Origin of the sequence: Phytopseudomonas punonensis (assembly GCF_900142655.1) — a bacterium.
GTDB classification, from domain to species: Bacteria; Pseudomonadota; Gammaproteobacteria; order Pseudomonadales; family Pseudomonadaceae; genus Aquipseudomonas; species Aquipseudomonas punonensis.
The window spans coordinates 192873-236987 of sequence record NZ_FRBQ01000006.1 but is presented as its reverse complement, the minus strand read 5'-3'; the positions used below and the strand labels follow the sequence as shown (position 1 = coordinate 236987).

Here is a 44115-nt window from a genome sequence, read left to right as displayed (position 1 = left end):
AGGCGTACTTCAGCCGGACTCCTTGGCAAAGTACGCGGCGGCCTTTTTTAGGATGTCTCGCTCTTCGGTCACTCGCTTGAGCTCAGCACGCAGACGACGCAGTTCGGCCTGCTGATCGTCCTCTTGCTGCCGCTTTTCCTGCGGCTTGCTGTAGCGCTTGATCCAGGCATACAGGCTGTGCACCGACATACCTAACCGCGCTGCCACTTCGGCTACAGGAAGGCCACGCTCGGTCACTTGCTTGACCGCTTCGATTTTGAATTCTTCGGGGTAACGCTGGTTGCTCATGGCACCTCCTAGTGGGCCTCATTATGAGGCTTGGAGGTGTCTACGAAACTAGGGGCGATTCAAAGGTGAAAAACTCATCACTCTTATCTAGTGAGCCTTCATTTAGGATAAGGATAATGGAGCAGTATTTGGACTCACTCAAATTCGAAACCAAACCTAAAACATCTCTTGCTGACAGAGAGTTACCTCGACGTTCAAAATCATCAATGCAGATAATAGTCTCTGCCACCAAAGAATATTGAACTGAATCAATCACTCCGCTAAAGCTTCCTACAAATGGAATCTTCGCTTCCTTCCCAAAACTAAAAATTTTTCTCAGCCCACCACCTGCATCGCTAAAATCTAGCTTCTTTAAATTTTCGATGACAGAATTTTTGCTGGTGACATCATTAGCCTTAGCAGATGGCACTGTATTTTCAAAAATCGAACGTTTCAACTCCGCTAGTGAGTTAATACCAAACAATGAGACGTATGAGTAATTAGCACGACCAAAATTTGATCTATGCTTCTTAATTATGGAGTTCCAGAAATAGGTCTTACCAGTCCCCCACTCCCCTTTCAAGACAATTGCAGACCCCACTTTTCTGACAGCGAAATCATGTAGTGCTTTTTCAACCTGGATAACTGACATGACTCAATTCCTTTTAGCTTTGTCATCATCTTTTATGAAAACAGGGTATTCTTTGGGATGCTGGACAAGAATGTAACTTACAAATTTCTGCTTCAACGCCTCATTTAAAGCACTTTGAAAATCAGCGATAGAATAAAGAGGCGACTCATCAACAAGCAAAGAACGCCAATGAATATTGGCATCAACATCAGCCATCGTTAAAAGGCTTTCAATAGCTCTGTGTGCCATGTTCCCGACACCTGGACGCACAACAAAGCTTTGCCTAATGTACTCATCATCTACTTCTGTATTTTCCTCAATCTCGCACGTATTCAATATAGAAAGAGTTTTAGGAGAAAATTTGTAATTTTTCTCGCCATTGAAATCAAGAAGATAAACCTCTTCCATTCTTGCTTTCCACGTCTCTACATTTTCATCGCTACGATGCATTCCATCTTTCTTTAATTTAAAATATAGACCCACACCTTCCCCTAGCTGATAACTCACGTCACCCGCAAGGAGACTCATCAAGCTATTGGACATAGCAGAAAAAAAATCAACACGATAATTCTTATTGAATCGCTTGAACAACGAAATATCAAATAGCATCCAAAAGCCGTGATATTTCCAAGCAAACAAAACAGGGAGCCCAAGTATTTCACCATACTTGAGCAGTTTATCCCTGTCCTTTGCTCTGAGTGTGAGGTTTTCTTCTTTCTTAGTTTTGACCTCAATGAGAACTCTGTACTGATTATTTGTCGTATTGAAAACTGCTAGTAAATCGGGAACCTGATAGGTTTCACGGGAAGACCTTGGAATTTGTTGCTGATCGAGTTTATGGACAAGCGAACACTTCCCAAGCCAGCTACAGATGACAGCGAATTCATCCTCAGCCGGTAGCCCTAGGTCGAGACGCTTCACACGCTGTATGACCTCTTCGGGGTTCTCCCAACCGCTTTGTTCAAGTGCTTCATGAAGAACACGACTCCGATCCATCAGCATCACCTCATCCATGTGTAAAGTCCTCATCATCACCTAAGCCGAATCCTGTACAGGCGTTTTAACATCGAACGCTCAGATGCACCACGGATGGGGGCTCCTACGGTCATACGAAACCCAAGATAGTTAGAGTGCCGACCGATAGCTAATAACTATCAAAGCCAGTAATTCGATAATTCGCATTTCGACTTTTGTCCGATATCCGAGGATGCCGGCCCGACGCCGCGCTTTCTTGAACTGGCTCGCCATTACCGGCAAGAGCTGGAAAACAAGCAGCCACCGAGCAATCCCTGATCATTTGGTCAAGTGTGCGCAGACCACGAACGGCGGGGCCTGCGACACATTTTTGGCGACACCACACTGACAGTACGCAGTTTTTTTCTGAACGTTTCTTACCCTCTCCAACTCACAGGACTATGCCGTATTGACCACTGGTCGCCGGAGAAAAACTATCTCAGCTGCTACCGCTCCTGAGCTCCGCACGGCAGGTAACCACAGTGGAAACCGACTGTTTTGCCAGGTATTGACCAATGGAGTTGCACACCATGACCACTAAAACTGCCCCAAATGCTCGTACTCAACTGGCCAGCTGGAAGGTCGCTGCGCTGGCCATTGGCAGCAGCCTGCTGCTGGCCGGTTGTGCGGGTAACCCACCAAGCGAACAAATGGCTGTGACCAAATCTGCGGTCAACGAAGCCGTTAGCTCCGGCGGTACCGAGTTCGCTGCGGTAGAAACCAAATCTGCGCAGGACAAGCTCAAGCAAGCCGAGCTGGAACTGGTCGAGAAGAACTACGAAGAAGCCAAGCGTCTGGCCGAGCAGGCTGAGTGGGACGCTCGCGTAGCGACCCGCAAAACCCAGGCTGCCAAGGCTGACAAGGCGCTGAAAGATGCTCAGCAGGGTATAGAGGAACTGCGTCAGGAAGGTATGCGTGGCGCCGAGCAGATCCGTCCACAGGGTCAGCAGCAGTAACGCCTCACGACAGCTTTCGCCAATTCATAGAAGGATGAACGATCATGCGTAATCAAGTAATGATTCCTGCCCTGCTGGCCCTGAGCGTCGGCCTCGCTGCTTGCGCCTCCAAGCCCAACGTCAACCTGGAGCAGGCGCGCAGCAGCTACTCCAGCCTGCAGACCAACCCTGAGTCGGTCAAAGTAGCGGCCCTGGAAACCAAGGACGCAGGCGAAGCGCTGGAGCGTGCTGAGAAAGCCTACCGCGAGAAAGAAGACGAGAAGCGCGTCGACCAGCTGTCCTACCTGGCCAACAAGCGCATCGAACTCGCTGAGCAGACCATCGCCCTCCGCACCACCGAGCAGAACCTGGAGCAGACCGGCGCTCAGCGTGCCCAGGCTCGTCTGGAAGCCCGTGATGCACAGATCAAGCAGCTGCAGGATAGCCTGAACGCCAAGCAAACCGAGCGCGGCACCCTGGTGACTTTTGGTGACGTGCTGTTCGACCTGGATCGCTCCGAGCTCAAGCCAGGCGGCATGCACAACATCACCAAACTTGCGCAGTTCCTGCAGGAAAACCCGGACCGCAAGGTGATCGTTGAAGGCTACACCGACAGCACCGGTTCGGCTCAGTACAACCAGAGCCTGTCCGAGCGTCGCGCCAACTCGGTTCGCGCTGCGCTGATCAGCCAAGGTGTTGGCCCAGAGCGCATCGTCGCTCAGGGTTATGGCAAGGAATACCCGGTCGCCAGCAACAGCGATTCGTCCGGCCGCGCCATGAATCGTCGTGTGGAAGTGACCATTTCCAACGACAGCAAGCCGGTTGCTCCTCGCTCGTCGATGAGCAACTAAGCCACTGGCTCGCTGAGGAAGCCTGCCCCGCAAGGGCGCAGGCCACTCGCAAGACAACCCCCGCTCAGGCGGGGTTTGTCGTTTCAGGGATTGCAGCGCACTGCTCGCTTGGCGTCGTCAACCAGCACACCACTGAGCCCCTTCTGCTGCAGATCGAACAGCACCAGCACACCATCAATGCACTGCGCCACCTGATCGGCTGGTTTCAGGCTGACTCGATAATCCTCACCGGGAACGGTCTTGAGCATGGTGAATTCGGCGAGCAGCAAGGCGTCTTCAGGCTTGGCGAAATGCAGGTAACCGTAGAAGCCGAGCACCGCGACGGTGCCGGCAATGCTGCCGATGGCGGTAATAATCAGGGGAATAGGGTTGCGCTCTGTCATGCGGCATCTCGGCAGCGAGCCGTCCCCATGGGGCGGCTCGATGAAATAGAGATCAGTCGCGCCGCCGCCACTTCCCGAGCCTGTTACTCAGAGAATGTTGGCGTAGTCGGCTTCGATCCGATCCAGGCTCAGGTGGTTGAGGAAGTTGGAAAAGCACATCCAGGCCGACAGCGAGTTGAGGTCGCGAAACTGCTGCGGCAGGTACTTGGGCGGGCTCACCAATCCTTCATCGACCAACTGGCTTAGCGTACGCATATCTTCAAGCGTGGTCTTGCCACAGAACAATAAAGGGATCTGTTCGAGCTTGCCTTTGCGCACCGCGAGCTGGATGTAGTTGTAGATCATGATGAAGCCCTTCAGGTACGACAGGTCCTTAGTGAAGGGCAAGCCGTCCGGCGCCGAGCCGCGGAACGCGCGGCTGGCATTGCTGTAACTGTCTTCCAGGCTGAAACCCTGCTCGCGGTAGAAATCGCAGACCTGCAGAAAATCGGCGCCCTGCTCGGCCATGTGGATGGCACGGGTGCGGTTGGTGAGTTTGCGCAGGCGGCTGGGGTAGGACGCGAAGGCGATCACCTCCATCAGAATCGCCAGACCTTCCTGAGTGACCGTCGACGAGGGTGGGCCTTTGGCCAGGAAGGTACACACCGGCTGATTCTGCCCGTTGAGCGTGGTGGCCACGTGCACCAGGCCTTCGTGGACTTCCAGTGCCTTGACGTCGCGCTCGTTGAACATCGCGTCGGTACGGATCTTGATGTAGTCGGCGCCCGCCGCTGCGTCAGCAAGAATGCCGTCTGACTCGAACACCCGGATGGTGTTCTCGCTCTCGCCGAACACCAGGTTCAGACGGCTTTGCAGCATGGCGACGGCATCTTTGGCACTCAGCGTCTTGGGTTCATCCTTGAGGTCGCCGCGCTTGTCGATGTTGTTCAGGTAGCCGGAAAACATCAGGCCCAGATCAGCCAGGGTCGGGTCGCCAGCATGGAAGGCATCGGACGCCGCGCCATATAGCTCCTGGGAAATCAGCCCGAAATCTGACGTGCCGCGGGCCTCCAGCATGCGGATGACCATCCGATACTCGCGACACATGCGCCGCATGATCTGCCCCACCGGATTGAACTGGCCGAGCTGACGAGTGATGTCACGCTCGATGTTCTGGAACTCCAGCTTCTTGGCAGCCGGGTCGAATGCCAGCGGGCGACTGTCGTAATAGGCGCGATCAATGGCCGGCAGTTCACGGCCTTTGTGCTTGAGAAAGGTCTGGCGAATGGAGTCGTCCCATTTCACGGCATCGAGCACGCGGATCGGCGTCTGCGCCTCGACGATGCGATCGGACAGCGCGCGCACCACCAGTTGGTATCCGTCGAGTGCTATGTGGCTGTTCATGGGTTTCCTCTTTGCATGACTGGCATGGGCGACGTCGACTCAGGGTGTACTGCGCTGATAGCGCGCCACTTCCACGAATACATCGGAGTTGGCCGGATCATTGAGGTAGGCGAACACCTGCTCCAGCGTGCTGGTCACCAGCACACCTTCGCCTTGGGGCATTTGCACGTCGCTACCCTTGAGCTCGCCACTGGCGATGGCCTGCTGAATGCGCCCGACATCAAGATTGAACAGTACCAGCTCGCCACTCTGGGTCAGCTCGAAACCGCCGATGGCGAAGTTCGCGCCCATACGCTTGGGCACCCCGGCCGACAGATACCAGCGCCGCCCGTGGTGGGCGACGGTGAAGCTGTAGCTTTGCACGCTGGGCACGTTGTCGGGGTTATCGACGTAGGTCTCGGCCTTGTACAGATTGGAACCCGAGCGGCTGATGTCTAGGTAGCGCAGCTCGCCCCACTCATCGGTGCGCGACCACACCCCAAGCAGCGGAACCGGGGCAGCCTCGTTGGCCGGAATCGGCTCCTTGAAGGTCACCAGGCAACCACTCAACAGCAGAAACGACAGCACCATAGATGCGCGCCAGGCTTTCATCATGCTCTCCTTGAGACAATCGTGGGGCTGCCACCGGCTGATAGTCCATTCCACTGGCGCAGCGCGTCAAGCAACCGCGAGGGATACTCACTGACAGGATAGGCGCTGAATCACGGGCAATAAAAAGCCGCCCGGAGGCGGCTCTAGTATTAGCGTTATTCGGGACGCATATGCGGGAACAGAATCACGTCGCGAATCGACGGCGAATTCGTCAGCAACATCACCAGACGGTCGATACCGATGCCTTCACCAGCAGTCGGCGGCATGCCGTATTCGAGGGCGCGAACGAAGTCAGCGTCGAAGTGCATGGCTTCATCGTCACCGGCGTCCTTGTCAGCGACCTGCTGCAGGAAGCGCGCGGCCTGGTCTTCGGCGTCGTTGAGCTCGGAGTAGGCGTTGGCGATCTCGCGGCCACCGATGAACAGCTCGAAACGGTCGGTCACGCTCGGATCATCGTCACTGCGCCGGGCCAGCGGCGAGACCTCGAACGGGTAGCGGGTGATGAAGTGCGGCTGCTCCAGCTTGTGCTCGACCAGCTCTTCGAAAATCATTACCTGCAGCTTGCCCAGGCCTTCGAAGCCAAGCACCTTGGCACCGGCCTTCTTGGCGATAGCACGGGCCTTGTCGAGGTCCTGCAGGTCGGCCGCGGTGATTTCCGGGTTGTACTTGAGGATCGAGTCGAACACCGACAGGCGCACGAACGGCTCGCCGAAATGGAACACCTTGTCGCCATAGGGCACGTCGGTGCTACCGAGAATGCTCTGGGCCAGCTCGCGGAACAGCTCCTCGGTCAGGTCCATGTTGTCTTCGTAATCGGCGTAGGCCTGGTAGAACTCGAGCATGGTGAACTCGGGGTTGTGCCGGGTCGAAACGCCTTCGTTACGGAAGTTGCGGTTGATCTCGAAGACTTTCTCAAAGCCGCCGACCACCAGCCGCTTGAGGTACAACTCCGGCGCGATGCGCAGGAACATGGCCATATCCAGGGCGTTGTGATGGGTTTCGAACGGCTTCGCCGCAGCGCCACCGGGGATGGTCTGCAGCATTGGGGTTTCCACTTCGAGGAAGTTGCGCTCGGCGAGGAAACGACGGATGTGAGCGATCACCTGGGAACGCACGCGGAAGGTCTCACGAACCTCTTCGTTGACGATCAGGTCGACGTAGCGCTGGCGATAGCGCTGCTCGGTGTCGGTCAGGCCGTGGTGCTTGTCCGGCAGCGGGCGCAGCGACTTGGTCAGCAGGCGCACGTCGGTCATCTCGACGTACAGGTCGCCCTTGCCGCTACGGGCCAGGGTGCCGACAGCCGCGATGATGTCGCCCATGTCCCAGGTCTTGACCGCTGCCAGGGTTTCTTCCGGCAGGGTCTTGCGGTTGACGTAGACCTGGATGCGCGCGCTCATGTCCTGAATGACCATGAACGAGCCACGGTTGAGCATTATGCGACCGGCAACCTTGACCGGAATGGCAGCGGCTTCGAGCTCTTCCTTGGTCTTGTCCGCGTACTGCTTCTGCAGGTCGGCGCAGAGGTCGTCGCGACGGAAGTCGTTGGGGAAGGCGTTGCCCTGCTCACGGATGGCCGCAAGCTTTTCCTTGCGCTGGGCAATCAGCTTGTTCTCTTCCTGTTGCAGTTGCTGCTGGTCGGGTTGTTGGTCGCTCATGTTCGTCGGGATTCCATCACGGGGTAGTCGCCGCCCTGCTCAGGGCGGAACCGAAAGGTATTACAGGCCTTGTTTCAAGCTGGCTTCGAGGTACACGTCGATGTCGCCATCGAGGACCTTGTTGCAGTCGCTACGTTCGACGCCAGTACGCAGGTCCTTGATGCGCGAATCATCGAGCACGTAGGAGCGGATCTGATGACCCCAGCCGATATCCGACTTGGTGTCTTCCAGCGCTTGGGAAGCAGCGTTGCGTTTCTGCATTTCCTGCTCGTACAACCGGGCCCGCAGCATTTTCATCGCGGTGTCCTTGTTGGCGTGCTGGGAACGTTCGTTCTGGCAGGCCACCACGGTGTTGGTTGGCACGTGGGTGATACGTACCGCCGAGTCGGTGGTGTTGACGTGCTGACCACCGGCACCGGAGGAGCGGTAGGTATCGATACGCAGGTCGGCCGGGTTGATCTCGATTTCGACCTTATCGTCGATCTCGGGCGACACGAATACCGCCGAGAACGACGTGTGGCGACGGGCGCCGGAATCGAACGGGCTCTTGCGTACCAGGCGGTGCACACCAATCTCAGTGCGCAGCCAGCCAAAGGCGTACTCGCCCTTGATGTGTACGGTGGCGCCCTTGATACCGGCGACTTCACCTTCGGACAGCTCGACGATCTCGGCGCTGAAACCGCGCTTGTCGGCCCAGCGCAGGTACATGCGCAGCAGGATGTTGGCCCAGTCCTGGGCCTCGGTACCGCCTGAGCCGGCCTGGATATCCAGGTAGCAGTTGTTCGGGTCCATCTCATGACTGAACATGCGACGGAATTCCAACTGCTCGAGAATGCCACTCAGGCGCTCGACTTCGGCGGCGACGTCATCGACGGCGCCCTGGTCGTTTTCTTCGACGGCCATTTCCAGCAGGTCGCGCGAATCGGCCAGGCTACCAGTCAGGTCATCGATGGTTTCGACGATCTGCGCCAGAGTGGAGCGCTCACGGCCCAGGCTCTGTGCGTATTCGGGCTTATTCCAGACGTTCGGGTCTTCGAGTTCGCGGTTTACTTCGACGAGACGATCATGCTTGTGATCGTAGTCAAAGATACCCCCGAATAGTCTGGGTGCGCTCGGACAGGTCCTTGATGCTGTTAAGGATCGGGTTGATTTCCATGGCTGGCGGCACTCACAGGTAAAACTTCGGAAAAGCCGCGGAGTATACCCGACTCAGGTTATTCTGGCAGCACGCCGGCCACCTGTAGACAGATGGCCTTCTATAATCGAACCAGCCGCCCGAAATCCCGCCTAGGATGCCCTCCCCCATGCTCCGCACCCACAGCCTGCGCAGCCACTACGCCCTGCTCACCGTATTGCTGGTCTGCCTGCTCAGCCTGCTGCTTGGCACCCTGATCAGCCGGGACTCCAGCCAGCGTATCCGCCAGGCGATCGGCCGGGATCTGGCCGAAATTTCCTACACCATGGTCGACCGTCTGGATCGTGACATGCAGAGCCGCGCCAACATGCTGCAGGTGATCGGCAGCCTCGACGCCCTGCGCCAGCAGGGCAATATCGGTGAAGTACGGCGCCTGCTCGACGAGCTGCAGGGCAAGTTCCCGAGCATCGCATGGATCGGTTTTACCGATACCCAGGGCCAGGTGCTGGCCTCCAGCAACGGCATTCTCGAAGGCGCCAGCATCGCCCAGCGGCCGGTCTTTCTCGAAGGCAGCAAGGGCCTGTTCATAGGCGATGTTCACGAAGCCGTGCTGCTGGCCAAGCTGCTGCCCAATCCGACCGGCGAAGCGATGAAGTTCGTCGATATCAGCCTGCCAATCGTTGATGACGACGGCAGGCTGATCGGCGTGCTCGCCTCGCACCTGTCGTGGTCGTGGGCCGACGAGGTGCGCCAGTCGATTCTCAAGCCCATCGAGGACAGTAGCCAGATCGAATTCTTCGTGATCGGCCGTGACCGCACCGTATTGCTCGGCCCTCGCGAGATGGTCGGCCAGCGGCTGCACCTACCGATGATGCAAGAGTTGTCCAACCAGCGCAGCGAGTGGGCCGTGCAACAATGGCCCGATGGCGAGCAATACCTTACCGGCATGACGGCCAGCCAGGGTTATCTGGATTACCCAGGTCTGGGCTGGATGGTCGTAGCCCGCCAGAATCTGCAGCAAGCCGAAGCGCCAGTGCAGGCCATGCACCTCACCATTCTCAGCTGGAGCGTGGTGCTGGCCGTGCTGTTCGCTGCCTGCGGTTGGCTGCTGGCCAGCTACGTGACTCGCCCGCTGCGCACCATCGCCCACGCCGCCGACCGCCTCGCCAATGGCGAAATCACCGTAATTCCAGAGATCGGCAGCCCCCGTGAAATTGCCCGGCTCAGCCGCTCCATCCGCCATCTGGTGGAAAGCCTTACACATCAGCATGCCGAACTCGACGCCCTGGAAAACCGCGCCCACCATGATCCGCTGACCGGCCTGCCCAACCGCGCAGCACTGGCCCGCTTCCTGCCCCGCGCGCAGCAACGCAATCAGGGCACGCAGGATGGCCTGGCTGTGCTCTATCTGGATCTCGATGGGTTCAAACCGGTCAACGACCGCTACGGCCACGCGGCCGGCGATCAGGTGCTGCGCGAGGCAGCGTCACGCATGCGCGGCTGCCTGCGCAACGGTGACCTGGTGGTACGCCTGGGCGGCGACGAGTTTCTGATGATTCTGCAGGTGGCTGCAGACGATGCACCAGCGCAGGCTCAGCAGATTGCCGAACGCACTATCCAGGCACTGGCTGCGGTGATGCACTGGGAAGGCCAGCAATTGCACATCGGCTGCAGCATCGGCGGCGCGCTCTGGCCGCAGGACGATGCCAGCCTGGAGCAAGTGGTCGAGCTGGCCGATCAGGCCCTGTATCGCGCCAAGCAGACGGGACGTGGGCGCGTTGTGTTACATGGCGAGCCGTCGCCCGACGACTGACGGGCATGCAAAAAGACGGTCGTTAAGACAGATTGCTGGTGTCGTTGACCAGGCCAACCTGATCACGGCCGGCCTGCTTGGCCATGTACAGCCCCTGGTCGGCGAGGTTGACCAGTTGCAACGAGGTCTGGCCGACCCGCGGCACCAGCGTCGCAACGCCCAGGCTGGCGGTCAGCACGGCGCCAGGCTCGGGCTTGTGGTGGGGAATGGCCAGATCGGTAACGGCGCGGCGCACCTTCTCGGCGAGCAGGCGTGCGCCACCGGCCGACGTGCTGGGCAGCACCATTGCGAACTCCTCACCCCCGTAGCGCGCCGCCAGGTCGGTGGAGCGGCTGCAGCTGTTGCGCAGTGCAGTCGCCACCTGACGCAGCGCATCGTCACCCGCCACATGGCCGAAATGGTCGTTGAAGCTCTTGAAGAAATCGACGTCGATCATCAGCAGCGACATTGGGGTTTGCTCGCGCGTGGCGCGGCGCCATTCCATTTCCAGGTATTCGTCGAAGTGACGACGGTTGGAAAGCCCGGTCAGGCCATCGGAGTTCATCAAGCGCTGCAGCACCAGATTGGTTTCCAGCAGCTGCTGCTGGCTTTCGCGTAGCGCGCGGTAAGCCTCATCGCGCTGCTGCAGCGCCATATAGGAGCGCGAGTGATAACGGATGCGCGCCACCAGCTCAATGGTGTCGGGCAGCTTGACCAGATAATCGTTGGCGCCCGCAGCGAATGCCGTGCTTTTCACCGTGGCGTCATCCTTGGTGGACAGCACGATGATCGGCACATCGCGCAGCGCCGGGCGCGCGCGGTATTCGCCGAGCAGCGTAATGCCGTCGACACCGGGCATCACCAGATCCTGAAGAATTACCGTCGGGCGCAATTGCTCTGCAATGGCGATGGCCTGGGTCGGCTCTGAGCAATAGTGGAAGTCGATGCCCTCTTCGCCCAGCAGCTCACGGCGCACCGCCTCACCGATCATGGCTTGGTCGTCGACCAGCAATACCATCACCGCGCCGTCCTTGCGTGAACCACGTTCTTCCATGGAGTGAGGTGGGGTATGCATGTTGGTCTCCAGACCGTTTGAGCGCGAGTCTCTATGAGGGTTGGTAAGTTTATCAGCCAAACAGCTCGACGATACGAGGTGCGATGCCCTCTAGCGCAAGTATTTCCTGGGCAGCCTGCAGCTCGGCCGCCGCCTTGGGCATGCCATATACCGCGCAGCTGGCCTGGTTCTGAGCGATGGTGACAAAACCGCGATTGCGCATGTTCTTCAAACCTTGAGCGCCGTCGCGGCCCATGCCGGTGAGTAGCACGCCAACGGCCTCCCCCGTCCAGTGCTCGACCAGGCTGTCAAAGAACACATCGATGGAGGGCCGATAGACATGGCTGCGCGGCTCTTCGGTGTAGGTCAGTGTGCCGTTGCGCTGCAGGCGCATATGGTTGTTGGTGCCTGCCAGCAGTACCACGCCCGGTTGCGGCTGTTCACCATCGTGGGCCAGACGAACCGGCATGGCCGACTCGCCCGACAGCCAGTCGGCCATGCCGGCAGCGAATACCTCGTCGACATGCTGCACCAGCATCACCGCGGCATCGAGGTCGCGCGGCAGTTGCTTGAGCAGTGCTGCCAGCGCTGCTGGCCCACCTGCAGAGGCGCCGATGGCGACCAGCCGACGTGTCGCCAATGCAGCAGGTGCGGCTATCGCAGCACCCGGTTTGCGGCTGCTACTCTGGCCGATCAGCCAGCCGATGTTTTGAATCTTGCGCAGCAACACCGCGGCTTCGCTACTCTGCCCACCGAGCGAAGGCGTGTTGACGGCGTCCAGAGCGCCATGGCCCATGGCCTCGAAAACACGATTGACGTATTGCTCGATATCCACCGACACGATCAGCACCGCGCAGGGCGTCTGCGCCATGATCTGGCGCGTCGCCTCGACACCATCCATCACCGGCATCAGCAGATCCATCAGCACCAGATCTGGCAGATCTGCCTGGCAACGTTCAACCCCCTCAGCACCGTTAGCAGCCACCCAGACGATGCGATGCGATGGCTCCGCGGCCAACGCACGGCGCAGGGCTTCGACAGCCAGCGGCATGTCATTGACGATCCCAATCCTCATTCGTGCGGCTCCCCAATCAGGTCAACCACGGCGTCTAACAGCGCCTCGTCATGGAAACTGGCCTTGGCAAGATAATAGTCAGCCCCTGCATCCAGACCACGCCTGCGGTCTTCTTCGCGATCTTTATAAGAAACCACCATCACCGGCAGCGACTGCAGGCGGCTGTCGCGGCGCACCAGGGTGACCAGCTCGATGCCGTCCATGCGCGGCATGTCGATATCGGTTATCAGCAGGTCAAAGTGCTCGGCACGCAGTGCGTTCCAGCCATCCATTCCATCCACCGCCACAGCGACGTCATAGCCACGCGACAACAGCAGCTTGCGCTCCAGCTCGCGCACGGTGAGCGAGTCGTCGACCACCAGCACGCGCTTGCGCTTGTTGCCGGCCAATTGCCGGGCGTTGCGATCGACCCGTTCCAGGCGCCCGCTGCCGAGCAGCTTGCTCACCGACATCAGCATGTCTTCGACATCGAGAATCAGCACCGGCGTACCGTCGGCCAGCAGAGCACCTGCCGATACGTCCTGCACCTTGCCCAGGCGCGGGTCCAGCGGCATCACCACCAGAGTGCGCTCACCAATAAAGCGCTCGACCACCAGACCGAACAGGCTGTCACGGTCGCGAATCAGCACCACGGGAATGCCGTTGTCACTGGGCTTGCCTTCCGGGCGCTGGAGAATCTGGCTGGCGGCGATCAGGCCGACATGCTGCCCTTCGCTCCAGAAATGCTGACGCCCTTCAAGCTGGACGATGTCCTCGGCCTGCAGACGGGTCATCCGCTCGATATGCGCCAGCGGCAGCGCGTAGGCTTCGCCGCCCACCTCGACCACCAAGCTGCGCACGACCGACAATGTCAGCGGCACTTCCAGGTAGAAGGACGAGCCCTGCCCTTGGCGCTGCTGCATGCGCACGCCGCCGCGCAGCTGGCGAATCATGTGTTGCACGGCGTCCAGGCCCACACCGCGGCCGGACACCTCGGTGACCTGATCACGCATGCTGAAACCAGGCAGGAAAAGGAAGGCGAGCAGCTCGTCTTCGGTCAGCTGCTCGCCGGTCTGCTCGGTGGCAAAACCACGACTGATCACCGCACTGCGCAGCTTCTCAAGGTCGACGCCACCACCGTCATCACGCAACTCCAGCAAGAGCATGCCGGCATGGTGGCGCGCACGAATAAGAATCTGCCCTTCAGCTGGTTTGCCACGCGCCAGGCGCTTTTCTGGTGCCTCGATGCCGTGGTCCAAAGCATTGCGTAACAAATGAGTCAGTGGCGCTTCCAGACGCTCCAGCACGTCACGGTCGACCTGAGTGCCTTCGCCCTCCACCACCAGCCGAACCTGTTTGCCGAGTGCGCGGGAGAGATCACGCAGCATGCGCTCCTGGCCGGCCAACACATCAGCGAACGGGCGCATACGCGAAGCCAGTGCAGCGTCATAGAGCGACTGCGCGCGCTGGCCACCCTGCCAGCCGAAATCGTCGAGGTCGGTCATTTGCTGGGCCAACAGTTGCTGGCATTCGCCGAGCGCCTGGCGGGTTTCCAGCAACATGGCTTCGGCCTGAGCATCGATGCCGTCTTTGGGCATCGCCTCGCGAGCGACATCCAGTGCCCGCCGCGCCGTGGCCTGCAAGCGCTTGAGGCGCTGCAAACCGTCGCCCAGCGGTTTGATGCGCTGGAACTCGACCAGCGATTTGCTGGAGATATCCAGCAGATGATCGAGCCGCTCGGCACTGACCCGCAGGATTCGCGCCCTGCCCTCACCCGCCAGCTCGTTGACCTCTGCTCTGGCTGGCAGAGGCGCAACTGTCGGTTCGGCGGTGGGTTGCGCAACGACCTCCACCTCTGGCGGGGCATCAGCCTCGGCTGGAGCAGGCGCCTGAACTACTGGCGTAGGGGGAACAGGGAGACCGCGCGCCAAGGCACCAAGGCGCGCCACCAGCGAGTCGACTCCAGGGTTGGCTACACCGGGCTGCGCCGGGGCCGAGCCCAGGCTGAGCAGGATATCCGCGCCCTGCAGCAACGCATCGATATGCTCGGGGCTCAGCAACAGCCGGCCTTCCTGGGCTTCGACCAGGCAATCTTCCATCACGTGGGCGACTTTTACGCCGGCGTCGAGCCCGACGATACGCGCCGCACCTTTGAGCGAATGGGCAGCACGCATACAGGCCTCGAGGCTGCCGGCATGCCGCGGGTCGCGCTCGAGTACCAGCAGGCCGTTGTTGAGCACCTGGGTCTGGGCTTCGGCCTCGAGCTTGAACAGCTCCAGCAGCGACGCATCGCGCATCTGATCGGGCGTCATCCAAGGCTCCTGGCAATGGTTTGCTGCAGGATCTGCTCATCGAGCAGTGTCACGCTACGGCCCTTCCACTGCAGTACGCCCGCGGCAAAGCGGCGACCGACCGGCACACTGCCGTTGCCTGCCTCGACGATCTGCTGCACGGCAATCGCTTCGATGCCCTCGACCTCATCGACAGGAATGACCACCGGGCCATCCGCCAGGTTGAAGATCAGCATGCGCGGCACTACACGCCGCTCGCTGACGGCTTCGCCGGCATCGATCCCCAGCATCTCACTGAGAGAAAAGCACGCCACCAGGGCGCCGCGCACGTTGGTTACCCCAATCAGCCCGACGGAGCGCTGGTGCGGTAGCGAATGAATTGGCGTGCTGGCGGCAACCTCGCTCAGTACGCGGGTCGGCAATGCCAACCAGGCATCGCCAAGACGAAACAGCAGCAAGGAACGGCGCTCGCCAGTGTCCTGCTCGATCCACTCATCCGGCTGGCTGTCGTCGCGCTGCAGTGCAAAACGGTCGAGCAAGCGGGTGGCCAGCTCGGCGTGCACTTCACAGTTGCGGCAGTGAACATGCCGGACCAGGCGTTCGCAAGACTTGTCGCCCTGCACGCCGATACGGTTCCAGCAGTCGTCGACAGCGTCGCGCTCGACATCACTGAGCGGCAGCAGACTATCGTTCATCACGGCTCACTCCACGGCCTGCGCGCTGTTGCAGACGCCTGGCGCCGGCCATGTCGCCGCGAGCTGCGAGCAGCGCTGATAGGTGCGCCAGGGCCTCGGCATGCGTAGGCGCCAGATACAGGGTCTTACGGTAGTAATCCTGGGCATCGCCGCTGCGCCCAGCAACGTCGCTGAGCAGTCCCAGCCAGTAGAAGGCCTGGGCGGTCGGCCCGTGGGCTGCGAGGTAACGCTCGCACGCGGCGCGGGCCTCGTCGCTGCGCCCGGCATTGGCGAGCACGGCGATTTCATCCAGCGAGGTATCGGCGGTGACCGCTGGCGCAGCTACTGGCGCCGGCGCACGACGCACAGGTACCGGTGCTGCCGCTGCTGCAGGCCGTGGGCGTGTCGTGATACTCGGCACCATCGGGCTTGGCGCACTGGCCGGCCGCGGCGCCTGCCGACGGAACACGAACGCCAGCGGAATATTCAGTGCCTGCATGCCGACTTGGCTGAACAGGCTCGCCTCGGCAGGCCCGATGAACAGCGCGCCGTCCTCACGCATCAGGCGCTGCAGCACGGCGGCCACCGCATGCTGCGTCGGGCGGTCGAAGTAGATCAGCAGGTTTCGGCAGAACACGAAGTCATAGGGCGCCTCGCCTGCCAGCAGGCCGGGCGCCAACAGGTTACCGGCGAGCAGGCGCACCTTGCGTCGCACCTCGCCGCGCAGCTCGAAGCCTTCGGGCGTTTCGCTGAAATGGCGGTCGCGAAAGCTCAGGTCATCACCGCGAAAGGAGTTACGGCCGTAAATCGCCCGCCCAGCACGCTGCAAGTTGACCTCGCTGATGTCCATGGCATCGATACGAAAGCCGTCGCCAGGCAGCCCGGCATCGAGCAGCGCCATGGCGATCGAATACGGTTCCTCGCCCGTCGAGCACGGCAGGCTGAGAATGCGCAACGGCCGGGCGCCAGCCAGCTGTTTGCTGCGCTCACGAGCCAGGTTGGCCAGCGCGATGAAGGATTCCGGGTAGCGGAAGAACCAGGTCTCCGGTACCACCACGGCCTCGACCAACGCCTGCTGCTCGCTGGCCGATGCCTGTACCTTCAGCCAATAGGCGTCCTCGTCGGCACAGCCGAGGGCGACGACGCGCTGGCGAACCGCCCGATCGATCACTACCTGGCCGACGGATTCGGCATCCAGACCGATCAGGCCATGCAACAACTGCTCGAAGCGGGCGCTCATTGATCGCCCTCCGCTGCCGCGTACAACAACTCGCGTACGGAATCGTCAAGCAGATCGGCTACGCGCACCCATTGCACCAAGCCCTGCTCGGACTTCAGTACCGGCCCCAGGTAACGCACATCTGGCAGGATGACGCCGCTATCCACGAAGGCTTCGGCAGGGCTGCGCAAGGTGTCGCTGGCCTGTTCGAGAATCAGCCCGAGCAAGCGAACTGGCCCGCTGGCACGAGGCTGATAGCGCACCACCACCAGCCGCGTGCTGGTACGCACGACTGCCGGCTGGCCGAGTGCCTGGGCGGTGAGATCGATAACCGGCACAGGTGTGCCGCGAAACACGAAAATTCCGGCGACCCAGCCCGGTGCGGAGGGGATGCTCTTGCAACGGCGCAGCGGCAGCACCTCGACCACTTCCTGCACGTCCAGCGCGTAGCGATCGCCACCCATGCTGAACAACAGGAACAGTTGCCCCGGGCTGCGCCGCCCCGGCGAAGGCCTGCCGGCTTCGATCACAGCGTCAAACCTTGAAGCGGCTGACGCCGGTACGCAGACCGTTCGCCACGAGGTTAAGGTCATCGATGGAAGCGCTGGCCTGGCGCAGCGACTCGACCGTCTGCGACGACGCCTCGCTGAGCTGCACCAATGCCTGGTTGATCTGCTCGGCACCGGTGGACTGCGCCTGCATACCTTCGTTGACCATCAGCACGCGCGGCGCCAAGGCCTGCACCTGATGGATGATCTGCGCCAGTTGCTCACCAACCTGCCCCACCTCGGCGATACCGCGGCGCACCTCTTCGGAGAAGCGGTCCATGCCCATAACCCCGGCAGAAACTGCGGACTGAATCTCGCGCACCATCTGCTCGATGTCGTAGGTGGCAACCGCGGTCTGGTCAGCCAGACGACGAACTTCGGTAGCGACAACCGCGAAACCACGGCCGTATTCGCCGGCCTTCTCGGCCTCGATGGCGGCGTTGAGCGACAGCAGGTTGGTCTGGTCCGCCACTTTGACGATGGTGGTGACCACGTGGTTGATGTTGCCGGCCTTCTCGTTGAGGATCGCCAGCTTGGCGTTGACCAGATCGGCAGCGTTCATCACCTGGTGCATGGTGTCTTCCATGCGCGCCAGGCCCAACTGCCCGGCGCCAGCCAGGGTCGAGGTCTGCTCGGCGGCGCCGGAAACTTCGGTCATGGTGCGCACCAGATCGCGCGAGGTGGCGGCGATTTCTCGCGAGGTGGCGCCGATTTCAGTGGTAGTGGCGGCGGTCTCGGTGGCCGTGGCCTGCTGCTGTTTGGAAGTGGCGGCGATCTCGGTGACCGAGGTGGTGACCTGCACGGCGGAACGCTGCGCCTGGGAGACCAATGCCTTGATCTCTTCGGCCATGCCGTTGAAACCGGTTTCGATGGCGCCGAACTCGTCGCGACGCCCCAGATTCAAGCGTGTCGTGAAATCGCCGCTAGCCATGGTTTGCAAAGTTTGCACGACCTGTTGCACTGGCCGGGTGATTGCCTGCATAAGGAAATAACCACATACGAATGCGGCGATGATCGCCAACACTACGGAAATCGCCATCCCCAACTCGGCCTGATTGACTGAAGAGACGATATCGCTTCCCTCGCTGTAGGCGACGTCGCGGTTGAGTTCGATCATCGAGGTCAGCTGGCCGCGTCCTACATTCCAGGTGTCGGTCAACAAGCCGTTCAACTCCACGCGCGCCTCGGCCTGACGGCCCTGCTCATACATGGCCAGAACCTCGGCCTGCTGTTGAGTGAACAGTTCGCGAGTCTTCTCGAATGCATCAAGCGCGGTGCGGTCACCTTCCTCGCGAACAGTGGCGCGGTACTCGGTCAGGGACGCAGCCAGTTTGTCGCTGGCGCCCTGAACCAGTTTTTTGTCTGCCGCGGTAAGCGTGTGCGCCTCGCGCAGGCTGACCTGCACGATGGTCTGGTGGAACATGTCGGTCCAGGCGCTGCGCACCTGGGTAATCTGGAACATGCCCGGCATGGCATCTTCCAGCAGACGGGTTGCACCGCCCTCGACCTTGAGCAAGCGCTCGAAGGAGGCAAAGGCCATCAGCAACATGATTGCGATGATGACCGCAAAACTTGCCTGGATACGCTGGCGAACAGTCCAGTTCTTCACATTCAACCCCATCTGCCGATATTCCTGATCTAGCCGAAGGGCGGCGCCCGCAGCTCATGCTGCCGGACTCTATGGACGTTGCGGCTGCAGCGCAAGTGAGACCGAGCCTCTTTACTGTAGAACAGGCTTTGGTGTGGCGGAACAAGAGTTGGGGGCAGCTGCCCGCGGTTAGCAAACCATCGGGCAGCGCGGCGGGCGAGGTTACTGCAGGTCCTGGCGAACCTGGGCTTCGAGCTCGGTCTTGAGGGCGGGATCGAGCTTGAGGTGGCGGGCCAGTTCGTCCAGGTAGGCGCGCTCCATGAAGTGCTCTTCGTCGACCATCAGCACACTGGCCACGTACATTTCCGCGGCCATTTCCGGGGTACTGGCGGCACGCGCCACATCGGCCGGATCCAGGGGCTTGTTCAGCTCGGCGTGCAGCCAGCGCTGGGTTTCACTGTCGCTGGCCAGTTTGCTGAATTCGCCTTCGATCAACTCGCGCTCGCGCTCGTCGACATGCCCGTCGGCCTTGGCCGCCGCCACCAGGGCTTTGAGAATGCTCTGGCTGTGCAACTCCACTTCGGCCGCTGGCAGACGATCAATCGTCTGAGGCTCGCCCTTGGGCGCGCCCGCCTGCTTGGCCTGCCAGTTGCCGTAGGCCTTGTAGGCGATCACACCGAGCGCGGCCAGGCCGCCATAGATCGCCACCTTGCCACCGACCTTGCGTACTCGCTTGTTGCCCAGCAGCATGGCCAAAGCGGCACCGCCGCCTGCACCTTTGAGCATAGAACCGATACCGCCATTGTCGCTCTTACCAGCGCTACCAGCACTGCCACCAAGCAGGCCGCCCAGTGCACCACCAAGCCCGGAGGAAGACTTGCCGGCGGTTTTCTGTTGCAGCAATTCCTGCCCGGACTTCAGCAGTTGGTCGAGCAAGCCGCGCGTATTCATGGAGTTCTCCAATGGTTCAGGAACGGACGAATCTACTGGGAAGCCGGGCCGTCGTCGGTTACAGATTGCGTCAAGATATTGCGCGAACGACCGTGTAAGCCCAGTCAATAGACCGGTCGAAATCCGGCCCCGTTCAAACCTGAATCAGCAGGCTGTTTAAAAACGTGGGCGAGGCAGCCAGCGAAATACCGATGGCGGCCCCGCAAAAACAGGCGAGAAACGCAGCGTAGCGAAGTAACAGCCAACGGCTGTCCCGTAGGGTGAGCGCAGCGAATCAAGCGGCCGGGGTCGCGGGCGACTGTACTTTTGTACATGAGCATGACTCGCTTCGCTCGCCCTTCGGGCCGCGCTATAGCGCGTTAGTCGCAAGCGGCTTTCCAAGCTTGTTTTCAACGCAGCGATGGCAACGCACGACTGCATGGATGCAGGAAGTAGAGCGACGCAGGACGCCAAAGCCGAGGTAGTTTTTAACGGTCGGCTAGCGCGGCGCCAGGTGGGAGATCAGTAACTGCACCGACTCCTGGCCGCGGAACTCGTTGACGTCCAGCTTGTAGGCCAGCTCGACCCAACGCACGGTTGGGTTGGGCCATACCTCGCGGTCTACGCCAAAGGCAATGCCGTCGAGCTGAACGCTGCCGCACTCGCTCTTGAGCACCACTTTGAGGTGACGCTCGCCGACGATGCGCTGCTGCACCAGCTGGAAGGCGCCGTGGAACAGCGGCTCGGGGAAATGCTGGCCCCAGGGGCCGGCGTTGCGCAGTTCGCGGGCCAGGGGCAGGTTGAATTCGTCGATGCTCAGCACGCCATCGGAGAGCAGGCGGCCGGTCAGGTCGTCCTCGCAGAGCTGGCGACGCACCTCGTCGTCGAAGGCCTTGGCGAAGGTCTCGAAATGCTCGGCTGGCAATGACAGGCCAGCCGCCATAGCGTGACCGCCGAACTTGCTGATCAAACCCGGATGACGCGACGCCACGGCGTCCAGCGCATCGCGGATGTGAAAGCCCGGCACCGAGCGCGCCGAGCCCTTGAGCATGCCCTCGCCGGCATCGGCGAAGGCGATGGTCGGGCGGTGATAGCGCTCCTTCAGGCGTGAGGCGAGGATGCCGATCACACCCTGGTGCCAGTCGGCCTCGAACAGACAGAGGCCGAACGGCAGGTTTTCCACCGGCAGGTCCTTGAGCTGGGCCAGGGCCTCGCGCTGCATGCCCTGCTCGATGGCCTTGCGATCCTGGTTGAGCTGGTCGAGCTGCACGGCCATGTCGCGGGCCAGGGCTTCGTCCTCACAGAGCAGGCATTCGATGCCCAGGCTCATGTCGTCGAGGCGCCCCGCCGCGTTCAGGCGCGGGCCGAGAATGAAACCCAGATCGGTGGAAGTGATACGGGCGTGCTGCTTGCCGGCCACCTCCAGCAGGGCGCGCAGCCCGGGGCGTGCACGACCGGCACGAATACGCGCCAGGCCCTGATGCACCAGAATGCGGTTGTTGGCGTCCAGTGGCACCACGTCGGCGACGCTGCCCAGGGCCACCAGATCGAGCAGCTCGCCCAGGTTCGGCTCGGGGCGCTCGGCGCTGAACCAGCCCAATTCGCGCAGCCGCGCGCGCAGCGCCAGCAGCACGTAGAAGATCACCCCGACGCCAGCCAGCGACTTGCTCGGAAAACTGCAGCCTGGCTGGTTGGGATTGACGATGGCATCGGCCGCCGGCAACTCGTTGCTCGGCAGGTGATGGTCGGTGACCAGCACCTTCAGCCCGGCAGCCTTGGCAGCCGCCACGCCCTCGATACTGGAAATGCCGTTGTCGACGGTGATCAGCAATTCGGGCTCGCGGGTCAGCGCCACGGCGACGATTTCCGGGGTCAGCCCATAGCCGTACTCGAAGCGATTCGGCACCAGATAATCGACATGGGCGGCGCCCAGCATGCGCAGCCCGAGCATGCCGACGGTACTGGCGGTGGCGCCATCGGCATCGAAGTCGCCGACGATCAGCATCCGCTGGCCCTGGCGCAAACCCTCGACCAGCAGTTCAACCGCCGCCTCGATGCCCTTGAGCTCGGTGAACGGAATCAAACGCGCCAGGCCCTTTTCCAGCTCCACTGCCGAGAGTACCCCGCGAGCGGCATAAAGGCGGGTCAACAGGGGCGGCAGGTTGCCCAGGTCGGGCAAGGAAGCAGGAAGCGGGCGGGACTCGATACGCATGGAGGTGGTTTTCTACTCGTACGGTTACACAGGATCAGTGTCCGGCCCAAAGCCAGACAAGGCTTACATCAGTTGCTCTGCGCGCGCTCGCCGGCCAGCCATTCCACCGGGATTTCGTGCTGGCCGCGCTCGTCGGTAACGAACAATTCGCCGTCGCTGATCATTACGCTCCAGCTCAGCGAGCGCGGCAGATCCTGGGACAGTTCAGCCAGGGCTTCCTGACCCAGGGAGACGACGTTGATGTTCTTCAGGCTGCGCACCGGGTCCAGGCACTTGGTCTGCCAGACGCGCAGGTTGCCGTAAGCCACCAGGCTGAATTTTTCGGTACGGCGCGAGCACCAGGTGATGCGCTCGCTGTCCGGCTGGCCGACTTCGATCCAGTGCAGCACACGACCATCGAGGCTTTTTTCCCATAGCGCCGGCTCGTCGACATCGGAAAGGCCACGGCCGAAGGCCAGGTTTTCCTGATAGAACAGCGTATAGGCGATCAGCCGCGCTGCCAGCCGCTCCTCGGTTTCCGAGGGATGGCGGGCCACGGTAAACCGCAGACTTTCGTAGATGCTGCGATCGATATCGGTGAGATTGAGATCGATCTTGTAGGTTGTGGACGGCTGGGCCATGGCGCGCTTCTTGGTATGCAGAAAAGTGCGCCAGTCTATCAGGCCGGCCGAGAGCGTGGGCAGAGCACCGCCCAAAGGAGGCGCTCTGCCCACGCTCAGGCGGTCAGGAATCGCTCTTCCAGTCCGGGTAGCGACGCTCTGCCGGCGCTGGCGGGAAGTACTGGTACAGCCAGGTCTCGCTGAGCACTTCCTTGTTGTCGACGCGGCGCAGGTAGGCACGCATGTTCACCGGCTCGACGCTGTCGCTGGTGGGGAACCAGTCGAACTGCGCGCGGAAGCCTTCGACCTCCGGGTACAGGGCAAGAATGCTGAAATCCTTGACCTCGCCGTGGGAGGCTTCGACCACCACTTCGACCTGCGCCTTGGCATCCATCTTCGCCAGCGGGCCGCCGCCGAAGTCGATGGCGAAACGTCGTGCCCACTGCTTCGGCCAATGCTCGCCCGGCGCCCAGCCAAGGGTGAAACCGCCCATACCGGAACGCGTGGCATGCACCTGAGCCAGTGTCGGCTTCACCGGCGGCAACGCCGCCCAATGCAGCTTGTAGCCAAAGTTCAGCGAGGTACCGGGCTCGATCGGCTGTTTGGGATTCCAGAAGCAGACGATGTTGTCCATGGTCTCGCCGGTGGTGGGGATCTCCAGCAAATCGATGCTGCCCTCGCCCCACTGGGTGGTCGGCTCCACCCACAGGCTCGGACGACGGCTGTACCAGACCACGGTGTCCTGATAAGACTTGAAGTCGTGGTCGTACTGCACCAGGCCGAACCCTTTCGGGTTGGTGTCGGCGAAAGCGTTGAACTGCAGCTTTGCCGGGTTGTTCAGCGGCCGGCAGACCCACTCGCCGTTGCCGCGCCACATCGACAGGCGATCGCTGTCATGAATCGCCGTGGCGATGAAATCGCAGCGGTTGCGCTCATGGCCACCGCAGGCAAACATGCTGGTCATCGGCGAGATACCCAGCTGCTTGATGGTCTTGCGGGCGTTGATATGGGCGTCGATATCCATCACCACGCGGTCTTCCAGGCAGTCGATATCGAAGCGGAAGGCGCCTGTTGCGCTTGGCGAGTCGAGCAGCGCGTAGAGCACGAAACGGGTGGCGTCCTTGTCGGGCGTCTCGAACCAGAACTCGGTGAAGTCGGGGAATTCTTCCGGCTTGTCGCTGAAGGTATCGATGGCCATGCCGCGCGCCGACAGGCCGTACTGGCCGGTGTTATCAACCGCGCGGAAGTAACTGGCACCGAGGAAAGAGACGATATCGTACTTGGCGATGTTCGGCTGCTTGAACACCTTGAGGCCGGCGAAGCCCAGGTCACCCTTGAGCTGCGACACATCCACGCCGCTCTTGCCGTAGTCGAACAGATCGGGACGGAAATGCACCTCGCGAGCCTGGCGGCTCTTAGGGTCGACGGCGTGCATGCGCACCGGTTGACGAAAGCCCATGCCGACGTGGAAGAACTGCACATCAAGCTGGCCGTCCAGTTCATTCCACAGCGAGTGCGCCGGGTCGTACTGGATGGCGTTGAACTGTTGCGGCGTCAGCTCGGCGAGAGTCTTGGGTAGCACCTCGGCGGTACTTTTATAAGCCCGGCCGGCCATACTCTTGGCGCGCGCCTGCAGTTGTTTGAAATCGAACGATTCGGCCTCGCCGTCGGCGGTTTCCGCGAAGCTGCGCAAGCTGAACAGGCCAGCCGGCAAACCACTGACGGCAGCTAGCATCATGGAGGCTTTCAGAAGGTTACGTCTGTGCATGGGCGCCCCTGAATTAGGTAAGGAATCTAGGCACCGCCCCTAAAGGGCGATGGAAAAATACCTACAACAGATAGCCCTACCCGCCACATGGTTCCGCGCTGAATGTGCAACCGGCGGTAAACACCGCCAGCGGCACAAGCGAAACGCTAACAGGCCATTGAAAAACGTAGGCGAGGCAGCCAGTGCAAGGCCTGGGCGGCCCCACAAAAACAGCCGAAACGTAGCGCAGCGAAGTAACAGCCGAAGGCTGGCCCGAAGAGCGAACGAAGTGAGTCAAAAGCGGAGTGTACGAGTTGCACATGAGCATTTTGACTGGGCTCGCACACGAGGCTGTTTTTAACGCAGCAATGGCAACGTAGGTAGTTTTTCAACGGCCTGCTAACGCGCCGCCTTCAGCAGCGTGCGGATGGCTTTGCGGTCACGCTTGCTGTCGCGCTTGTCGAGCAGATCGAGAAAGGCGAAGGAGTCGAGGCCGTTGAGCGTGGTCTTCGGGCTGACGATCTTGCGCTTCGGGTTGGCGCCATGTTCAAGCAGCACCTTTACCAACACCGGCTCGTTATAGAGGATGGCGCCATTGAGCGCCGACAGCCCCATCTGATCAGCCTCATCGACGGGGCAACCGGCTTTCAGCGCTTCATTCATCTGCGCCAGCGCCATGCCCTTGCGCTCGTCTGATTCGCCGTAGGCAGCCGCCATCAGTGTCAGAGTCGGCGCCTGCATGCTGGCATTGCCAAGCACGCAACCGCGCTCGTCCATCACCTGTAGGCCATGGTCTTTCTGTACATCTTCAGCGTGAGCCAACCCCGCTGCCAACAGGCACAACGCCAGAACACGGACAGGCAGCTGGAAAAACGTAGGCGAGGCAGGCAAGACAAGGCGAAGAAGGCCGAAAAAGCGGAGTTTACTGATGTAAATGAGCATTTTGAGGCCTTCTTCAACGCGGTATTGCCAACGGAGGTAGTTTTTCAGCTGTCTGTCAAAGTGCATAGCGTTTCTCCAAGGTGCTATAGCCCATGCCTACACCTTTATTGACCTTGAGCTGCACGGCGACCCGCTCCTTGAGTGCCTCTACGTGGCTGATCACGCCGATCATCTTGCCGCTGGCGTTGAGGTTGTCCAGCGCGTCGAGAGCCACTTCCAGAGTTTCGCCGTCCAGGGTGCCAAAGCCTTCGTCGAGAAACAGCGAGTCGATGCGCGTCTTGTGGCTGACCAGATCGGACAGCGCCAGGGCCAGGGCCAGGCTGACCAGAAAGCTCTCGCCTCCAGACAAGGTGCGCGTGTCGCGCGCCACATCGCCCTGCCAGGTATCGACCACCTCCAACTCCAGTTCGCCGAGGGATTTGCGCGCCAGCTGGTAACGGCCATGCAGGCGCTGTAGCTGACCATTGGCAAGATGCACCAGATGGCCGAGGGTCAGGCCCTGGGCGAAGCGCCGGAACTTGGCGCCATCGGACGAGCCGATCAGGCTGTTGAGCTGCTGCCAGCTGTCGTATTCGAGCTGTTGCGCGGCGATGGCCGCGAACAGCGCCTGCTGGTTGAGCCGGCGCTGGTCATCGCCCTGCAGCTGCCCGCGAATCTCACCCTGGCGCTGGCCGAGTTGCTTCAAGGTTGTTTGCAGACTCTGCAGGTATTCATCCAGATAGTCGGCGCTGTGTTCGGTCTGCGGCTCGGCACGCAGCGCGGTCAGTTGTGCCTGAGCCGAAGCATGCAACGCCCGCGCTTCGGTCTGGGCTTTTTCCAGGCGCTGCTTGAGCGCCTGTAATTGCTCGCGCTGCGCATCATCGAGAGAGGCGCTAAGAAACTCGCGTTCATCGCTGAACGGGCTGCTCGCCAACGCCGCCTGCCACTGCGCCACCGTAGCCTGCTCGGCCTCGCGCAGAGCAATCTCGCGCTTAGCAAAGCCTTCCAGGGTGATGCGCAGCTCCAGACAGCGACGCTCTGCTCTCTGCCACCCGGCCTCGGCGGATTCGAGCTGCGCTGCCGCCTCGTCGAGTGGTTGGGCGACGATGGGTTCACCGCCCGCCTCGTGCCAGCGCGCTCGCCACTGCTTTGCGCACTTGTCGGCCTCGCTGGCCTGATGCAGCAATGCGGGCTGCTGTTGCGCCAGTGCCTGCCGCCGTCGCCCAGCCTCGTGCCAGCGCTCGGCATCGGCCTTGCGCGCCGCCAGCCAGCTCGCGCCATCCTCGGGTAACGGATGACCAAAGGCGGCGAGTTGCGTCGTTAACTCGGCCGCGACCTGCCCGTGATGCTGGCGCTGCGCCGCAAGCTGTTCATCCAGCGCTTTCTGCGCCGCCAGGGCAAGATCGCGGTCGTGCTCGACAGCGCCCAGTTGCTGCTGGGCCGCCACGTGTTTCTGGCTGCTGATCGTGGCGTCCTGGCGTGCGCGTTCAAGCTCCTGTTTGAGGCTGTCGAGCTGCTTCAGGGTCGCGTCGACTTCGACACGCTCGGAGATCTGCCGCGTTTGCGCAGCGGCGAGCGACGACTCGTCATCGGGTAATGGCTCGAGCACCTCGCCCTGGCGCTGCCAGGCAGCCGCTAGCGCGTCGAGCTGGCGCTGCAGGTCCTGCTCCTGCTCACGGCTTTGCGTCACCTGGCTCTCCAGCGCAGCGACCTGGTTGCCCAGGTTCTGACCCTGCTCGGTCAATGCCTCGAGGGTCTGCCGCGCCTCATCGCGCTCGCGCTGCGTGGCCGAAACATCCAGTGCCTGATAGGCGGCGATGGCCGGGTGCTCGGTGGAGCCGCAAAGCGGGCACGCCTCATCAGCCTGCAGCTGCGCACGATAAGCCTCCAGCGCCTGAATACGCTGCTCCTGCTCAAGCAATTTGTCCTGATCGCTCAGCCGCTGTTTCACCTCGCGGTAGCGCTCGCGCAGGGCCGTGCGTTGCGCTTCGCGCTCACCCAGGCCTTGCATCTGCTTGCTGAGATTGGTGGTAACGAGCTGCAATTTCTGGGTGAGTTGGGCGCGCCGTTCGGCCAACTGCGCGAGTTGCTCCAGCGCACTGCCGCGGGCATGCACCTGCTGCCAGTGAGTACGCCAGTCGCTTTCGCTGCGACCAGCCAGCGCGGCTTGCCAACGCCCTTGCACTTCGGCAACCCGCTGTTCGGCATCGACCTTGGCCTGGGCCACGGCCTGCATCGACTGCGCGAGGCTGTTCAGCTTGAGCTCAAACTGCTGGAGCTGATCGGCGCCCGCCTGCTGCCTGGCCTGCAACCCAGCAATCGCCTGATTGGCCTGATCGCGCACCTCGAAGGCGCGCTGCCAGCCGCTGAGTTGGGCGCTCAGGCGCTCATGCTCAGCCGAGGCCTGCAACTGCGTATCGAGGGCACGACACTCGTCGTCCAGGCGCTGCAACGCCTGGTGTTTTTCCAGGGCAACCGCTGCGCTAGCCTTGGCGGCCTGGTGCAGATTTTCGCGCAGCCGCTGTTCGGCCTCGGCAAGTTGCTGTCGATGGGCGCGCTGTTCCTCTTCACTGGCTGCCAGTGCCCGAGCGGCCTCACGTCGCGCCTGATAAACCGGTTGCAGGCGCTGCGCAGGCTCGCTGCTATGCAAACGTTTCAGCTCACCAGCGGCATCCTGTTCGGCCTGGGTGGCCACCTCGACCTGAGTTGCCGCCGCGGTAGCCTGCGTTTCAGCGCGCGCCAGGTCGGTCAGCCACTGGCGCTGTCGACCGGCCTCGACGAAGGCTGTTTGTGTCGTGCCCTCCTCGACCGCCAACTGCGCCGCTTCGTCGGCGAGCGCCTGGCGCTGCCCGTCATCCAGCAACTCGACGCCCTCGGCACGCGCACGCAGCTGGTCGAGGCCGGTTTTCACCTCGCGGGTATGCTCGAATACACGCTGGGAAATCAGCCCATAGATATCAGTGCCTGTCAGTTCTTCGAGCAGCTCTGCGCGCTGGTTGGCGGAGGCTTCCAGAAACGCCGCGAAGCCGCCCTGGGCCAGCAGCATCGACTTGGTGAAACGGCCAAAATCCAGGCCGGTCAGACGCTCCACTTCTTTGGGCTTTTCGCTGAGTTTGTCGGTGATGATCTCGCCGTCCAGCTTTGCCAGCTCAGCCTTGGCGCCCTGCAGCGCGCCATCGGCCTTGTCGCGGGCGCGGCGCTGGCTCCAAAAGGCGCGGTAGCCTTGGCCCTTCACCTCGAACTCGACCTCGGCCAGGCACTCGGCCGTATGCCGGGTCATCAGCTCGTTCTCACCGCCGACCTTGTCCATACGCGGGGTGCGGTGATACAGCGCCAGGCAGATGGCATCGAGCAGCGTGGTCTTGCCCGCGCCGGTCGGCCCGGTGATGGCGAACAGGCCATTGCTGGCGAACGGCTCGGTGGTGAAATCGATCTTCCACTCGCCCTTCAGCGAGTTGAGGTTCTTCAGGCGCAGGCTGAGGATTTTCATGGAAAGGTGGTTTGGCTCGATTCAAAGGCAGGCGGCTATTGTGGCACTGTTGCCGGCTGACGTGGATGAGGCCGCGCCCTGACGCGCGTGGTAACAAAAACCTGCGGTTACATCCCGGGCGCGCGGGTAACGTGTGAGGCCCGCTCATTAGGAGAGAAATCTGCCATGGCCCGTCCTGTTCATCATCTGCTCGGTGGTATCGCACTCAGTCTCGCCACCCTCAGCGCCCAGGCCGCCGATGCCCTGCCCCAGGCACAATGGCCGTTCACCGCAGAAACACGTGCCACCCTCGACGAGCCGTGGGCCATGACCTTCCTGCCCGACGGCACGCTGCTGGTCACAGAGAAACGTGGTGCGCTCAAGCATATCGATCCCAAGACCGGCAAGAGCCACGACATCGCCGGTGTGCCGCAAGTGGCCTACGGCGGCCAAGGTGGCTTTGGCGACGTGATCCTGCACCCGGACTTCGCCAACAATCACTATGTCTATATCAGCTATGCCGAAGCTGGTGACGGCGATACCCGTGGCGCCGCAGTAGCGCGTGCCAAGCTGCAGCTCAATGAAGATGGCGGCGGCGCGCTGACCGAGCTGAGCGTGATCTGGCAGCAAACACCAAAAGTCAGTGGCAGCGGCCACTACGGCCATCGCCTGGCCTTCGGCCCTGACGGCAAGCTGTGGATCACCTCCAGCGAGCGGCAAAAATTCACTCCGGCGCAAGACATGAAAGCCAACCTCGGCAAGCTCGTGCGCCTCAACGATGACGGCAGCCTGCCGGGCGACAATCCCTTCACCGATCAGGGTGGCGTGGCCGCACAGGTGTGGTCGCTGGGCCACCGCAACATGCTTGGCATCGCCTTCGCGGCCGATGGCAAGCTGTGGGTACACGAGATGGGCCCAGCCGGTGGCGATGAGCTGAACCTGATCAAGCGCGGCGAAAACTACGGCTACCCGGAGGTTTCCAACGGCGATCACTACGGCGGCAAGCCGATCCCCGATCACGACACCCGCCCGGAATTCGAAGCACCGAAGATCACCTGGAACCCGGTCATTTCCCCAGCTGGCTTCGTGATCTATCAGGGTGAGCGTTTTCCTGGCTGGAACGGCGCGGGGTTGATCGGTGGACTTTCTTCCCAGTCGCTGGTGCGCGTGGCGTTCGACGGCGACAACGCCCGCGAGGCCGAGCGTTACGACATGGGCGCGCGGATCCGCGAAGTGGAGCAAGGCCCGGATGGCAGCGTGTGGCTGTTGGAAGACGGCAGCGGTGGTCGGCTGCTGGAGTTGCTGCCCAAATAATCGGGTTCCTGGGTATCGCTTTGCTCAACCCGGGCTACATGGGGCCACAAAAAAACCGCAGCCAGGCTGCGGTTTTTTATGGCCGATATTCGCCTCAGTAGACGAAGGTCAGTACCACGTTGAACACCAGCGCCGCCACGAAACCGATGGGCGCGGCCTTGAACAGTAGCTGCGGGAACAGCGTGGCGCGGCTCTGCTCCGAGGTGCACGAGCCGAGGATCAGGCTGCCACCCGAGGAGAACGGCGAAATCGATGTGGCTTGAGCACCGACCACGATGGCGATGAACAGCACCATCGGCTCCAACCCCATGGCCTGGGCGATGGGCAGCACCATCGGGAACAGCGCTGGCGTAACCACACCCAGGGTGCTGGAGAACAGCGACATGAACGCCGCGACCGCGCCAAATACCACCGGCACCAGAATCGGCGGAATGCTGCCGCCAATCCACGACGACAGCAGGTCGATGGTGCCGGCCTTGATTGCCACCGAGATCAGCATGCCCACACCGCAGATCATGATCAGCGTGCCCCAGGGCACCGAGGCCATGGCCTTGCGCTCGTCGCCCAGCTTGAGCAGCAGGGCGATGACCGAGAAGATGCTGGCGATCAGGCCAATATCCATCTTCGAGTTGATGAAGGTGATGGTGCCGTTATCCGGCAGCGCGATATGGGCAATGGGTGCGGCCAGCACGATGGCCATCATCGCCAAGGTCAGCCAAAGGGTGATTTTCTGCTCACGCTTGAGCGCGGCGGGCGCACTGGCCTCGAAAACCGAGGCCTTCATGGCGCGACCTTCACGGGTCAGGAACACGAAAACACTGATCACCAGCAAGGGGATGACCAGGGTGCTCAGGAAAATGCCGGTGGCGTTGATGAAGGCATCGTTGTCGCTTATACCGGCGTTGGTCATCAAGCCACGAAAGATGATGCCGCTCTGGCTGGACATGAAGTTGGCACCGCTCAAGGCGCCATAGTTCACGGCCATGCCGCCGACGATCAGGCCCATGCCGGTGCGCTGGCAGAGCAGCAGGGTGATCGGCGCCATGAACGCCAGCACCGTGTAGTAACCGGCGCCCATCGCGGCGATCACAGTGGCCGTGAAGAACACCGCGAACGGCAGCAATTGTGGCACCCGCCGGCAGTGGTAGATCAGATGCTCGGCGAGTTTCTCCAGGGTGCCGTTGACCGTGGCGAAACTGTAGAACAGGCAGACGGAGAAGATCACGAAGAAGATCTTCAACGGCCACATGCCGATGACATCGGACGGGCTCAGCCCCATGCCGAAGCAGCCGATCAGGTAGGCGAAAGCAATGGCGAAAAGACCGATGTTGATCTTGGTTTTGTAGCCGAGTGCGACGGCAGCGACGATGGCCGCGACGACGAGCATGCTCATCATGATGAAGGCTTCCTGTTGTTGTTCGAATGGGATCAGCGGTTGTTGGAGAAACCGAAAAGGCGCACTGGGTTGGCGACCAGAACCTGATGACGCTCGGCCGCATCCGGCAACAGCGCCTCGATCAATTCGAACTGCTCGGCATAGTCTGTCCGATCTTCGAACTGGGTGTTGGGCCAATCGCTGCCCCACAGAAAACGCTCACTGCCGCCGGCCGCCTCACGTACCTGCGCCAACACGGCAGAGGACTGCACCGGGTCGGTGTTGCTGCGGTAGGCAGCCGACAACTTCAGCCATACACGCGAGTCGCCCAGTAACTGCAGAAACGCCTGGTGGCCGGGGTTCTGTGCATCGATACCGCCGGTGGGCAGGCCGAAATGGTCGATGACCACGTTGACGCCCGTGGCGACGATGGCTGGCACGACTTGCGCCAGATCCTCAATGCCACGCTGGATTTCCACCTGCCAGCCACGACGGGCCAGGCGCGCGAACAAGTGGTTCCACGCCGGGCCCGTGTAGTCCTGCAGCCCCTTGCCGATCAGGTTCAGGCGAATGCCCACCACGCCTGCGGCGGCGAGTTCGTCCAGCTCTGCGTCGCTAACGGCCAAATCGACAACCGCCACGGCGCGCAGGCGCTCGGGATAGCGGCGCAGTGCCTCGACCATGAAGCTGTTATCCGTACCGAGGAAGCTCGGCTGAATCAGCACGCCATGGGACAGTCCATGGGCGTCCAGATGGGCGAGGTATTGCTCGACCAGCGCGTCGTAGGCGGGGCTGTAACGACGGTTGGCGACCATCGGCAGATCCTGGCGGAAGATATGCGCATGGGTGTCGATGCCGGTAATGGCAGGGCTGGAAGTGCTCATTGAGGCGTACCTGATCGATTGTTGTGAAGGCCAGCATCAGGGGCTGACCCTTGTTATCACGACATGTATTCATATATATGAATAGTTGACCATATATTCGACTCAGCCATTCTGTCAATCGATCTGCCGGTGGTAGAGTGGCGCCAGCCTGCAACCGGACACCAAGACGCGATGACCCTCGGATACGATGAACGCCTGCCGCTCTACCAACGACTGCGCGAAGAAATGCTCGCCAAGATCGCCGCTGGCGAGTGGTCGCCTGGTGCGCCAATACCCACCGAAGCAGAGCTGACCAAGCTCTACGGTGTAGCCATCGGCACGGTACGCAAGGCGGTGGATACGCTGGTGAACGAGGGGCTGCTGCTGCGCAGCCAAGGCCGTGGCACCTTCGTACGGCGACCGAATTTCGATGCCTCGCTGGCGCGTTTCTTTCGCCAGGTGAATGCCCGTGGTGGCCAGGAAATCCCAACCAGCCGGATTCTCTCCAAGGCGCTGCAAAAGCCCTCCAAGGAGATCGCCAAGGCCCTCGCCCTGAAAAGTGGTGAGCAGGTGCTGCACATGGAGCGCCTGCGGGTGGTTGAAGACCGCACTCTGTTTCACGAGGAAATCTGGCTGCCCGCCTCGCGTTTCGGCGTGCTGATGGATATCGACTCGGCCACCTTTGGCGACCTGCTCTACCCCTTCTACGAGAAGCAGTGCGGCCAATGCATCGCCTCGGCGCGGGAAACGCTTACGGTCGGCTCGGCCGACGCGCAGATAGCAGACTCGCTGGCCATCGGCCAGGGGGCCCCTATCGTGGTGATCGAACGCACCGCCCTGGGCTATGACCGCAGCCCGCTGGAATACCGCCTGTCGCGCGCTGCGGCGGCCAATTTCCGCTATCAGATCGATATCTGCTGATTCGACCGAATCGCCCTTCCGCTCGACCACAACCGCTGCCTCGCTCTGCGCCTTTTTGGCGCGTAGCGGGCCGCTTTCAGGCTGTAGCCCAATGGGCGTCCGACATCCGAAATCCCCGAACCAGAGCTTTTCTCGGCCAAGGCGTTAAAAAACATCAAGCCCGCATCTTTTCGATTTACGTCGTGCCATCTAAGTGCTATCAGGTGCTAAAAGATCGCTGCTGTTTCGCACCGGCAGCCAATATAAGAACAACATTGCCAGGAATGCCGCCATGAACAGCTTGCGTCGTTTGCCGATCAATCGTCGTCTATGGCTCATCATCGTAATGCCGGTGCTGATGCTGATATTGCTCGGCGCCTACATGCTCAACCAGATCAGCGTTGGCCTGTACGCCGGCAAAGCCGAGAAGACTCAGCACGTGGTGCAGACGGCCGTGGGCATTCTCAAGTATTACCAGAGCCTGGAAGCCGGCGGCACACTGAGCCGTGAGCAGGCGCAGAAGCAGGCGATCGAGGTGATCCGCGGCATGCGCTACGGCGGCCAGGAGTACTTCTGGATCAACGACCAGACGCCGACCATGATCATGCACCCCACCAACGCCAAGCTCGAGGGGCAGAACCTGTCGGCCATCAAGGACCCGGATGGCAAGGCACTGTTCAACGACATGGTGACCATCACCCGAAGCCAGGGCGCCGGGCCGATCAACTATCGCTGGCCGAAACCGGGCGCCAGCGAGCCGGTGCCGAAGATTTCCTACGTCGAGCTGTTCCAGCCGTGGGGCTGGATCATCGGCTCGGGCGTTTACGTCGACGACGTGCAGGCCGAGTTCAAATCCCAGGCGCTCAAGGCGCTGGCCATCGGCGTGCCGGCCACCCTGCTGCTGATCGCCCTGGTGGTAATGATTTCGCGCAGCATCGCCGTGCCGCTGCAGCAAGCGGTCACCGCCATGGCCAATATCGCCAGCGGCGAAGGCGACCTGACCCACAAGCTCGATGACCAGGGCCGCGACGAACTGGCCGCACTGGCCGGGCACTTCAACGCTTTCACCGGCAAGATGCGCCAGGTGATTCGCCAACTGCTCGACTCCGCCTCCTCGCTCGACCAGGCCGCCCACTCGCTCGGCGACATCTCCAACGCAGCACAGAGGCACAGTCAGCAGCAGGCCCAGCAGATGGAGCTGGTCGCTACCGCGGTCAACGAAGTTACCTACGGCGTGCAGGATGTAGCCAAAAACGCCGAACACGCCTCCAGCGAAGTGCGCACCGCCGAAGAGCAGGCGCGCCAGGGCCAGCACAATATCGACGCCAGCCTGAAGCAGATCGACCAGCTGTCCGCCACCATCGACAAGGCCGTGGCAGTGATCGAATCGCTGGCCAGCGAAAGCACGCAGATCGGCGGCGTGCTGGAAGTGATCCGCTCGATTGCCGAGCAGACCAACCTGCTGGCATTGAACGCCGCCATCGAGGCCGCCCGTGCTGGCGAGCAGGGTCGCGGTTTCGCCGTGGTTGCTGACGAGGTGCGCCTGCTGGCCCAGCGCACGCAGAAATCCACTGCGGAAATTCAGGGCATGATCGAGCGCCTGCAGGGCAACTCCCAGGCCGCGGTGAAAGCTATCAGCGACAGCAGCCAGGCCTCGCGCCTGACTGTCGAGCAGGCCAGCCAGGCCGGTGAAAGCCTGGCGCAGATCGCCCAATCACTGCGCAACCTGACCGGCCTCAACGCCTCAATCGCCAGCGCCACGCTGCAGCAGTCCCACGTGGTCGACGACATCAACCAGAACGTCACCGAGACCGCCGCCCTGGCCCACAGCACTGCCGAGTCGGCCGATCAGTCGAGCGCTGCCAGCCAGCATCTCAAACAACTGGCCGAGCAACTCGGTCGTTTGCTGGGGCAGTTCCGCATCTGAAGCATGCCCGGCCTGAACGCCTCCACCTCGCACGCGTTCCGGCCGGATCCTGCAGCCTCGCCGCATACCGGCGCCCCAGTCGAACGGCGGGCCATAGAGGCCCGCTATAGCATCAATTAGCCAGCACAAAATGCTTGCTTTGCGCCATGGAAAGATTAGCCTCAGCGCTCCCCGGCTCACGCCTCCTGCAAGCGCGCTGATCGGTTCTATCGAGCCGGCTTTCTCTCTCCCATAGGTACGCCCAAGATGTCGCAACCACTAACGATCGCCCAGCGCCTGGCCATGGGTTTCGGGCTGGTATTGTCGTTGATGATTCTGGTCGCCCTGGTCGGTATCCAGCGCGTTCAGGTGATCGACAGCAGCCTCAGCGAAGTCAACGACGGCGCCAGCCTAAAGCAGCGCTATGCGATCAACTTCCGCGGCAGCGTGCACGATCGTGCCATCGCTATCCGTGATCTGGTCCTGGCCCGCGAGCCCGCCGCGCTGAACGAACAACTGCAGAACATCGAGCGTCTCAACGCCTTCTACCAGCAATCGGCTGCTCCGCTGGACAAGCTGGTCGCTGCCAGCACCGCGAGCGCCGAGGAACAGCGCCAGCTCAGCCAGATCAAGGCCATTGAAAACACCGCCCGCCAACTGACCCAGCAACTGATCAGCCAGCGTCAGAGTGGCGATATCGAGGGCGCGCACACGCTGCTGTCGCGGGACGTGGCGGCCGCCTATACCGAATGGCTCAAACGCATCAACGCCTTTATCGACCTGCAGGAAAAGGACATCACCACCAGCCTGGATGGCGTGCGTGAAACCGCGGGCGGCTTCGGCCTCCTGATCGTGACCGTTACCAGCGTGGCGATCCTGCTCAGCGTGGTCATCTCGCTGCTGATCATCCGGCGCCTGCGCTCGACGCTCGGCGCCGAGCCCCACCAGGTGGCCGAGGTCATCCAGCGCCTGGCCGGTGGCGCCCTCGATCAGCGCATCGAGACCCGCTACCCGAACAGCGTGATGGGCGCGGTCAAGGACATGAGCGCGCGCCTCGGCGATACCATCGCCCAGGTGCGCAGCGCCGCCAACGAGCTGAATCTGGCTTCCGATCAGTTGCGCGCCACCTCGGCCAGCAACAACCGTCAGTTGCAGGCGCAGTCCGAAGAAGCCGAGCAGATGGCCGCGGCCATCAACCAGATGGCGGCGACGGTCAACGAAGTGGCCGGTTATGCCGGCACCGCGGCCTCGGCTACCCGCAACGCCGATAGCGAAGTGGAAACCGGCAGCCAGTTGGTGACCCAGGGCGGCCAGGCGATTCAGGAGCTGGCCAAGGTGCTCGACACGGCTGCCGAGCAGGTCGAGCAACTGGCCCACGACAGCAGCAACATCGAGACAATCATCGCGGTGATCACCGCGATCGCCGATCAGACCAATCTGCTGGCCCTCAACGCAGCCATCGAGGCTGCTCGCGCGGGCGAACATGGCCGCGGCTTTGCCGTGGTAGCCGACGAGGTGCGCTCGCTGGCCAACCGCACACAAACCTCGACCCGGGAAATCAGCAGTATGATCGAACAACTGCAGGCCGGCGCCAGCGGCGCCGCGCAGATCATGCAGACCAGCAGCGAGATGGCCCGCAAGACCGTCGCGCAGACCGCCGAGACCGAGCAGGCGCTGGGCCGGATTCGCCAGGAAGTCGGCGCGATCAAGGACATGAACGCGCAGATCGCCAGCGCCGCTCAGCAGCAGAGCCTGGTGGCCGAAGACGTCAACCAGAACATCAGCCGCATTCACGCCAGCACGGTGCAGACCACGGCCGGCTCCACCCAGGTGTCGGCGGCCAGTGAGGAACTGTCGTCGCTGGCACGTCGGCTGATCGAGCGGGTGAGCTTCTTCAGGGCCTGAGAATCTGTTCATGACCTTTATGAGCATGAAGCGACAGCTACAAGGCAGAAGCGGACATCGGTGCTTTACCTGTGGGAGCGGGCCATGCCCGCGAAAAATCACGGGCATGGCCCGCTCCCACAAATACTCTGCCGATGGCCGCTCGCGCCACTTGGCTGCCAAAATCGACGAACCTGGGCTGAAAGATCATAAAACGGCTCTGAGTCAGGCCGAGTCGTCGCGCAACTCCGCCAGCACCTTGCCGTAAAGCCCTTGCAGGCGCTGCGTCTGCTCAGGCTCCAGGGTTTCGCTGGCGAGGCGCTGTTCGAACACCTGCTCGGGCGTCAGTTCGTCGAGCATGCCCTGCTCGCCCTGCAGGCTAGCGACCGCACTGCCGCGGGCACGGCGGATGCGCAGCACTTCCACCGGCAAGCCTTCGCACAGTGCGGCGATGCGCACCTGCAGGTCGCTCAGGTAATCGTCCATCTCCACCTGCACTTCCAGCCACACCGGGCGCTCGGCGCTGCCTTCGCGCGCCACTTCGGCCAGCGCTGCCGGCAGGGTTTTCAACGAGCCGCGCACCGATTGCAGAGCCTGGAAGCGCGGCACCGGCAAGGCGCGCACCTCGCGCAAGCCGCCTTCACCCACATCCACCAGCAGCACTTCCTTCTGCTGGCGGGCTTCGTCGAAGCTCAGCGGAATCGGCGAGCCGCTGTAGCGGATATGCTCCAGGCCAGCGACCTTCTGCGGCCGGTGAATATGGCCCAGGGCGATGTAATCGACCGCCGGGAAGGATGAAGTCGGGAAGGCTTCCAGCGCACCGACGTAGATCTCGCGCACCGACTCACTGGCGCTGGCGCCGACGGTGGTCAGGTGGCCGGTGGCGATGATCGGCAGCGCCGCGCCGAGCTCTTCGCGGTGTGCCAGGGCCAGTTCGTAGAGCGCCTGGTAATGAGCGTGAATGGCTTGCTGCAGCGACAGTTGCTTGTCCGCCGCACTCTGCCCTGCTTCGCTGCGCAGCACATCGCGTGGGCGGATAAAGGGGATGGCGCAGAGCAGCGCCGCAGGCCGGCCATCGGCGCCATCGAGCACCAGCAGCTGCTCATCCAGGTGCGCACCGACGCCGGGAATCACCCGGGTGCCGAGCTGCGCCAGCAGGGTACGGCTCTCGCCGAGCATGGCCACCGAATCATGGTTGCCGCCGAGCACTACCAGCTGGCAACCGGTTTCGCGCAGGGCCACCACGAAGTGGTTGTACTGCTCGCGGGCATAACTGGGCGGCGAGCCGGTGTCGAAAATATCCCCGGCGACCAGCACCGTCTGCACCTCATGCGCGCGCACCTGCTCGATCAGCCAGGCGCAAAACGCCTGGTGCTCGGCCTGGCGCGTCTTGCCCATGAAATGCTGGCCCAGGTGCCAGTCGGAGGTGTGCAGAAGGCGCATGCGCAGCGAAATCCCGTGGGTGAAAAATCCGCTCACCATGCCTTCTCAACGCTGCCAAGGCAATGGTCTGACCTGCGCAAACAGACCGGAACACAGCGTGTTTGCTGAGCGGCTGGGCGATTGTCGGCAGATGTACCGGCAGGCCGACGCCGTACAGCGCGGTTCGAACAGAACGGGTTTCTGTGTTACACAACCAGTCCGTTTTCAGAGGAGACTGCCTGCCATGCCGCCGAAACCGCCCATCGAACTGCTGATCTGCGACTGCGACGGCGTCCTGATCGACAGCGAGATCATCGCCGAGCACCATCTGCACACAGCACTGGCAGAGTACTACCCGGCTCACGAGCTGGAGGTGGTACTGGCTGGCACCTTCGGCTTGCAGACCCGCGACATCATGGCCCGTGCCGAAGCGCATTTCGGCAAGCCGCTGCCCGAAGGATTTCTGGAAAAGAACCGCGCCATCACCAAGGCGCTGATCCGCGAGCAGGTAAAGCCGATTCCTGGTGTGCGCGAAGCGCTGCTGCAGATCGACCTGCCCCTGGCCGTGGCCTCCAACAGCCACGCCGACGCGGTAGCCTTCGCCCTGCAGCGCTGCGACTTGGTCGACCGGGTCAACGTCGGCGCGTTTAGTGCCGATCAGGTCGAACGACCAAAACCGGCACCGGATCTCTACCTGCTGGCCGCCGAGCGTGCGGGCGTCGACCCGAGCCGCTGCCTGGTGGTCGAGGACAGCGCCACCGGCGCCACCGCCGCGCTCACCGCCGGTATGCAGGTGATCGGTTTTCTCGGTGCCAGCCACATTCCGCCCGAGCATGGCGAGGCACTGCGCCAGCTGGGCGTGCACCACCTGATCGGGCGTATGAGTGAGCTGCCGGCGCTGGTAGAGCGCCTGCGCCACGGCAGTGACTAGAAACTGGCCTTAGAACCTGTTCAGGATCTTTCAGCCCAGGTTCTTCGATTTTGGCAGCTAAGTGGCGGGAGCGGCCGTAGGGTGGACAACGCTCTTTTTGTCCACCATCGCAATCGCAGAGCGGTGGACGGATAAAGCGTCGTCCACCCTACGAAGGGCAGCTTCTGCCTTGTAGCTGCAAATTCATGCTCATAAAGATCATGAACAGGTTCTTAGGCTTGGGCACCGTTACGCCGCAACCACTCGTCCACCACATCGCCCATGGTTCGCGGCGCGCCACTGCGAATCCAGGCCATGAACGGCCGGTCGAAACGAAAGTCGACGCCACACTGCTCAGTCATGAAACGACGAACCTTCCGGGTGTTGCGGTAATCATTGCTCACGGGCGTATCGCGGGTGATGGTGCCGCCGTGCCAATCAAAAGCCATGGTGCTTTCCTTGCCGATGGAGTCGGCTGTCACAGTAATAGCCACCCGATCAGCGCGCCAGCCATGACCACCAACCACGGCGGCAACTTGCCAGCCATCAGCGCCACCAGGGCGAGCAGCACCAGGGCGAAGTCCAGCAGATTGCCGACGGCGGATGTACCCACCGGGTGATAGAGCGTGGCCAACAACAGACCAACCACTCCAGCATTCACCCCCGCCAGTGCCGCCTGCAAGCGCGGCCGGGTGCGCAGATGGGCCCAGAATGGCAGCACGCCGACCAGCAGCAGAAATGACGGCGCGAAGATCGCCACCAGGCAAAGCAGGCCGCCCAGCGGGCCGGCCATGGCCGTGCCGAGAAAGGCTGCGAAGGTGAACAGCGGGCCGGGCACGGCCTGAGTGCCGCCGTAGCCGGCCAGGAACAGGTCGTTGCTCAGCAGGCCGCCTGGCACCAGCTCAGCCTGCAGCAGAGGCAGCATCACGTGGCCACCGCCGAACACCAGAGCGCCAGTTCGGTAGAACACCTCGAACATACTCAGCAGAGGACTGTTCAGCAGATGAGCCAAGAGCGGCAGGCCAACCAGCAGCAGCGCAAAGAGCGCCAGCCAAAGCGCACCGGCCCGGCGGCTGATGGCAATCGGTAGCGAATCGGCCAGGGTTTGCGCCTTGGCATCAAGCAAGGCGACGCCCACCAGACCGGCGCCAACAATCACCACCAGTTGCCCGACTGCGCCCGGCACCAGCAGCGCAAAACCCGCAGCCACCGCCATCAGCACGCGGCGTGGCGCATCCGGGCACAACGCTCGCGACATGCCCCACACCGCCTGGGCAACGATGGCTGCAGCAACGATCTTCAAACCATGCAACGCGCCAGAAGCCAGCCCATCGCCCTGCCCGGCCAGGCCGTAGGCGAATGCCATCAGCAAGAGTGCCGACGGCAGGGTGAAACCGAGCCATGCGGCCAGCGCGCCGCGGTAACCGGCTTGCGACAGACCAATCGCCATACCGACCTTGCTGCTGGCGGCGCCCGGCATGAACTGGGCGATGGCGATCAGTTCGGCGTATGCCGCCTCGCTCAACCAGCCGCGGCGGCTGACGAATTCCTGGCGGAAATAGCCGAGATGAGCGACCGGCCCACCGAACGAGGTGAGCCCCAGGCGTAGAAAAACCAAAAAGATCGACCAGAGCCGGCGGTCGTTGATTGGGGTATCGAACATTCAGCATCTCGATAGGTCAGGTGAAGGCAACGCGGACGCGCAGCCGGCAAGCGCACCAATGTGCCCTGTCGCCATGACTTTTTAAAGACGCTGCATCACGCGCTAGCTGCGTTTCAGCGAACGGCTCATGGCCTTGGCCATATCCTGATCGACCTGGTGGCGCCAGTCACGGTCGCGGTCGCTTTCCGGCTGCAGACGCCGCTCGATACCGGCGTTGGCGCTGGCCTGGCATTGCTGGAAGCCGTCATCCCAGCCGGTGGCGTACTGCTTATCGGCCAGGTACTGCGGCACGTTCTTGCGAAACGCACCGAGTGCCTTGGCCGCGCTGTCGCCGCTGGCGCAACCATCGGCATAGCCCGAAGCGAAGGCCGGTGGGTAGCCCTGGGCGAGCAGGTAGTCGCGCGTGCTCTGACAACCGCCAAGCAGCGGCAGCAGCATTGCCAGAAACAGCAGGCCCCTGGTGGCCATGGTGATCACCTCGCTACTCGTTGAGTGCGTTGAACAACTTGTCGCGCAGTGCGCAGTAGGCCCACGGGCTGGTACTGCAGGCGCCGCTGGCCAGGGCCTGGCCGAAGCGCGTCAGATCGACCTCGCGCACGTAGCGCTCGGCATCCTCGAAACGCTCCTGGCCGCCGAAACCTGCGCCGCGCATTTCGGCAATTGCCTGCTGCTTGCTCCAGCCCTGATAGACGATGCGGTACATCGCGGCGATCAGGCCGGTACGGTTCTGCCCGTGCTTGCAATGGATCAGCACCGGGCCAAGTACCTGCGCCTCGCGGATGCTGCGCAGCGCCTGCAGTACGTCGGCATCATCGACGCGGTCGGCGTGCAGCGGCTGATGGATCAGGCGGATGCCGGGATCGCTCAGCCACTCGGAATCGCTGCGCTGATAGAAATTGATCACCGTGGCGATCTTCAAGCGCTGCAGCTCGCCCTGCTGAACAGAGTTGGGCAGCGCGCTGCGATACAGATCGGGCTGCATGCGATAGAGATTGAAGGTTTTGTCCACCGGTGTGGCCCACTGCGATTCGGTGGCAGCGCTTTGCATGGCACTCCAGGCAGGCATACAAGGTGCGCCGAGCAGCAGCGCGAGCAGTAGAACGCGAGAGGTCATCGTCTTCATGCGGCGCGCTCCTGGCCGATTGCCGGCAATGGCAAGGCTGGCTGTGGCGCGCTGCGGTACAGCAGCACGCGGTAGCCCACCACGGCGATCACCCAGTCGAGCAGCAGCGTCCACAGGTTGTGGGACAGAAAATGCGCACCCTGCGCCATCCGCCCGAGCGACAACACGCAGCCCAGCGTCAGGGCGAAACCCAATGCCCAGCGGGCCAGGCGTGGGCGTCGGTCACGCAGCGCGAAATACAGCGCCAACAAGGCGAAACCGGTAGAAGCGTGACCGCCCGGCCAGCAGCGCCCGGGCTTGTCGGTTGCCGGGCGCTCGCCGATCAGCGGGCTGAAGGCTTCGTGGCCGCCGAACTGGGTGAGGCTCCACGGGCATTGCACAGCGGTGAGCGTCTTGAGCGGCGGCACGATACTGGTCGACAGCCCCAGTGCCAGCACCAGATAGCCCAGCTCGCGGCGCCAGCTTCGCAGCCTTACCGGCAGCAAGCTGACCAGAAAGGCCGCGATGCAGGCGACGCCCAGGCAGATGACCATGATCTTGACCTGGTCATGCAGCACGTTTTCCAGCCAGGAACTGCTGCCGCCGATAAAGCCCCTGGCCGGGTCGTAGAACTGCTCGGCCAGAGCGAAATCCAGCGGTTTGGGGTCGAGCACCAGCAGCAGCGCCATCAGGCCCAGCGGGATACCAGACCACAGCCGGAAGTTGAACGGGCGCGACGGCAGCGGTGAACGGCTCGATTGCATGGCGTACTCCTCGACAACCGGCTTCATGGATGGCTGGCAACAGTGGCCGAGTGGCTGGGGTGCCAGCTCAGCAGATCGTGGGTGAAGTTATGGCTGGCGCCCTGGTAATAGGCGATATCGCGCTCTACCAGCCGGTCACTCTTGGCTGCGACCTGTTCACGGCTGATACCGAGGGCATCGTCGTGGCGGCGCATGGCGCGTTTGGGGCTGAGAATCGCCAGGTCCTGGCCGTCGAACAGGCCCAGGTGCTGGTAGTTGCCGATCAGCGCGCGACCAGCCGGGGCGTCGTCGCGCAGCACGTTGTGGCCAAAGAAGGTCGAGGTGTAGTCGAAGCCCATCAGCCCGAGCAACGTCGGCGCAATATCGATCTGGCTGGTAAGCCGGGTGACCTCGGCGGGTGTGACGATGCCAGGCCCGTAAATGAACATCGGGATGTGATAGTTGGCCACCGGCAGGTCTTCCTTGCCGGCGCTACCGGCGGTGTGGTCGGCCACGAACACGAACAGGGTATTGGCGAACCACGGCTTGCTCTTGGCCTCGGCCAGGAAGCGGCCAATGGCGTAGTCGGTGTACTTCAACGCGCCTTCGCGGCCCCTGCCAGACGGGATGTCGATACGCCCTTCCGGGTAGGTGTACGGGCGATGGTTGGAGGTGGTCATCAGCTGCAGGAAGAACGGCTTGCCGGCAGCGTGGTCGGCATCGGCGACACGCAGTGTCTGCGTATAAAGATCCTCGTCACTCATGCCCCAGGCGTTCTGGAAGGTCATCTCGTCGCTGGCGACGCTGCTCTGGTCGACGATCCGGTAGCCGTTGCCGCCGAAGAAGGCATTCATGTTATCGAAGTAACCACGGCCGCCATACATGAACACGCTGTCGTAGCCCTTGTCCTTGAACTGCTGGCCGAGGCTGGCGTAACCCGACTCGCGGCCGATGCGCTTGACGATCGAGCGCCCCGGCGTTGGCGGCATCGACAGGGTGATCGCTTCCAGGCCGCGGTCGGTGCGCGTGCCCGTGGCATACAGGTTGCTGAAGAACAGGCTCTGTTTGCTCAGCGCATCGAGGTTGGGTG

37 protein-coding genes and 1 pseudogene (1 of these 38 cut by a window edge) are annotated in these 44115 nt (G+C 62.1%); 8 read left to right on the top strand and 30 right to left on the bottom strand.

Features of this window, described 5'->3' with window-relative positions:
* The 3 genes and pseudogenes from BUC40_RS23165 to BUC40_RS16380 all read right to left on the bottom strand — a co-directional run.
* A pseudogene (locus BUC40_RS23165) lies at positions 1 to 288 on the bottom strand (transposase); the annotation flags it as partial.
* 40 nt (positions 289 to 328) lie between these two features.
* Positions 329 to 919 (bottom strand): P-loop NTPase fold protein, encoded by a 591-nt coding sequence (locus BUC40_RS22775; RefSeq protein WP_073267233.1) that lies wholly within the window; start codon positions 917 to 919, stop codon positions 329 to 331.
* Between the two features lie 3 nt (positions 920 to 922).
* The gene (locus tag BUC40_RS16380) at positions 923 to 1912 is read right to left on the bottom strand and encodes a hypothetical protein (RefSeq protein ID WP_073267247.1); all 990 of its coding nucleotides are present in this window, start codon (positions 1910 to 1912) and stop codon (positions 923 to 925) included.
* Between the two features lie 515 nt (positions 1913 to 2427).
* On the opposite strand from BUC40_RS16380, the gene BUC40_RS16370 reads away from it, so the two are divergent.
* Complete coding sequence (locus tag BUC40_RS16370; protein WP_073267232.1) at positions 2428 to 2868, top strand: DUF4398 domain-containing protein; 441 nt, start codon at positions 2428 to 2430, stop codon at positions 2866 to 2868.
* 44 nt (positions 2869 to 2912) lie between these two features.
* Positions 2913 to 3698 carry a lipotoxin F family OmpA-related lipoprotein LptF gene (gene lptF, locus BUC40_RS16365; RefSeq protein WP_073267231.1) on the top strand — a complete coding sequence of 262 codons (786 nt, stop codon included), beginning with the start codon at positions 2913 to 2915 and terminating at the stop codon, positions 3696 to 3698.
* Between the two features lie 83 nt (positions 3699 to 3781).
* On the opposite strand, the gene BUC40_RS16360 is transcribed toward lptF, so the two are convergent.
* The 5 genes from BUC40_RS16360 to prfB all read right to left on the bottom strand — a co-directional run bounded on the left by BUC40_RS16360 (position 3782) and on the right by prfB (position 8866).
* Positions 3782 to 4081, bottom strand: coding sequence for a PA3694 family proteiin (locus tag BUC40_RS16360; RefSeq protein WP_073267230.1), 300 nt, complete (start codon positions 4079 to 4081; stop codon positions 3782 to 3784).
* An 87-nt stretch (positions 4082 to 4168) separates the two neighbouring features.
* Complete coding sequence (locus BUC40_RS16355) at positions 4169 to 5464, bottom strand: flavohemoglobin expression-modulating QEGLA motif protein (RefSeq protein ID WP_073267229.1); 1296 nt, start codon at positions 5462 to 5464, stop codon at positions 4169 to 4171.
* Positions 5465 to 5503: 39 nt separating this feature from the next.
* A complete protein-coding gene (locus BUC40_RS16350) occupies positions 5504 to 6055 on the bottom strand; it encodes a hypothetical protein (protein WP_073267228.1) in 552 nt (183 codons plus the stop codon).
* 155 nt (positions 6056 to 6210) lie between these two features.
* On the bottom strand, positions 6211 to 7710 hold the full coding sequence (lysS, locus tag BUC40_RS16345; RefSeq protein WP_073267227.1) for a lysine--tRNA ligase: 1500 nt from the start codon (positions 7708 to 7710) through the stop codon (positions 6211 to 6213).
* A 60-nt stretch (positions 7711 to 7770) separates the two neighbouring features.
* A protein-coding gene (prfB, locus tag BUC40_RS16340) for a peptide chain release factor 2 (protein ID WP_139272199.1) occupies positions 7771 to 8866 on the bottom strand; the annotation gives its coding sequence in 2 pieces (ribosomal slippage) (positions 7771 to 8793 and positions 8795 to 8866; 1095 coding nt in all).
* 148 nt (positions 8867 to 9014) lie between these two features.
* Here prfB and BUC40_RS16335 point away from each other — a divergent pair.
* Positions 9015 to 10658 (top strand): sensor domain-containing diguanylate cyclase, encoded by a 1644-nt coding sequence (locus BUC40_RS16335; protein WP_073267226.1) that lies wholly within the window; start codon positions 9015 to 9017, stop codon positions 10656 to 10658.
* Positions 10659 to 10680: 22 nt separating this feature from the next.
* On the opposite strand, the gene BUC40_RS16330 is transcribed toward BUC40_RS16335, so the two are convergent.
* The 13 genes from BUC40_RS16330 to BUC40_RS16270 all read right to left on the bottom strand — a co-directional run bounded on the left by BUC40_RS16330 (position 10681) and on the right by BUC40_RS16270 (position 28964).
* Positions 10681 to 11712 carry a diguanylate cyclase domain-containing protein gene (locus BUC40_RS16330; protein WP_073267225.1) on the bottom strand — a complete coding sequence of 344 codons (1032 nt, stop codon included), beginning with the start codon at positions 11710 to 11712 and terminating at the stop codon, positions 10681 to 10683.
* Positions 11713 to 11764: 52 nt separating this feature from the next.
* Positions 11765 to 12766 (bottom strand): chemotaxis response regulator protein-glutamate methylesterase, encoded by a 1002-nt coding sequence (gene cheB, locus BUC40_RS16325; RefSeq protein ID WP_073267224.1) that lies wholly within the window; start codon positions 12764 to 12766, stop codon positions 11765 to 11767.
* A complete protein-coding gene (locus BUC40_RS16320; RefSeq protein WP_073267223.1) occupies positions 12763 to 15057 on the bottom strand; it encodes a hybrid sensor histidine kinase/response regulator in 2295 nt (764 codons plus the stop codon). Before BUC40_RS16320 ends, cheB begins: the two co-directional genes overlap by 4 nt.
* Positions 15054 to 15731: a chemotaxis protein CheW gene (locus BUC40_RS16315; protein WP_073267222.1), complete on the bottom strand. Its 678-nt coding sequence runs from the start codon at positions 15729 to 15731 to the stop codon at positions 15054 to 15056. The genes BUC40_RS16320 and BUC40_RS16315 overlap by 4 nt, the downstream gene beginning before the upstream one ends.
* Positions 15721 to 16950, bottom strand: a complete 1230-nt coding sequence (locus BUC40_RS16310) for a CheR family methyltransferase (RefSeq protein WP_073267221.1) — start codon at positions 16948 to 16950, stop codon at positions 15721 to 15723. Before BUC40_RS16310 ends, BUC40_RS16315 begins: the two co-directional genes overlap by 11 nt.
* The gene (locus BUC40_RS16305; RefSeq protein ID WP_425272943.1) at positions 16947 to 17456 is read right to left on the bottom strand and encodes a chemotaxis protein CheW; all 510 of its coding nucleotides are present in this window, start codon (positions 17454 to 17456) and stop codon (positions 16947 to 16949) included. The genes BUC40_RS16310 and BUC40_RS16305 overlap by 4 nt, the downstream gene beginning before the upstream one ends.
* 7 nt (positions 17457 to 17463) lie before the next feature.
* Positions 17464 to 19086 carry a methyl-accepting chemotaxis protein gene (locus BUC40_RS16300; RefSeq protein WP_073267246.1) on the bottom strand — a complete coding sequence of 541 codons (1623 nt, stop codon included), beginning with the start codon at positions 19084 to 19086 and terminating at the stop codon, positions 17464 to 17466.
* 201 nt (positions 19087 to 19287) lie between these two features.
* Positions 19288 to 20016 (bottom strand): tellurite resistance TerB family protein, encoded by a 729-nt coding sequence (locus tag BUC40_RS16295; protein ID WP_073267219.1) that lies wholly within the window; start codon positions 20014 to 20016, stop codon positions 19288 to 19290.
* A 478-nt stretch (positions 20017 to 20494) separates the two neighbouring features.
* A complete protein-coding gene (recJ, locus tag BUC40_RS16290; protein ID WP_073267218.1) occupies positions 20495 to 22207 on the bottom strand; it encodes a single-stranded-DNA-specific exonuclease RecJ in 1713 nt (570 codons plus the stop codon).
* A gap of 68 nt (positions 22208 to 22275) precedes the next feature.
* Positions 22276 to 22827: a YaeQ family protein gene (locus tag BUC40_RS16285; protein ID WP_073267245.1), complete on the bottom strand. Its 552-nt coding sequence runs from the start codon at positions 22825 to 22827 to the stop codon at positions 22276 to 22278.
* Positions 22828 to 22930: 103 nt separating this feature from the next.
* On the bottom strand, positions 22931 to 24574 hold the full coding sequence (locus BUC40_RS16280; protein WP_073267217.1) for a glucan biosynthesis protein D: 1644 nt from the start codon (positions 24572 to 24574) through the stop codon (positions 22931 to 22933).
* A gap of 378 nt (positions 24575 to 24952) precedes the next feature.
* Positions 24953 to 25375, bottom strand: coding sequence for an ankyrin repeat domain-containing protein (locus tag BUC40_RS16275; RefSeq protein ID WP_139272198.1), 423 nt, complete (start codon positions 25373 to 25375; stop codon positions 24953 to 24955).
* A 175-nt stretch (positions 25376 to 25550) separates the two neighbouring features.
* Positions 25551 to 28964, bottom strand: a complete 3414-nt coding sequence (locus BUC40_RS16270; RefSeq protein ID WP_073267215.1) for an AAA family ATPase — start codon at positions 28962 to 28964, stop codon at positions 25551 to 25553.
* A 165-nt stretch (positions 28965 to 29129) separates the two neighbouring features.
* On the opposite strand from BUC40_RS16270, the gene BUC40_RS16265 reads away from it, so the two are divergent.
* Positions 29130 to 30257 (top strand): PQQ-dependent sugar dehydrogenase, encoded by a 1128-nt coding sequence (locus BUC40_RS16265; RefSeq protein ID WP_073267214.1) that lies wholly within the window; start codon positions 29130 to 29132, stop codon positions 30255 to 30257.
* A gap of 94 nt (positions 30258 to 30351) precedes the next feature.
* Here the strand turns inward: BUC40_RS16265 and BUC40_RS16260 are convergent, their stop codons facing one another.
* Together BUC40_RS16260 and BUC40_RS16255 are read right to left on the bottom strand one after the other, a co-directional pair.
* Positions 30352 to 31653 carry an SLC13 family permease gene (locus BUC40_RS16260; protein ID WP_073267213.1) on the bottom strand — a complete coding sequence of 434 codons (1302 nt, stop codon included), beginning with the start codon at positions 31651 to 31653 and terminating at the stop codon, positions 30352 to 30354.
* A 32-nt stretch (positions 31654 to 31685) separates the two neighbouring features.
* On the bottom strand, positions 31686 to 32516 hold the full coding sequence (locus tag BUC40_RS16255; RefSeq protein WP_073267212.1) for an amidohydrolase family protein: 831 nt from the start codon (positions 32514 to 32516) through the stop codon (positions 31686 to 31688).
* Positions 32517 to 32687: 171 nt separating this feature from the next.
* Here BUC40_RS16255 and BUC40_RS16250 point away from each other — a divergent pair, with 171 nt between their 5' ends.
* The 3 genes from BUC40_RS16250 to BUC40_RS16240 all read left to right on the top strand — a co-directional run bounded on the left by BUC40_RS16250 (position 32688) and on the right by BUC40_RS16240 (position 37206).
* Positions 32688 to 33416 carry a GntR family transcriptional regulator gene (locus BUC40_RS16250; protein WP_073267211.1) on the top strand — a complete coding sequence of 243 codons (729 nt, stop codon included), beginning with the start codon at positions 32688 to 32690 and terminating at the stop codon, positions 33414 to 33416.
* A gap of 271 nt (positions 33417 to 33687) precedes the next feature.
* Positions 33688 to 35322: a methyl-accepting chemotaxis protein gene (locus BUC40_RS16245; RefSeq protein WP_073267210.1), complete on the top strand. Its 1635-nt coding sequence runs from the start codon at positions 33688 to 33690 to the stop codon at positions 35320 to 35322.
* Positions 35323 to 35568: 246 nt separating this feature from the next.
* The gene (locus tag BUC40_RS16240) at positions 35569 to 37206 is read left to right on the top strand and encodes a methyl-accepting chemotaxis protein (protein ID WP_073267209.1); all 1638 of its coding nucleotides are present in this window, start codon (positions 35569 to 35571) and stop codon (positions 37204 to 37206) included.
* Positions 37207 to 37410: 204 nt separating this feature from the next.
* On the opposite strand, the gene sbcD is transcribed toward BUC40_RS16240, so the two are convergent.
* Positions 37411 to 38628, bottom strand: a complete 1218-nt coding sequence (gene sbcD, locus BUC40_RS16235) for an exonuclease subunit SbcD (protein ID WP_073267244.1) — start codon at positions 38626 to 38628, stop codon at positions 37411 to 37413.
* Positions 38629 to 38851: 223 nt separating this feature from the next.
* Between sbcD and BUC40_RS16230 the strand changes: the two genes are divergently transcribed.
* Positions 38852 to 39538, top strand: coding sequence for an HAD family hydrolase (locus BUC40_RS16230; RefSeq protein ID WP_073267208.1), 687 nt, complete (start codon positions 38852 to 38854; stop codon positions 39536 to 39538).
* Between the two features lie 212 nt (positions 39539 to 39750).
* Here BUC40_RS16230 and BUC40_RS16225 read toward each other — a convergent pair whose 3' ends face one another.
* The 6 genes from BUC40_RS16225 to BUC40_RS16200 form a co-directional block, all read right to left on the bottom strand.
* Complete coding sequence (locus BUC40_RS16225) at positions 39751 to 39966, bottom strand: DUF6434 domain-containing protein (protein WP_073267207.1); 216 nt, start codon at positions 39964 to 39966, stop codon at positions 39751 to 39753.
* A 29-nt stretch (positions 39967 to 39995) separates the two neighbouring features.
* A complete protein-coding gene (chrA, locus tag BUC40_RS16220) occupies positions 39996 to 41180 on the bottom strand; it encodes a chromate efflux transporter (protein WP_073267206.1) in 1185 nt (394 codons plus the stop codon).
* Positions 41181 to 41282: 102 nt separating this feature from the next.
* Complete coding sequence (locus BUC40_RS16215) at positions 41283 to 41648, bottom strand: hypothetical protein (RefSeq protein WP_073267243.1); 366 nt, start codon at positions 41646 to 41648, stop codon at positions 41283 to 41285.
* 13 nt (positions 41649 to 41661) lie between these two features.
* Positions 41662 to 42303: a dual specificity protein phosphatase family protein gene (locus tag BUC40_RS16210; RefSeq protein ID WP_073267205.1), complete on the bottom strand. Its 642-nt coding sequence runs from the start codon at positions 42301 to 42303 to the stop codon at positions 41662 to 41664.
* The gene (locus BUC40_RS16205) at positions 42300 to 43046 is read right to left on the bottom strand and encodes a phosphatase PAP2 family protein (RefSeq protein ID WP_244160663.1); all 747 of its coding nucleotides are present in this window, start codon (positions 43044 to 43046) and stop codon (positions 42300 to 42302) included. Before BUC40_RS16205 ends, BUC40_RS16210 begins: the two co-directional genes overlap by 4 nt.
* A 23-nt stretch (positions 43047 to 43069) precedes the next feature.
* Positions 43070 to 44115, bottom strand: the 3' portion of a protein-coding gene (locus BUC40_RS16200) for an LTA synthase family protein (protein ID WP_073267204.1). It continues 910 nt past the right edge of the window; the window shows 1046 of its 1956 coding nt (coding positions 911–1956); its start codon lies off the right edge, out of view — the gene reads right to left on this strand; it ends in the stop codon at positions 43070 to 43072.

What these genes read in the sequence shown, in the direction of transcription:
- BUC40_RS22775 (WP_073267233.1), bottom strand. Translation starts at nt 919, where the DNA reads ATGTCAGTTATCCAGGTTGAAAAAGCACTACATGATTTCGCTGTCAGA.
- BUC40_RS16380 (WP_073267247.1), bottom strand. Translation starts at nt 1,912, where the DNA reads ATGGATGAGGTGATGCTGATGGATCGGAGTCGTGTTCTTCATGAAGCA.
- BUC40_RS16370 (WP_073267232.1), top strand. Translation starts at nt 2,428, where the DNA reads ATGGAGTTGCACACCATGACCACTAAAACTGCCCCAAATGCTCGTACT.
- lptF (WP_073267231.1), top strand. Translation starts at nt 2,913, where the DNA reads ATGCGTAATCAAGTAATGATTCCTGCCCTGCTGGCCCTGAGCGTCGGC.
- BUC40_RS16360 (WP_073267230.1), bottom strand. Translation starts at nt 4,081, where the DNA reads ATGACAGAGCGCAACCCTATTCCCCTGATTATTACCGCCATCGGCAGC.
- BUC40_RS16355 (WP_073267229.1), bottom strand. Translation starts at nt 5,464, where the DNA reads ATGAACAGCCACATAGCACTCGACGGATACCAACTGGTGGTGCGCGCG.
- BUC40_RS16350 (WP_073267228.1), bottom strand. Translation starts at nt 6,055, where the DNA reads ATGAAAGCCTGGCGCGCATCTATGGTGCTGTCGTTTCTGCTGTTGAGT.
- lysS (WP_073267227.1), bottom strand. Translation starts at nt 7,710, where the DNA reads ATGAGCGACCAACAACCCGACCAGCAGCAACTGCAACAGGAAGAGAAC.
- BUC40_RS16335 (WP_073267226.1), top strand. Translation starts at nt 9,015, where the DNA reads ATGCTCCGCACCCACAGCCTGCGCAGCCACTACGCCCTGCTCACCGTA.
- BUC40_RS16330 (WP_073267225.1), bottom strand. Translation starts at nt 11,712, where the DNA reads ATGCATACCCCACCTCACTCCATGGAAGAACGTGGTTCACGCAAGGAC.
- cheB (WP_073267224.1), bottom strand. Translation starts at nt 12,766, where the DNA reads ATGAGGATTGGGATCGTCAATGACATGCCGCTGGCTGTCGAAGCCCTG.
- BUC40_RS16320 (WP_073267223.1), bottom strand. Translation starts at nt 15,057, where the DNA reads ATGACGCCCGATCAGATGCGCGATGCGTCGCTGCTGGAGCTGTTCAAG.
- BUC40_RS16315 (WP_073267222.1), bottom strand. Translation starts at nt 15,731, where the DNA reads ATGAACGATAGTCTGCTGCCGCTCAGTGATGTCGAGCGCGACGCTGTC.
- BUC40_RS16310 (WP_073267221.1), bottom strand. Translation starts at nt 16,950, where the DNA reads ATGAGCGCCCGCTTCGAGCAGTTGTTGCATGGCCTGATCGGTCTGGAT.
- BUC40_RS16295 (WP_073267219.1), bottom strand. Translation starts at nt 20,016, where the DNA reads ATGAATACGCGCGGCTTGCTCGACCAACTGCTGAAGTCCGGGCAGGAA.
- recJ (WP_073267218.1), bottom strand. Translation starts at nt 22,207, where the DNA reads ATGCGTATCGAGTCCCGCCCGCTTCCTGCTTCCTTGCCCGACCTGGGC.
- BUC40_RS16285 (WP_073267245.1), bottom strand. Translation starts at nt 22,827, where the DNA reads ATGGCCCAGCCGTCCACAACCTACAAGATCGATCTCAATCTCACCGAT.
- BUC40_RS16280 (WP_073267217.1), bottom strand. Translation starts at nt 24,574, where the DNA reads ATGCACAGACGTAACCTTCTGAAAGCCTCCATGATGCTAGCTGCCGTC.
- BUC40_RS16270 (WP_073267215.1), bottom strand. Translation starts at nt 28,964, where the DNA reads ATGAAAATCCTCAGCCTGCGCCTGAAGAACCTCAACTCGCTGAAGGGC.
- BUC40_RS16265 (WP_073267214.1), top strand. Translation starts at nt 29,130, where the DNA reads ATGGCCCGTCCTGTTCATCATCTGCTCGGTGGTATCGCACTCAGTCTC.
- BUC40_RS16260 (WP_073267213.1), bottom strand. Translation starts at nt 31,653, where the DNA reads ATGATGAGCATGCTCGTCGTCGCGGCCATCGTCGCTGCCGTCGCACTC.
- BUC40_RS16255 (WP_073267212.1), bottom strand. Translation starts at nt 32,516, where the DNA reads ATGAGCACTTCCAGCCCTGCCATTACCGGCATCGACACCCATGCGCAT.
- BUC40_RS16250 (WP_073267211.1), top strand. Translation starts at nt 32,688, where the DNA reads ATGACCCTCGGATACGATGAACGCCTGCCGCTCTACCAACGACTGCGC.
- BUC40_RS16245 (WP_073267210.1), top strand. Translation starts at nt 33,688, where the DNA reads ATGAACAGCTTGCGTCGTTTGCCGATCAATCGTCGTCTATGGCTCATC.
- BUC40_RS16240 (WP_073267209.1), top strand. Translation starts at nt 35,569, where the DNA reads ATGTCGCAACCACTAACGATCGCCCAGCGCCTGGCCATGGGTTTCGGG.
- sbcD (WP_073267244.1), bottom strand. Translation starts at nt 38,628, where the DNA reads ATGCGCCTTCTGCACACCTCCGACTGGCACCTGGGCCAGCATTTCATG.
- BUC40_RS16230 (WP_073267208.1), top strand. Translation starts at nt 38,852, where the DNA reads ATGCCGCCGAAACCGCCCATCGAACTGCTGATCTGCGACTGCGACGGC.
- BUC40_RS16225 (WP_073267207.1), bottom strand. Translation starts at nt 39,966, where the DNA reads ATGGCTTTTGATTGGCACGGCGGCACCATCACCCGCGATACGCCCGTG.
- chrA (WP_073267206.1), bottom strand. Translation starts at nt 41,180, where the DNA reads ATGTTCGATACCCCAATCAACGACCGCCGGCTCTGGTCGATCTTTTTG.
- BUC40_RS16215 (WP_073267243.1), bottom strand. Translation starts at nt 41,648, where the DNA reads ATGGCCACCAGGGGCCTGCTGTTTCTGGCAATGCTGCTGCCGCTGCTT.
- BUC40_RS16210 (WP_073267205.1), bottom strand. Translation starts at nt 42,303, where the DNA reads ATGAAGACGATGACCTCTCGCGTTCTACTGCTCGCGCTGCTGCTCGGC.
- BUC40_RS16205 (WP_244160663.1), bottom strand. Translation starts at nt 43,046, where the DNA reads ATGCAATCGAGCCGTTCACCGCTGCCGTCGCGCCCGTTCAACTTCCGG.